The following is a 57,367-nucleotide window of genomic DNA, read 5'->3' on the forward strand; positions in this document are numbered from 1 at the left end:
TCCCCCGCAGCTATCTTGAATCACTTCTCAATCGATTTGGGAATCCAACGATTCAACCAAAAATCACCCTGCTCTAAAGCGTTTTGTGATTTGATTGAATCGCCTCAAATCGCAAAGACGCGTCGAACCAAAGAGCAAGAGCAAACAAGCGTTCACACCTGAACGCGCTTTGCTCTAAGTCACCCCCATCTGCCGTACCGGCCTGATGATGCAATCCCGCGTCTGGTCGAGTTCGTCCAGTTCGGCGGCGTGCCGCTGCCCCCAGTCGCACAGGGCCAGCAGCACCGGCTCGAGGCTCTGGCCGAGCGGCGTGGCCGAATAGTCGACGCGGGGCGGCACCTGCCGGAAGATATCGCGGTGAACCAGGCCATGCTCCTCCATTTCGCGCAATTGCTGGATCAGCACCTTCTGGCTGATCTCCGGCACCAGCCGCTTCAGTTCGGAAAGGCGCTTGGGACTGTCGAGGAGATAATACAGGATCACTGCCTTCCAGCGGCCCGAAATCACCTTGAGGGCCCGCTCGACGGGCAGCATGGGCAGGCGCTTGGTCAGCTCCGTCATGGTTACCTTCAGGTCTGTATGGCACGAAAGAGTGTGTAGAGACGCAACGGAGAATATCACACAACCGGGCCATTCGAGACCAGCACCCGGTGATCCCATGCAAGCCATCCGTTTGAGCCGCTTCGGCGCGCCCGACGTCCTCGAGCCCGTCGAGCTGCCCGTTCCCGTTCCCGGCGCCGGAGAGGCCCTGATCCGCGTGCGGGCCGCCGGCGTGAACTATTTCGAGGTCCTGATGCGCCAGGATCGCTATGCCGTGACACCCGACCTGCCGATGGTGCCGGGTGTCGAGGCCGCCGGTGTGGTCGAAGCATTCGGCCCCGGCGCTGCCGGACCGGCTCCCGGCACGCGGGTGGCGGCGCCCCTCTTCGCCATGGGCAGGGCCGGCGGCTACGCCGATTATGTCACTGCCGAAGCTGCCGCGCTGGTGCCGCTCCCGGACGGCCTGTCCTTCGAGGCGGGCGCTGCCCTGATGGTGCAGGGATTGACCGCCCTTCATCTCCTTCGCCGCAGCCCGCCGCAGGGGAAGTCGATCCTGGTCAACGCCGCTGCCGGCGGCGTGGGATCGCTGCTGGTCCAGCTCGCCCGCAGTGCCGGCGCGCGCCAGGTGATCGCCGCTGCCGGATCGCCGGAGAAGCTCGATCTCGCGCGATCCCTGGGGGCGGACGCGGCTGTCGACTATCGCAGCACCGGCTGGGTCGACCAGGTGCTGGCGGCGACGGCAGGGGCGGGCGTCGACATCGCCTATGATCTCGTCGGCGGGCCACAGACCGCCGCCTGCCTGGGTGCGCTCGCCCCGGCCAGAGAACTCGTCTGTGCGGCGATGGGGCGGTTCGAACTCGGCAAGCGCGAGATCGAAGCCCTGCTGGGGCGCAACCAATCGCTGAAAGGCTTCGCCCTCCTGCCTTTGCTGACGCCCGGCACGCTGTACGCCGATCTCGGCGATCTCTTCGTTCAGGCCGCGGCGGGGTCGCTCAAGGTCGTGATCGGTGGCCGCTTCCCCCTGGCCCGGGCCGCCGAGGCGCATGAAAGCCTGCAATCGCGCCGGAACGTCGGCAAGGTGGTCCTGGTCCCCTGACGATGTGTCTCAGCCCAGCAGCAGGCTGTCGTCGTCGAGCTGTTCGCCACGCACCTTGCTGAACAGCTTGAGCAGGTCAGGAACATCGAGGCCCTTGCGATGCTCGGCATCGAGGTCGAAGGCGACCTGGCCCTCATGCAGCATCACCGTACGGGTGCCGTAGTCGAGGGCATGCCGCATCGAATGGGTCACCATCAGCGCGGTGAGCTGCTGCTCCTCGACGATCTTGCGGGTAAGCTCCAGCACGAAATCGGCAGTACGCGGATCGAGCGCCGCCGTGTGCTCGTCGAGCAGCAGGATCTTCATGCCGGTCAGCGTCGCCATCAGGAGGCTGACGGCCTGGCGCTGGCCGCCGGAGAGCAGGCCCATGGAATCGCCCAGGCGATTTTCGAGGCCGAGGCCGAGTATCGAGAGCTTGTCGCGGAACACCGCGCGGCGGGCGGCGCCCAGGGAGGAGCCGAGGCCCCGGCTGCGGCCGCGCGCGAAGGCCAGCGCCATGTTCTCCTCGATCGACAGCCTCTCGCAGGTGCCGGCCATCGGATCCTGGAACACGCGGGCGATCAGGCTGGCGCGGCGCGGCGTCGGCCAGCGCAGGACGTCGACACCCTCGATGACGATGCGGCCGCGCTCGGCCTGGGCGTCGCCGCTCAGAACGTTCAGCAGGGTGGATTTGCCGGCGCCGTTGGAGCCGATCACGGTGACGAACTGGCCGGTGGGGATGGTCAGCGACAGCCCGCGCAAGGCGCGGTTCTCCAGCGGCGTGCCGCGCCCGAAGGTGACGTGGATGTCCTTGATCTCGATCATCGCCGCCTCCTTACTTGGACGCTGATTTGGGGGCGGGCGAGAAGATCGCGCGCAGGCGGGGGAACTGGCTCGGCAGGATCAGCGCCAGGCCGACCAGCACCGAGGTCACCAGGTTCTGGTCGCTGGAATTGAGGCCGATCGAGCGCGACCATTCGGAATTGAGCGCCAGCGCGATGGCGAGGCGATAGAGGATGGCGCCGACGATGCAGGCGATCAGCAGCCAGGCGATCGAGCGGGTGCGGAACAAGGTCTCGCCGAGGATCACCGCGGCGAGGCCGCCGACGATCGTGCCCGTGCCAAGCGTGATGTCGGCAAAGCCGCTGGTCTGGGCGAACAGGGCGCCGGCGAGCGCGACGAGGGCGTTCGAGATCGCCATGCCGACATAATTGTGCATCTGGGTGGAAACGCCCTGGGCCCGTGCCATGCGTGGATTGGCGCCGGTCGCCCGCATGGCGAGGCCGAATTCGGAGTTGAGGAACCAACTGAGCAGCGCCCAGACGATCAGGACGATCACGCCGAGCATCCAGACTTTCAGCTGATAGGAGGGCGGTGCCCAGCCGAAGATCGCCGTCAGATGGTCGCGCGTCCAGGTCACCAGCGTTTCCTGGTTGAGCAGCGGGACATTGGGCTTGCCCATGATGCGCAGATTGATCGAATAGAGCGCCGTCATGGTCAGGATGCTGGCCAGCAATTGCAGAATGCGGAAACGGATGTTGAGCCAGGCCGTCATCGCGCCGGCGAGGCCGCCGGCAATAATGGCCAGCGCCGTGGCCGAGAAGGGATCCAGGCCTGCCACGATGCCGGCGGCGGCCGTCGCGGCGCCGAGCGGATAGGAACCGTCGACCGTCAAGTCGGGAAAATCGAGCACCCGGAACGACAAAAATACGCCCAGCGCGATCAGCGCATAGATCAGGCCGATTTCAATCGAACCGATAAAAGCGAATAGGCTCATGCATCAATCCCAACACGAGAGCGGGTCACGGATGAATTGCGGCAGCCCTGCTGCTCGACCGACAGAGCGCGTCATTGCGAGCGTAGCGACGCAATCCAGAGCCGGAAGGCGGGGTACACAGGTCTGTGGATTGCTTCGCTACGCTCGCAATGACGCATGAGTCAATCACTACCGCCCGCGGATTCTACTTTGCGACGTCCTTGGCACGCGCCAAGACGGCCGGCGGCAGGGGAGCCCCCATCTTCTCGGCCGCCTTGGCGTTGACGACCAGGCTGACGCCCCTGGAATTCTCCACCGGGATATCGCCGGGCTTTTCGCCCTTCAGCACCCGGGCGGCGACATGGCCGGCTTGCCGGCCGATCTCGAACTGGTCGAGGCCAAGAGCGGCGACGGCGCCACGCCCGACGCTGTCGGGATCGCTGGCGAACACCGGCAGGCGGCTGTCGAAGCCGACCTGCAGCACCGATTCAAGGGCGGAGACCACCAGATTGTCGTTGGGGATATAGATCGCATCGGCCTTGCCCACCAGATTCTGGGCGGCCGCACCGACATCGGAGGATTTGGTTGCGGGCGAAGGCAGGATTTCCAGCCCGCGTTCGCCGGCCAGCTTGCGCAGGGCCTCGATCACCGACAGGCTGTTGACCTCGCCGGAATTATAGACGACGCCCACCACCTTGGCCTTGGGCAGGACTTCCTTGATCAGGTCGAGCTGCCCGGCTGCGGGCGGAAAGTCGCTGACGCCGGTGATGTTGCCGCCGGGTTTGTCGAGGGTCTTCACCAATTGCGCGCCGAGCGGATCGGTCACGGCGGCGAAGACGACGGGGATGTCCTTGGTCGCCGCGGCGACGGCCTGGGAGGAGGGGGTGGTGATCGGCACGATCACCGCCGGATCTTCGCCCACGAATTTCTGGGCGATCTGGGCTGCGGTGGCCGGGCTGCCCTGTGCCGATTCATAGAGCACGGTAATGGCCTCGCCCTCGGCGTAACCCTTGTCCTTGAGGCCCGCCTTCACGCCCTCGCGGATGGCATTGAGCGAGGGGTGCTCGACGATGGCGGTGATGGCGACCGTCGGCTTGTCCGCAGCGGCGGCGCCCGTGATCGGTGCGAGGCTGGCGAGAAGGACGGCGGCAAGGCCGAAGGAGCGGAAAGTGGTCATGGCGCGGCTTGCTCGGAATGGTTGATCTTGGGATTGTTCAGGAATAAGCGCCTGTCTTCGCAGCGTTGCGCCGCCCCTCACCCTTACCCTCTCCCCGTAAACGGGGCGAGGGGGCTTCGGCGTTGCGTTTGTGCCGAAACAGTCCCATCTCGCCCAACCGGAGAGCGAGATGAGAGTTTTGAGGATGAACCGCGAGGCCTGCGCCCCCTCGCCCCGTTTACGGGGAGAGGGTAAGGGTGAGGGGCAGCACGACGCGGAATTATCCCTGAACAGGCTCTTGCGACGATCCGGATTACTTTACGACGGTCTTGGCCTTGGCGACCAGATCGGCCGGCAGCGTCACGCCCATCGGGCCGGCGGTCTTCTGGTTGAGGAAAAGATCGGTGGCCGAAGGAAAGGCGACCGGAATGGCGCCGGGCTTCTCGCCCTTGAGGATGCGGACCACCATCTCGCCGGCCAGTACGCCGGACTTGAAATAGTCGACGCCGATGGAGGCGACCGCGCCGCGTTCGACGCCGTTGGTGTCACCGGAGAAGACGGGAATCTTGTTCTCGGTGCCGACCGTGATCACCGCTTCCAGGGCCGAGACCACCAGATTGTCGGTGGGCACGAAGATGGCATCGGCCTTGCCGATCAGGCTCTGCGCCGCGGCGCCGACATCGGCCGACTTGGTGGCCGGCGCCTCGATCGTCTCGAAGCCGAGGGCAGCGGTTGCCTTCTTCATATTCTCGAGCTGGACGACCGAATTGGCCTCGCCCGGATTGTAGATGAAGCCGATCTTCTTGGCGCTGGGCGCGACCGCCTGGATCAGCTTGAGCTGGTCGGGCATCGGGGTTGCGTCGGTCACGCCGGTTACGTTGCCTTCGGGCTTGGCCGGATCCTTGACGAGCTGGGCAGCGACAGGATCGGTCACGGCGGTGAACACGATCGGAATGTCCTTGGTGGCGGCCAAGGCGGCCTGGGCCGACGGCGTGGCGATGCCGACGATCACATCCGCTTTCTCGCCGACATATTTCTGGGCGATCTGGGCGGCGGTGGCAGGGCTGCCCTGTGCCGTCTCGAACTGGAAGGTGAGGGTGTCGCCATCCTTGTAGCCGGCATCCTCCAGGGCCTTCTTGACACCGTCACGGGCGGCGTTGAGGGCCGGATGCTCGACGATCGAGGTCACGGCCACGGTCTTCTTGTCGGCAGCGAAGGCCACGCTGCCGAGGAGGGCGAGTGCCACGCCGGCTACGAGTGTCAAACGATGGATACGCATATGGTTGTTTCCCCCTTGCTCGCGAATTTCCCGCCGGGTGGCGGCCATTCGGGGCTTGCAAGGCACAACCGATCAACCAAACGCTGCGGCAATGCAAGATGCTCATGCGCTGGAAAGCGGAAAAATTCACCAAACATGCAAGGGCGCCAGTCTAACCGGCCTTTTTGGAAAGATTGTTAAGCTGGGGGGCGCCAACGCGAAATCTTGCCTGTGCATCGTTGGCGCCGGCCTTGCAGGCCAAGCAGCTTTTGGCTGCGCGGCATAGGGCTGGCTGTGCTTGCTCGGAGTGTCGACCTCCTGGTCGATATCTTTCATGCCGGCACGCACATCGTTTCCGGGAATGTCGATCTGGAGATCGACACTCCAAAAATGAAAGGGCGCGAACCCCGTGAGGTCGCGCCCTTTCCCAATCGTGGTGGTCCAGAAGCCGGCCGGAGGCCGGCACTCCGGCTTACTTCTTCTCGGTGCGGGCGCGCAGCGCAGCGCCGAGAATGTCGCCGAGCGAGGCGCCGGCGTCCGAAGAGCCGTAAGCGGCGATCGCTTCCTTTTCCTCGGCCATTTCGAGGGCCTTGATCGAGACCTGGACCTTGCGGGCCTTGCGGTCGAACTGGATGACGCGGGCGTCAACCTTCTCGCCGGGTGCGAAGCGCTCGGGGCGCTGATCGGCACGATCGCGGGCCAGATCGCCACGGCGGATGAAGGCCGTGAGGTCGGTGCCGGTGATCTTGACGTCGATGCCACCTTCCTTGACGTCGGTGACTTCGCAGGTGACGACCTGGTTCTTCTTCAGTTCGCCGGCATCGACGAAGGGGTCACCCGCGAGCTGCTTGATGCCCAGCGAGATACGCTCCTTCTCGACATCCACGTCGAGCACCACGGCCTTGACCATGTCGCCCTTGCGGAAGTCGTCGATGACCTGCTCGCCCGGACGGTTCCAGTCGAGGTCGGAGAGATGGACCATGCCGTCCACATCGCCGTCGAGGCCAATGAACAGGCCGAACTCGGTCTTGTTCTTGACTTCGCCTTCGACCACCGAGCCGTTCGGATGCTTGTCGGCAAAATCTTCCCAGGGGTTGGAAAGGGTCTGCTTGAGGCCGAGCGAAATGCGGCGCTTGATCGGGTCGACCTCGAGGATCTGCACTTCCACTTCCTGCGAGGTGGAGACGATCTTGCCGGGGTGGACGTTCTTCTTGGTCCACGACATTTCGGAGACGTGGATCAGGCCTTCGATGCCCGGCTCCAGTTCCACGAACGCGCCGTAGTCCGTGATGTTGGTGACACGGCCGGTGAACTTGGCCTGCAGCGGGTACTTGGCGTCGATGCCCAGCCACGGATCGGCCTGGAGCTGCTTCATGCCCAGCGAGATGCGGTGCGTCTCGTGGTTGATCTTGATGATCTTGACCTTGACCTGCTGGCCGATGGTCAGAAGCTCCGTCGGGTGGTTCACGCGGCGCCATGCGATGTCGGTGACATGCAGGAGGCCGTCGATGCCGCCCAGGTCGACGAACGCACCGTAATCGGTGATGTTCTTGACCACGCCGTCGACCACCTGACCCTCTTCGAGGTTCTGGACGATCTCGTGACGCTGCTCGGCGCGGCTCTCTTCGAGGACCGTGCGGCGGGAGACGACGATGTTGCCGCGGCGGCGATCCATCTTGAGGATCTGGAAGGGCTGCGGAACGTTCATCAGCGGGGTGACGTCGCGGATCGGACGGATGTCGACCTGGCTGCGCGGCAGGAAGGCCACGGCGCCGTCGAGATCGACGGTGAAGCCACCCTTGACCTGGTTGAAGATGACGCCGTCGACCTTTTCATTGGCCTCGAACGACTTCTCCAGCTTGATCCAGCTCTCTTCGCGGCGAGCCTTGTCACGCGAGATGACGGCTTCGCCCAGAGCGTTTTCGATGCGCTCGAGATAGACCTCGACGACATCGCCGACCTTGAGCGCGCTGTCGCGGCCCGGGCCGTTGAATTCCTTCAGAGCTACGCGGCCTTCGGTCTTGAGGCCGACATCGATGACCGCAAGGTCCTTCTCGATGGCAACGACAGTACCCTTGACGACCGAGCCTTCGGCCATATCGCTGGTGCCGAAGCTCTCGTCGAGCATCGCAGCGAAATCTTCACGCAGCACGTTTTCCTGTACGGACATATGTTTTCCTGGCGCCGGCGGTTGGTGTTGATCATCGTTTCCGGACTGCGGCAGGGTTGCTGGCGCAACCACAGGCGGGGTGTTTTGAGAAAAAACACACCCGGCCGGCGCAAGGCCCGCAAGGCGGAAACGTCTTTCTGGTCTATTGTCGAACGCCCGTCTCATCAGCGATGACGGGTTGAGCGTCAGATGGGCGGTTCCATATCAAGATGGAAGGGGCGGAGCAAGGCGAAACGCGATTTTTTGGCGTTTCCGGCCCGGAATCCTGCAAGAAAACGCCGGTGGGCGCAGCTGACCGGCGAGCGAGCGCCGATTATTCCGCCATCGCCTGCTGGAGCACGCTCGGAGCGCCCGTGCGATAGTCCTCGCGCAGGGGATGGAAGACGTCCATCGTCCGGCACTCCGTCAGGGCCCGGCCGGAATGCGCGGTGTTTGGCGGCACCACGGCGACCATGCCCGGCTTGAGCACGGTGGTTAAGCCGTCCACGGTGATTTCCAATTCGCCTTCGAACTGATGCACCACCTGTTCATGCGGATGGGAATGCAGCGGCAGCGCGGCCCCGGCCTCGATCCGCCAGAGCACGAAGGTCATCGCGCCCGAATGGATGAAACGGCCGTGGAAGCCGGGAATGACCGTGCGCGGTTCTATCTTGTCCCAGTCGAAGAGGGTGTCGGGCATGGAAATCCCCGGGGATGCCTGCGGTCCAGGTAGTCGCTCATCCCCAGGTCATTCCGGGCGCGCGACCATGAAATGCCGTGATGCAGACCCGGAACCATTTTGAAAATGAGCTCTCGTCTTGCGGTCCGGGGTCTGCGATGCGGTACTCCGTACCGCATCGCGTCCGGGATGACCCTGTGAGCAGTGATCGATTCCGGAGTTCACGCCTTTTCGCGCAGGCTTTCCAGGGCCTTCCTGACCAGGGGATCGATGCCCTCGCCGCCGGCGTCCAGATGCGCGAAGATCCGGTTGCGCATGCGCGGTTCCCAGAATTTGCGGATATGGTCGGCAATGCCGGGGATCCGTACGTCCTCGCGCTGGGAGGCGAAGAACAGGCCGATCTGATTGGCCATCCTCACCAGCTTGGCGACCGGGTCGTGTGCATGGCCCTCATGCACGGATTCATCAGGCGACATGGGCGAGTTTCTCCGGAACGATGCGGTGAGGATGGGTGAAGATCTCGAAGCCGTCGGAACGGGCCACACCGATCAGGGTGATACCTGCTTCGTCGGCGGTGCGGATGGCGAGGGCCGTGGGGGCGGAAACAGCGGTGACGATGGGGGCACCCATCATCGCCGATTTCTGCACCATCTCCACCGAGATCCGGCTGGTGAGGACGACGATGCCCGCAAGTGTTTCCGGCTGCGCGGACGTCTCGTCCGCTCTTGGCTCCGCTGCGCCTACGGGCTGGGAAGATGCAGACAGGATGTCTGCGCTCCGATGACGAGCCAGGGCTCCCGCCAGCTTGTCGAGCGCATTGTGCCGGCCGACATCCTCGCGCAGGGCGACCAGGCCGTCCGCCTTGGTCCAGAAGGCGGCAGCGTGCACGGCACGTGTCTGGTGGTTCAGCGTCTGCGCGGGCGCGAGCGAGGCGAGGGCGGCTTCGATGTCGGCCGGGGACAGTTTGAGATCACCGGTGACCGGTTGCGGTTTGCGCACCGCCTCGGTCAGGCTGTCGATGCCGCACAGGCCGCAGCCCGTGGGACCGGCCAGCATGCGCCGGCGGGCGGCGAGCGCGGCGCCGCGATCGCCCCTCAGCCATAGGCGCAATTCGACGCCTTCCTCGTAATCGACGCGTTCGAATTCGGTGACGTCGTCGAGCGAGGCGACGATGCCTTCGGTAAGAGAGAAGCCGTAGGCGAAATCCTCGAGGTCGACGGGGCTGGCCATCATCACGGCATGGGAGCCGCCGTCATAGACCAGGGAGACGGCCGTCTCTTCCGGAATGGTGCGCTCGCCAGGGGTGAGCACGCCATCCCGCCAGGCGAGGCGGGAGATGGTACGGACGGGAGGCGGCTGTCTGGTCATGAAATTTTTTGTGCTCCGTTCCTCAAAAGCGAGCGTCGCGCTGCCCCTCACCCTTACCCTCACCCCGTAAACGGGGCGACGGGGCGCAAGCGTTGCGATTGGTCCTCCGAACTTTCATCTCGCCCTGCTGTTGGGCGAGATGAGAGGTTTTCGGCATGAAACTCGACATTTGAGTCCCCTCGCCCCGTTTACGGGGAGAGGGTAAGGGTGAGGGGCAGCACGATCTTCTCAGACCATGCTGCCGCAAAACCTCACTCCGCCGCGATGCGGCGCGAATTCATCGCCATCGTCGCATATTCGTTCTGCCATTCGGTCGGGCCGTTGGACGGCATGACCTGGACCGCCGTCACCTTGTATTCCGGGCAATTGGTTGCCCAATCCGAATAGTCGGTGGTGATGACGTTGGCCTGCGTGGAGGGATGGTGGAAGGTGGTGTAGACTACGCCCGGCGCCACTCGGTCGGTAATGGTGGCGCGCAGCGAGGTCGAGCCCGAGCGGCTTTCGAGCCGCACCCAGTCGCCCTCGCGCACGCCGCGCTGCTCGGCATCATGGGGGTGGATTTCCAGCACATCCTCTTCGTGCCACAGCGAGTTCTCGGTGCGCCGGGTCTGCGCGCCGACATTGTACTGCGACAGGATGCGGCCGGTGGTGAGCAGCAGCGGGAAGCGTGCGCCGGTGCGCTCGTCGGTCGGGACATATTCGGTGACCATGAAGCGGCCCTTGCCGCGCACGAAATGGTCGATATGCATGATCGGCGTGCCCTCGGGCGCCTTGTCGTTGCAGGGCCACTGCACCGAGCCGTCGCGCTCCAGCTTCTCGTAGGAGACGCCGGCGAAGGAGGGCGTGAGGCGGGCGATCTCGTCCATGATCTGCGAGGGATGTTCGTAGGGCATGGGGAAGCCCATGGCTTCGGCGATCAGCAGCGTGATTTCCCAGTCGGCATAGCCGGCCTTGGGCGACATCACCTTGCGCACGCGCTGGATGCGGCGCTCGGCATTGGTGAAGGTGCCGTCCTTCTCCAGGAAGGAGGAACCGGGCAGGAAGACATGGGCGTAATTGGCGGTCTCGTTCAGGAAGAGGTCCTGCACGACGACGCATTCCATCGCGGCCAGGCCCGCCGTGACATGCTTGGTGTCGGGGTCGGACTGCACGATGTCCTCGCCCTGGACATAGAGGCCGAGGAACGAGCCCTCGACGGCGGCGTCGAGCATGTTGGGAATGCGCAGGCCCGGTTCCTTGTCGAGCTGGACGCCCCACAATTCCTCGAAGGCGTGACGCACCTCGTCGCCGGCGATATGGCGGTAGCCCGGCAGCTCATGCGGGAAAGAGCCCATGTCGCAGGAGCCCTGCACATTGTTCTGGCCGCGCAGCGGGTTCACGCCGACGCCGCGGCGGCCGATATTGCCGGTGGCCATGGCAAGGTTGGCGATCGCCATCACCGTGGTCGAGCCCTGACTGTGCTCGGTGACGCCGAGGCCGTAATAGATCGCGCCATTGCCGCCGGTGGCATAGAGGCGGGCGGCGCCGCGCACCAGCTCGGCCGGCACGCCGGTATATTGCTCCACCGCTTCCGGCGAGTGCCTGGGATCGGCAACGAAGGCTGCCCAGTTCTGGAACTCGTCCCAGTCGCAGCGCTCGCGTACATAATCCTCGGCGACCAGGCCCTCGGTGACGATGACATGGGCCATGGCCGTCAGAATGGCGACATTGGTGCCCGGCAGCAGCGGCAGATGGTAGTCGGCCTCGACATGCGGCGTGCGCACGATGTCGGTCTTGCGCGGATCGATGACGATCAGGCGGGCGCCCTCGCGCAGGCGCTTCTTCATGCGCGAGCCGAAGACGGGGTGGCCGTCCGTCGGATTGGCGCCGATGACGACGATGACGTCGCTGTCCTCGACCGAGTCGAAGTCCTGCGTGCCGGCGGAGGTGCCGAAGGTCTGGCCGAGGCCATAGCCCGTCGGCGAATGGCAGACGCGGGCACAGGTATCGACATTGTTGTTGCCGAAGCCGCCGCGGATCAGCTTCTGGACGAGATAGGTCTCCTCATTGGTGCAGCGCGAGGAGGTGATGCCGCCGATCGAAGCCTTGCCGTGCTTGGCCTGGATGCGCTTGAACTCGGAAGCGGTATAGGCGATCGCCTCTTCCCAGCTCACTTCCTTCCAGGGATCGGTGATCTTGGAGCGGATCATCGGCTTGAGGATGCGCTCCTTGTGGGTGGCGTAACCCCAGGCGAAGCGGCCCTTGACGCAGCTATGGCCGCGATTGGCCTTGCCGTCCTTGTAGGGCACCATGCGCACGACTTCCTCGCCGCGCATCTCGGCCTTGAAGGCGCAGCCGACGCCGCAATAGGCGCAGGTTGTCACCACCGAATGCTCGGGCTGGCCGATCTCGATCACCTTGTTCTCGGTGAGCGTGGCCGTCGGGCAGGCCTGGACGCAGGCGCCGCAGGAGACGCATTCGGAATCGAAAAAGGCCTCGTTCATGCCCGGCGACACCCGGCTTTCGAAGCCTCGGCCGGAGATCGTCAGCGCGAAGGTGCCCTGCACTTCCTCGCAGGCACGCACGCAGCGCGAGCAGACGATGCATTTGGAGGTATCGAAGGTGAAGTAGGGGTTGGACGTATCCTTGTCGAGACCGAGATGATTGTCGCCCTCATAGCCGTAGCGTACCTCGCGCAGGCCCACGGCACCCGCCATGTCCTGCAATTCGCAATCGCCATTGGCGGCGCAGGTCAGGCAGTCGAGCGGGTGGTCGGAGATGTAGAGCTCCATCACTCCCTTGCGGATCTCGGCGAGGCGCGGGGTCTGAGTCTTCACCTTGATGCCCGGTGCCACCGGCGTGGTGCAGGAGGCGGGCGTGCCGTTGCGGCCCTCGATCTCCACCAGACACATGCGGCAGGAGCCCCAGGCGTCCATCATGTCGGTGGCGCAGAGCTTGGGGATCTGCGTCCCCATCTCCATGGCGGCGCGCATGATCGAGGTGCCTTCGGGCACGGTGATTTCCTGGCCGTCGATGGTCAGCGTGACCATTGTCTCCGACTTGGAGAGCGGCGTGCCGTAGTCGACTTCGTGGACGAGGGACATTGACTGTCTCCTTGGCGATTATTCGGCGGCGATGCGCTGAGGCGTGCCGTGGAAATCTTCGGGGAAATGGCGGATGGCCGAAAGCACGGGATAGGGCGTGAAACCGCCGAGGGCGCAGAGCGAGCCGAACTTCATGGTCTGGCACAGGTCCTCGACGATCGCGATGTTGCGCGCCACGTCCTTGCCGGCGATGATCTTCTCGATGGTTTCCTTGCCCCTGATCGCGCCGATGCGGCAGGGCGTGCACTTGCCGCAGCTTTCGATGGCGCAGAATTCCATGGCGAAGCGGGCCTGGCGGCGCATGTCGACGGTATCGTCGAACACCACGATGCCGCCATGGCCGATCAGGCCGTCCTTGGCCGCGAAGGCCTCGTAGTCGAAGGGCGTGTCGAAGAGTTCGCGCGGGAAATAGGCGCCCAGGGGCCCGCCGACCTGGACGGCGCGCACCGGCCGGCCGGTGAAGCAGCCGCCGCCGATGTCGTCGACCAGTTCGCCCAGCGTGATGCCGAAGGCGGTTTCGAACAGGCCGCCATAATTGAGATTGCCGGCGAGCTGGATCGGCATGGTGCCGCGCGAACGGCCCATGCCGAAATCGCGGTAGTGCTCGGCGCCCTGCGCCAGGATGATCGGCACGGTGGCGAGGGAGAGCACGTTGTTGATCACGGTCGGCTTGCCGAACAGGCCTTTATGGGCCGGCAGCGGCGGCTTGGCGCGCACGGTGCCGCGCTTGCCTTCCAGGCTCTCGAGCAAGGATGTTTCCTCGCCGCAGACATAGGCGCCGGCGCCGGTGCGGGTTTCCATGTCGAAATCATGGGCCGAGCCGAGAATGCCCTTGCCGAGCACATTGGCGCGGCGGGCCTTGTCGATGGCCGCGTTCATCGCCGCGATGGCATGAGGATATTCGGAGCGGATATAGACATAGCCTTTGGTCGCGCCGGTGGCGACGCCGGCAATGGCCATGCCCTCGATCAGACAGAAGGGGTCGCCTTCCATCAGCATGCGGTCGGCGAAGGTGCCGCTGTCGCCCTCGTCGGCGTTGCAGACGATGTATTTCTGGGGGCCGGCGGCATCGGCGACCGTCTTCCACTTGATGCCGGTCGGAAAGCCGGCGCCGCCGCGGCCGCGCAGGCCCGATTTGGTGACCTCGTCCACGATGGCGGCAGGGCCGATGGCGATGGCCTTTTCCAGGCCCTGGAGGCCGCCATGAGCCTTGTAGTCGTCGAGATCGCGCGGATCGACGATGCCGACGCGCGCGAAGGTCAGGCGTGTCTGCCGCTTGAGGAAAGGCTGGTCCTCGGGCTTGCCGACGCGCAATTTATGAGCGCCATCGCCGGCGAAGGCGGCGATCAGGCTGTCGGCGTCCTCCGGCTCGGCCGGCCCATAGCCGATGCGGCCTTCGGGGGTGACCAGTTCCACCAGCGGATCGAGCCAGGCCATGCCCCGGGAGCCGTTACGGATGATTTCGATGTCGAGCTTGCGGGCGATCGCGGCGACCTTGAGGGCTGCGGCGAGTTCGTCGGCGCCACAGGCGACGGCGGCGGCATCGCGTGGAACGTAGATGCGCATGGTCATCGTACGACCTCTTCAAGAGCCTTGTCCAGGCGCTTGGCATCGAGCCTGGCCACCAGACGGCCGTCGATCATCGCGGCGGGCGAGATGGAGCACAGGCCGAGGCAATAGACCGGCTCGAGTGTAACGCGTCCATCCGGCGTCGTCTCGCCGAACTCGATGCCGAGCTTCTCGACGAGGTGATCCGCCAAGGCCTCGCAGCCGGCGGATTGGCAGGCCTCGGCCCGGCAGAGCTTGATGACATGCTCACCGGCCGGTTCCCTGCGGAAATCATGGTAAAACGTCACCACGCCATGGACCTCGGCGCGGGAGAGATTGAGCGCTTCGGCCACCATCGGCACGGCCGGCTCGGGGACATAGCCGAAGGTTTCCACAAAGGAGTGGAGGATCGGCAGAAGCGGGCCTTCCAACGTCTGGCCTGCCGCGATGAGTTCAGCCGCGCGTGCGGTATTCCAATCTTCGTGGGCTGGCATGCCACTCTCTTTCGACTAGTTCCAGAGAGGAAGAATGTGCCCTCGTTCCAAGGCGATCAAGCATCAATTTTCGTCGAACGATAGAGATTTTCTATTAAACTTCGCAGTCACGAGAGACACTGCAAGACGGTTCGATCCGGGACCGTTCCATGGAGGCGGACGATCCCGGATCGCAAGAGGCCTCAATATCGGTAGCAGATGCGTTGACGGCGGATACGCCAGCCATAATCGGTCAAGACCCGCACCCGCCGCCAGCGGCAGGCCGGCGCGTAATCGTAATAACCGTCGTCATAATAGCCGCCATAGCCCCCATAGAGGCCCGGCGTCAGCAGAAGGGGGGCGAGCGCCAGACCGGCACCCCAGCCCCAGCCATCGTCACGCCAGCGCCGGCCGTAGCCGCCGCCATACCAGCGGCGGTGGCCCCAGCCACCGCCCCAACGACGGCCGCTCCAGCCGTCGCCGCGCCAGCGCGATCCGCCCCAACCGCCGCCGCCCCAGTGACGGCCCCCGCCGCCCCAGTTGCCGCCGCCGTGGTGAGGAAAGAAATAGCCGTTGCTGCGCGCTTCGGCCGGACCGTTCGCCGTCATCGTCGCAGCGCCCAGGGTCAAGGCCGCCACGGCGGCCACCAGCAATTTACGAAACATGGAACACTCCTCGGAGAGGTCGTTCCGGCCTTAATCGCACCAGGGCCGGCGGGTAGCCTCTCCACCTGGAAATTACTTTAAGTTAATCATTAAGCCAGAGCAGATGAACTCTCGCTATCAACACCGTTCATGTGGCGTTCATCTTGACGGGTAGGCCCGCCTAAGATCTTGAGATCATAGCCCAAAACAGGGCGCTTGTCATGACGAGACGAGCAGACGGCAGGCGGAATGATATCAACGGTCGCGACGTTTGACTCACGGGTCATTGCGAGCGTAGCGAAGCAATCCAGGGCTCGTAGACGCGGTGCCATAGCTCCTGGATTGCTTCGCTACGCTCGCAATGACGGTGCTCGGTCAAGCATCAATACCGTGGGTATGACTCCAGGACCGGCCCTCACACAACAGCTTCTGCGGGCAGTGGAGAAGCCGCCAATTACCTTCGCCCCTGAAGTCGCCGCAAGTATTCGCGCTGCGATACTACCGCCGGTTGCGACACGGCTGACCACCTCGCCGCCGCAGGCGGCAGGGCGCTGTCCGGCCGCGGCAATCGCGCCATTGCAAATGGCGGCGATTGATTGTTTCTTTTCGCTACAAATAAACTCCAGGCAACAGTGAGTCGCGAAGCGTCTCGCTGTCGGCCGGACATTTCGAACAGGTAGAGGAAATGCAGGGTGAGCGTCCATCCTCGGCGCGTTCCGGTATCGTCACGGCCGGAACCTGGTGCGTCGACGGCAACAAGCTGGTGGAGTATTGGCCGGGCGAGGACGGCCTTGCCGAGATCCTGAACGAGGAAGCGCGCGGTGGCGGATCGGGCTGCAACCTCGCCATCGATATCAAGCGCCTCGATCCGGACATCTGGGTGGAGACGCAGGGCCTGATCGGCGAGGACGAGGACGGGCGCCTGCTCCATGCCGAGGCCGACCGCTATGGCATCGACCGCCGCCGCCTGGTGATGACGCGGGAAGCCCGCACCTTGCACACCGACGCCTATACCTCCCAGCGCAGCGGCCGCCGCACCCATATCTTCAATCCCGGCGCCGCCTCGCTGATGACGCCGGACCATTTCGATTTCACCGACACGAAAGGGCGCATCCTCCATCTCGGTCTGCCCGGCGTGCACAAGAAGATGGACGCCCCCTGGAACGGCGACGCCAATGGCTGGCTCACCGTGCTGCGCATGGCGAGGCAGGCCGGCCTGATCACCAATCTGGAACTGGCCACCGCTTCGCCGGCGCGCCTGCGCGAACTGGTTCGCCCGATGCTGCCCCATCTCGATCTGCTCATCGTCAATGACAGCGAGATGGGCGCGATCGGCGAGGAGGAGACGGTGCGGGACGACCGCACCGTGGTCGAGGCCTGTATCAGGGCGGCGCGCAAGGTCCTGGAGGCCGGCAGCTGCCAGGTGGTGGCGGCGCATTTTCCGACCGGGGCCGTCGCCGTGACCCGGGGTGGCGACATCGTCACGCAGCCATCCATCCGCGTGCCCAAGTCGGTGATCGCCGGTGCCAACGGGGCGGGCGATGCGTTTGCCGCCGGTTTTCTCTACGGGTTCCACGAGGGCTGGGAACTCCGGCGCTGCCTGGCGCTCGCCCATGCCGCGGCGGCGGCATCGCTGCGCTCAGTGACGACCTGCGATGCCGTGGCTCCCTGGCGCGAATGCCTGGCCCTTGCTGACGAATGGGGCTGGAACGACGGAATAGGCTGAGGTCAGAAAATCTCACCGATCTTGCGGTCGACGACTGCCTCCCGCGTGCGGAAGGTATTGGCGACACGGCGTGAGCGATGAAAATACGGGATCCAGATTGCAGCTGCGACGACGACTTTGGTGAATTCCCTTCCCCATTTCTCGGAACTAATCGATCCTCCGGTGAGAGCCGCGACGCGATAATCGACCAATATCTCCACCACGGTCGCCACGATGGCGAGGATATAGAAAATGGTCATCAGTCTTGGCACGCGCGGCGAATGCGTGAAGATGGAAAACAAGCAGGCGAGAGCGACGCCGATTGTTATCAGTGCGAAGCCGGACGATGCCGCTACGGGCAACCGCAGGGCAATGGCCGTGTTATTCGCGCCGGCAATAATCGCCTTGATGCCTTCCCATTCCTTGACCCCATCATAGAGGTTGTAGATGGTTGACCCGACCGTCAGGATGAGGCTGATGATCGGAAGGATCAGCCAGCCACCGATGCCGCGTGGGCCATCCTGCGCCTGAGTGGGTACCGTTATGCTCTCGCTTGAATGGGCCATGTTATCCCCCTGCTACCGCTAGGGATCATAATCGAACGGCTTGCTTCATTTGTGCAACTCCACACGATCCGCGTCCTTGCGATCTTGCACGCCGGCCGGACCGCAGCATTCGGCTTCCTGCGGCTGGTGGTGGCAGCCGAGCTGGCTTTCGAAGACGCCTGAGCCGGGCTCCTATCTGAGGGCAAGGCCGGTGTCGGGCGCGAAGAAGCGGGCCTGGCCCATGTCGACGCCGATCTCGATATGGTCGCCGCGTTCGGGCAGGCGGGCCGGCTCAACCCGCGCGGTGATGCGGTTGGCCGCGCCGGCGCCCGCTTCCGATCCGGTCGCGAGCCGCCCGGTCCCGGCCACCGCCGAAGCGGCGGGCAGGTCGAAGAAGACGTAGGCGTCCGCCCCCGTCATCTCGGTGAGCAGCACCTCGCAGGACAGGCCTTCCCCGGCCGGAACCGGCAGGCGGAAACTCTCGGGCCGCAGGCCGAGAATGACGTCGCGCCCCTTGAAGGCGGCGAGACCGGCATTGGCCTGAAGCAACCCAGCCGGGAGAGGCAGGCGCAGCGCGGTGCCGGCGATCGCCGCGAAGGCGGCGCCGGCCTCCTCGCCGAGGCGCACACTGAGGAAGTTCATGGCCGGCGAGCCGATGAAACCGGCGACGAACAGATTGACAGGATTCTCATAGAGTTCGCGCGGCGGGGCGCATTGCTGAAGATTGCTCTCGCCCTCCTTCGTCACCGGGCGCAGCACGGCGACGCGGTCGCCCATGGTCATCGCCTCCACCTGGTCATGCGTGACATAAAGCGTGGTGACGCCGAGCTGGGCGTTCAGCAGCTTCAATTCGGCCCGCATCTGCACGCGCAGCTTGGCGTCGAGATTGGAGAGCGGTTCGTCCATCAGGAAACATTGCGGGTCGCGCACGATGGCCCGGCCCATGGCGACGCGCTGGCGCTGACCGCCGGACAGGGCCCCGGGCTTGCGCTTGAGCAGATGGGAGAGGTCGAGGATGCGGGCGGCCTTTTCCACCTTTTCCCTGATCGCCGCCGGCGGCACTTTGCGCTGGCCGAGGCCGAAGGCCATGTTCTCATAGACGTCCATATGCGGGTAGAGCGCATAGTTCTGGAAGACCATGGCGACATCCCGGTCGCCGGGGTCGGCATTGGTGACGTCGCGCCCGCCGATCAGCACCTGGCCTTGCGACAGGTCCTCCAGACCGGCCGCGCTGCGCAGCAGGGTCGACTTGCCGCATCCCGAAGGGCCGACCAGCACAAGGAATTCGCCGTCCCTGACATCGAGATCGACATTGGCGAGCGCCAGCGTGCCATCCGGGAAGCGTTTACCGACGGATTTGAAGGAGAGAGTTGCCATCAAGCACCTGCCTTTGGGGTGGACGCGACCTCCACCCTTCCCTCGAGGTATCGGCACTTCCTCTTGGAAGTGCCTGGGGTCGACGCGAAGCGTCGGGGTGGGGTGTTTGCGCGACTGAGTTGCATCGATCTCGATCTCATTGATTGCCGAGGTGGCGGTTCTCACCCCACCCCGGCCCTTTGGGCCGACCCTCCCCCTCGAGGGGAGGGTATCGGTCAGGCTTTCGCCAGCGTCACCGCCTTGCCGCTGGCGGCGGCCTGCTCGATGGCCGCGAGCACGCGCGTGACCTTGAGGCCATCGGTGGCATCGGCCAGCACGGCGGTGCCGGTGGTGACAGCATCGACGAAGCGGGCGATGGCCTCCATCACGAAGCCGCCGATGCGACCGCCGGCGGCAGGCGTCACCCCGAGCAGGTCGGCGGTCTTGAGGCCGGCGCCGGCATATTTGCGGAAGGCGCCGTTCTGGGCGGTGTCGAGCTGCAGCGAGCCCTTTTCGCCGACGATCTCGGCCCTGAAGTCGAAAACCAGCGGCAGGTCACGCGGCAGCACCCAGCTGTTCTCCAGCGTAGCGACGACGCCATTGTCGAATTCGAGCAGCGAGATATGGACATCGGCGGTGTCGACGCCCTGGGCGGCGAGATGGCCGCGGCGCGCCATTGCCTGCACCTTGACGACATCGGCATCCAGCATGAAGCAGAGCGCATCGACCGCATGGCTGCCCAGGAACCACAAGGCAGAGGAGCGGCTGGCCCAGGACAAGAGCTCGAAGGGCACGAAGACGGTGTTGGAGAGCCGGGCCGAGGCATGCAGCGGCTTGCCGATCTCGCCTTGGGCGATCGTCTCCCTGGCGGTGTGGACGGCCGGATTGACGCGGTTGTGGAAGTCCACCATCACCTTGACCCCGCTCCTGGCGGCGGCTTCGGCGATGGTCTCAGCTTCGGCGAGCGTGGTCGCCAGAGGCTTTTCGCTCATGACATGCTTGCCGGCCTCGATGGCCGCCAGCACGATTTCGGCATGGGCGAAGTCGGGCGTTGCCACCGTCACCGCCTCGACATCGGGATCGGCGATGAGGGCGCGGAAGTCCTGATAGACCTTCTTGGCTCCGAACTGGCGCTGCATCTCGGCGGCCCGTTCCGGATCGAGATCGCACACCGCTGCAAGCTCGGCGCCGGGAATGGCATTCAGCGTCTTGCAGTGGAAGGAGCCCCACAGGCCGGCGCCGACGACACCGAAACGGGCGGATTTGAGGGTAGACATCAACAATTATCCTTTGACAGAACCGAAGGTGAGGCCGCGCACGACATAGCGGTCGAGCGCGAGGAAGATGATCATCGGCGGCAGCATGGCGGCCAGCGCCGCGGCGCCGATGAAGCCCCAGGTCACGCCGGCCGTGCCGAAATATTGCAGCGTGCCGACCGGCAGGGTCGCCGTCGCCCGGTTGGCCAGCACCAGGGGAAAGGCGGCGTTGTTCCAGGCGAAGACGAAGGCGAACATCGAGGTGACGATGATGCCGGGGCGCACCAGAGGCAGCACGATCTTGAGCACGATGGCTGGCGTCTTGGCGCCGTCGACGCGCGCCGCTTCCTCGATCTCCACCGGCACCTCGTCGATGAAGCTCTTCATCAGCCAGATCGAGAAGGGGATGGTCAGCGTCTGCATGATCAGGATCATGGAGAAATAGCTGCCTTTCAGGCCCACCGAGCTCGCCAGGATCGAATAAGGGATCAGGAACGCCACCGGCGGGGCCATCAGGAGGCCGAGATACCAGAGCATGATGTTCTTGCGGCCGCGGATGCGGAAGCGTGACAGGGCGTAGGCCGCCGGCAGCGAGAAGGGCAGGTTCAGGAGCACGGCGCCGACGGCGACGATCAGGCTGTTGACGAGCTGGGGCAGGTTGTTGCCCGGGTTGCCGAAGGTGTAGTGCAGCGAGGTCCAGTCCGGCTTGAAGGCCAGCACCGGCGGCATGGTGAAGAAGGTGTCGGAGGGGCGGATCGCCAACAAAGCGAACCACAGGATCGGACCGATGAAGAAGGCGAGCAGCAGCAAAGTGAGCGCATAGCTTATCGCGGTGCCGGCCAGTTTCTTGCCCTTGCGCATGGTCGGCTCCTCCTAGTCCAGGTCTTTGAAGGCGAAGAAGACGAACAGGCCGATGATGGCGTTGACGATGACAACCATCATCCAGGTCATGGCGCTGGAGAGCCCGATGTTGAAGTCGACGAGGCCCTGCTGGTAGAGGCTGTAGCCGAGCGTTCGGGTGGAGGATCCCGGCCCGCCCTTGGTCAGCACCAGCACGAGGTCGAAGGTGTTGAACAGCTGCATGAAGCGCAGCATCACCACGATCAGCGCCGTCTTGCGGATCAGCGGCAGCTTGATGCGTACCAGCATCGCCCAGGGCGAGGTCTTGTCGAGGCGCGCGGCCTCGATGATGTCGGGCGGCACCGAAAGCAGGCCGGCATAGAGCACGATGGCGAAGAACGGCGTCCACTGCCAGATGTCGGCGAACAGGATGGCCCAGAGCGCGGTGCTGCCGGAGCCGAGCAGGCCCTGCGCCGGCAGCGGGATGCCGGCCGAGGACAGCATCCAGGGGATCAGGCCGCCATTGGGATCGTACATGTAGCGGAAGAGGAAGCCGACCACGATCGGGGCGATGGTGGTCGGCATGATCAGCAAGGCGCGGGCGAGATTGAGCCCGGGCAGCTTCTTCACCAGCAGGAGCGCGATGGCCAGGCCCAGGCAGAACTCGATGGCGGTGCCCACCAAGGTGAGCAGCAGGGTGTTCTTGAGGGCGCCCAGGAAGAAGGAATTGGAGAACGCCATCTCGTAATTGCCGCCACCGATATAGCCCATCGGCACCGGGCTCATCTGCAGGTTCCAGAAATAGAAACTGTTCTTGAGCGCGAAGAGCAGCGGGAAGGCGATCAGGGCCAGCAGCAGGATGATCGAGGGGCTGATCAGGAGATAGGGCAGAAAGGCCGGCACCCGGCGCTTCGGCCGGGCCGGGATGGCTGATGTTTCGGCGATGGTCATGGCATTGCCCTCGCTGGTATCGCTAATTTTCAAGCGCCGCGCAGCCCCTCACCCTTACCCTTTCCCCGTAAGAACGGGGCGAGGGAGTGGCAGTCGTCGCGCGAGGCGACAACCGTGCCGAATACGGAGCAGCGTCAAAGTCCCCCTCGCCCCGTTCTTACGGGGAGAGGTCCGCACTTGCTTTGCAAGTGCGAGGGGTGAGGGGCAGCACAAAGCTGTCCGAAGACCACGACCCCCCATCATGAAAACGGCACGGCCCGCGCGGTGGGAGACCCGGCGGGCCGTGCCCACTCTCACGCGAGCGAGGCTATCAGGGCCTTGGTCGCGTCGAGCGTGTCGTCATAGGTGGGCTGCTTGTAGGGAATGAGGAAATTGCCGGTCAGGATGTTGGAGAAGAAGGACTCGGTGTCCTTCAACGCGGCATCCGGCGCGGTGTCGCCCGACAGCACCTTGTTGAGGTTGAGGCCGTAAATGCCTTCGAGCGTGGTGTAGACGGGGCAGGGCGGGCGCACGATCTTGCCGTTGCCGCGCTTGAGATCGGCGATCTGGGCGGGCAGATAGGGATAGATCTTCAGCAGATCGGCATCCTCGTAGAGCGAGGGGCGGGCAAAGTCGGAGAACTGGTGGCCATATTTGGTGTAGAGCGCCATGGCCTTCTGCGTCTTGGCCGAGGTCGCCCATTTGATGAACTTCCAGGCCCCATCCTTGTTGGCGGTATTGGAGGGGATGCCGAGGCTGTGGCCGCCGATCGAGACCACCTGGTCCTTGCCGGGCGAGCGGGGCAGGCGGGTGATGCCGAGCTTGTCGGCCACTACCGAATCCTTGCCGGACATGTAGCCGTCCTTGCGGCAGAGATAGGAATAGGGCGTCCACCAGTAGAACATACCGACATCGCCCTTCGCGAAACGCATACCGGCATCGAACCAGTTGTAGCCGATCGCCTCGGGCGGGGAGTTCTTGTAGAGCTCGAGGAAGAGCTTGAGAGCTTCGACATTCTCCGGCGTGTTGATGGTGGGGGTGAAATCCCACTGGCCGGTGGGGAACTGCTTGAACCAGCGCACGCCGGAGCTGGCGGCCAGCTGGGTGTACATGTGCACGATGGGCGCGGGCTGCTGGCCGGCGAGCACGGTGCCCGCCATCTTCTTGCCGTCGAATTCCTTGCCGTTGAGCTTCTTGACGATGTCGAGATAGTCGCTCCAGCTCCAGGAGCCGTCCTCGGGGATCTTCACGCCGGCGGCGTCGACGAAGTCCTTGCGGTAGAGCACGCACTGGCCATAGGTCGCCACCGGCAGCGTGCCGACCTGCCCGCGCCAGGTGTTCATGGAGTAGAGGACCTCCGGGACGAAGTCCTTGATGTCGGTGTCCTTGTCCGCCTTGATGAAGTCGTTGAGCGGCAGGATCCAGCGGCTCTCCAGATATTGGCCGAGCCACATCTGGTCGACGGAGATGACGTCGGCGTCCGGCTGGTTGGAGATGAAGGACGAGGTGAGGCGGGCCTGCAGGGCTTCCAGCGAGATGCTCTCGATCTGCAGCTCGATGCCGGTCTCCTGCTTGAACTGGTCGGCCAGGCCCTGGATGGCATAATAGAAGGGATCGCCCGCCAGCAGCACGCGCAAGGTCTTGCCCTGCGCGGCGGCCCGCCCGGCATTCAGGCCCAGGGCGGCGGCGCCCGCAAGGGCGGCCGTGCTGCGAAGCAAGGCGCGGCGCGAGATTTCGGGTGTCGTAACCATGCTCGTTCTCTCCTCTGATGTCGGTCTGATGGTGCAGTTCTTGTTGTTATTGTCGTGAGGATCCGAAGCGCGGCGCGGCAGGAGCCGCTCGCCGGCATCGGCCGATTGTCGGGCCTCGAACCAGTTGGAGGTCTCCGGACCGGCACCTCTCTGACGACCGGGTTGTTGAATCTCGCCGGTTTCTCTCTAATATGTTTGATGCTCACACAAACTAACTGTATCGTCAAGGTGAACTGTTATGGTCGGAGTGTCGACCTCCGGCCGACATGTCCATTCGGAGGTCGCACGCCAACCACGCCCACTCGGCGGAAGGCGACGTATTGGAGGACATTCCGGCGCGCCGGTTCTAAGAATGGGCAAGCGATTCTCTTCCGCGGCGACCGTGCGTGCCGTGGCTTTTCAGTCCGGGACGGGTGGTCATGGCGTCCGATGATAGGTTTTCGTCCGATGGCGAACGCGGCGGCCTCGCCGCGCTGAACGATCTGTTCGACGACACGCCGCGCCTCGAAGCCCGCCGGCAGGGCCTGATTTCCTCGACCTCCATCGGGCTGGCCAATCGCGGCCGCGTGCTGCAGGTCCTGTTCGATCTCGGCCCGACCAGCCGCGCGGAACTCGCCCGGCATGTCGGCGTGAACCGCGCCACCATCACCGGCATCATCCAGCCCTTGATCGACCAGGGCATCCTGGTGGAGGGCGAGCCGCTGCCCTCGAAGGAGGGAGGCGGCAAGCCGGCGCGGCCGGTCTGGTTCGCCGAGGATGCCGCGCCGATCTGCGCGGTCCTGCTCATGCATGACGGCGTGCATTGCTGCCTGGTCTCGCTGGACGGCACCATAACCGCGGAGGTCCGGGCGGCCTTTCCCGACGGGGCCGCGACGGTGGAGCCCCTGATCGACATCCTGTTCGGCTGTGTGGGACAGGTCCTCGATCTCGCCCATCGTCCGCCCCTCGGCATCGGCGTGGCGGCCGGCGGCATGATCGACACCGACAGCGGCACGATCGTCGCGGTCAATCTGGCGCCGCTGCTCGACGGCTTCCCCCTCGGCCCGGCTTTGGCGCGCCGCTTCGGCCTGCCCGTGCGGGTCGACCACCATCCCCGGGCCTTGCTGGTCGGCGACCGCTGGTTCGGTATCGGGCGCGGCCGGCGCAACTTCGCGGTCATCTATACCGGGGACGTGCTGGGAGGCGCCATTTTCCTGGACGGCCATCTCTATCGTGGGCCGGCCGGCGCGGGCGGGGAACTCGGCCATACCTTCGTCCAGGTGGACGGAGCGGCCTGCCGCTGCGGGCGCAGGGGCTGCTGGGAGACGATCGCCACCCTGGGCTGGCTGCGCCGCGAGGCCCGGCAACGTCATCTTTCTTCGGCCGAAACCATGGATTCGCGCAGCCTCGCCGTGCTGGCGGCCGAGGAGGGGAGCGCGGCGGCCGGCCTCCTCGATCTCTATGCCCGCAACATCGCGATCGGAATCGCCAATCTGCAGCAGACCATGGCGCCGAATTTCTTCGTGCTGCATGGCGATGTCGCCGGCGCGGGGACGGCCCTGCTGGAGGCGATCGCCGCTCATGTGCGCGACCTCGTACCCTGGCGTCCTGGCAACGATATCCAACTCGTCATGGGGGACCTCGAAGACCGGGCGGCGCTCAAGGGAGCCGCCGGCCTGATTCTCTCTGAGTTGCTGCATTTCGCGCTGTGACGGCGGATCAGCCCATATAGACGCCGCCGGTGACGTTCACGGCCTGGCCGGTCATGAAGCCTGCGCCCTCCGAGGCGAGAAAGGCGACGAGAGGGGCGATATCTTCGGGCGTTTCGATTCGTCCGAGCGGGGTCTGCGCGATATAATCGGCGGTCACGGCCTCCGGCGTGATGCCGCGCAGCTTGGCTTCCCATTCGATCTCGCGCTCCTGCATCGAGGTACGCACGAAGCCCGGGCAGACGCAGTTGACGCGGATGCCGTGCGGCGCCATCTCGCGGGCGATCGCCTGGGTCCAGCCGACCACGGCGAATTTGCTGGCCGAGTAGTGCGCCAGGAGCGGGGCGCCGACCTTGCCGGCCAGCGAGGCGGTATTGACGATCACACCCTTGCGGCCCGCTGCGAGGAAATGGCGGACGGCGGCCTGGTTGGTCAGGAAGATGCCGCGGATGTTGACATCGAAATTGAAGTCCCATTCCTCGTCGGTGAGATCGACCACCTTGTTCATGGTCGAGACGCCGGCATTGCCGATCAAGAGGTCGTAGCCGCCCCAGTCCTGAACGATCGTGGCAAAGGCCGCCTCGACGGAGCTGCGCTTGCGGACGTCGATGGCGATGCCGCGATGGTCCCCGCCCAGGCTTGCCGCCAGTTCCGAGGCTCGCTTGTCATCGAGGTCGGCCACGGCGATCCTAACGCCCAGGCCGGCCAGGTGGCGGGCGATGGTTGCGCCGATGCCGGAGGCGCCCCCGGTTACGATTGCCCGTTTTCCAGCCAGATCCTGCATCGATATGTTCCCGCTTGTGAATGATTTTCTAACATATTGAAACACAATCGAGCATGATCACACAAGCGTAAATCTGAGCGCGACGGCATCGGCTTCGGCGCGGGTGACCGCCAGGCCAGTTCCCGCTGAAAGCTACGTCCTGGGCTTGCGATGATCCGGCTGCAGTAGATCGATCGGTAGGAAAAACTCCCTTTGTGGATAAGATTGGCCTTGCCTGCCGGCAAGCCCCGCGGCGCGCAACCCCCGTCTCCGCTCCGGGCTTCACCCGGCACGGCGCGCCGTTTCATGCCATAAAATTCCGGTATTGCGCTCAAATGGTGCTTGCTACCTGATCGAAGATGTTACATCTTGTGATCGAATATGTTCGATTTTGTCATAGTGCATGCTGCCTTTGTGGGCGCTACAAGGGCAATCTGAATGCAGCTGAACATGGCGAAGAGAATGCAGATGACGCCCGTGATGACGAATGCTTCCCGGATCCCGGCAACGGCGCGGCGCGACAGGCTGATCCAGATGATCGGCCAGCGTCGCTACATCAATGTATCCGATGCGGCGGCGGAGCTTCAGGTTTCGGAAATGACGATCAGGCGCGATCTCGACCGCCTCGCCGAAAGCGGGCTGATCAGCCGGGACCATGGCGGGGCGACCGCGCGGGCGCCCGAGACGGCCTTCGACGCCGAGGAACCGGCTTTCGAGGTGCGTGGCCGGCGGCAGGCCGAGGCGAAGGAGAAGATCGCACGGGCGGCGGCTCGCCTGGTGCAGCCCGGGCATACCATCGGCATCGATACCGGCAGCACCACGCATCGTTTTGCCCGCGAACTGCTCGACCGCCCCGGGCTCCGGCTGTTCTGCAGCAATCTGCGTACGGCGGGGCTGCTGGCCGGCGGCAAGAGCCCGGTCTATGCCCTCGGCGGGCTGATCCGCCCCCATGAGTTTTCCGTATGCGGGCCGATGGCGAGTTCGCAACTCTCGACCCTGTGGCTCGACGCCGTCTTCCTGGGGGTCTCGGGCATCACCGCCCAGGGCATTTTCGACTACACGCTCGAAGATGCCGAGATCAAGCGTGCCTTCATGGAGCGCTCGCGCCAAGTGGTGGTGCTGTGCGATTCCTCGAAGTTCGACCACCGCTCCCTCGTGCAGGTCGGCCCCTACGGGCAGATCCACGTCCTCGTCACCGATGCCGCCCTGCCCGAACACCTGGCCGAGCCCCTGGACCGGGCCGGCGTCCAGGTCATCGTCGCCGGGCATGAGGCGCCGGCCTTCTCAGAACCTTAAGTTTCGATAGGAGTTATCGATGGTTTTCGACTTCCTCGGGCCCCGCCGCAAGGCTGTGATCGCGATGGTGCATATCGGCGCGCTGCCCGGCGCCCCGCTCTTCGACGCGAAGGGCGGCGTGAACAAGCTCATCGACGATGCCGCAAAGGATATCGAGAACCTGCAGGACAACGGCGTGCATGCGGTGATGTTCGGCAATGAGAACGACCGCCCCTATCGTTTCAAGGCTCCGATCGAATCCCTGGCGGCGATGACGGCGATCGTCACCGCGCTCAAGCCGCTGCTCAAGGTGCCTTTCGGCGTGAACTATCTGTGGGATCCCGCCGCCTCGGTGGCGATCGCGGGGGCGACCGGCGCTTCCTTCGCCCGCGAAATCTTCACCGGCCTGTTCGCCTCCGACATGGGGCTGTGGCAGCCCAGCGCGGCCGATGCCCACAAGCTGCGCCGCGAGGTCGGCCGTCCGGACCTCAAGCTGCTCTACAACATCAATGCCGAATTCGCGTCCTCGCTGGACAACCGGCCGATCGAGTTGCGCGCCCGCAGCGCCGTTTTCTCGTCCCTGGCCGACGCCATCCTGGTCTCCGGCCCGCTCACCGGCCAGCCGGCCGCCGCGGCGGACCTGAAGAAGGTGGCGGAGACGGTCAAGGATGTGCCCGTCTTCGCCAATACCGGCGTCAATATCGACAATGTCGCCGACGTGCTGTCGGTGGCTTCCGGCGTGATCATCGGCACGCATTTCAAGGTCGACGGCAACACCTGGAATGCCGTCGATCCGGCGCGGGTGAAGCGCTTCATGGACAAGGTCGCGCCGCTGGCGTGAGGTGGGTGCCGAATCGGGGGGCGGGTCTTCAGACCCGCCTGCCAACGCAGTGCCTGTCACAGAGCCGGGTCTGAAGACCCGCCCCCCATCCTGCGAATATACATATTTCGGAACTTTCCATGCCCTGCGTCCTCGGACTCGACATCGGCACGACCTCCACCATCGGCATCCTGATCCGGCTGCCGGGTGAGGTGCTCGGCCTCACCTCCCGCCCCGTGACGCTGCGCTCGCCCCATGCCGGCTGGGCGGAGGAGGATCCGAACCAGTGGTGGGAGAATGCCTGCGCCATCACCCGTGAACTGATCGCCACGAGCGGCATCGCGCCCGGTGAGATCGCGGCCGTCGGTGTTACCGGCATGCTTCCGGCCGTGGTGCTGCTGGATGGTGACGGCAATCTGATCCGCCCCAGCATCCAGCAGAGCGACGGGCGCTGCGGGGAGGAGGTGGCCGAACTGGCTGCCGAGATCGCGGAGGACGCCTTCCTGGCCCGGGCCGGCAACGGCATCAACCAGCAATTGGTGACGGCCAAGCTGCGCTGGCTCGAAAAGCACGAGCCGGAGGGCTTTGCGCGCATCGCCACCGTGTTCGGCTCCTATGACTACATCAATTGGCGCCTGACCGGGGTGAGGGCGGTCGAGCAGAACTGGGCGCTCGAGGCCGGCTTCACCGATCTTGCCAGCCATGACATCGCCGATGATCTGGTGGCGCTCGCCCATATTCCGCGCAGCGCCGTGCCGCCGCGCCGGCTGTCCCACCAGATTCTGGGTTCCGTCACGGCGGAAGCGGCCGCGGCCACCGGCCTCGATGCCGGAACGCCTGTCGTGGGCGGGGCGGCCGACCATATCGCCTCGGCCCTGTGTGCGGGTGTGGTGGCGCCCGGTGATGTCCTCCTGAAATTCGGCGGCTCGGCGGATGTGCTGATCGCCTCCGACAAGGTGGCGCCGGATCTGCGCATGTATCTCGACTACCATCTGGTGCCGGGGCTCTACGTGCCCAATGGCTGCATGTCGACCGGCGGCTCGGGGCTCAACTGGTTTGCCGCGACCTTCGCGGGCGGCGAGCGCGAGGCGGCCATCCGGGAGGGCCTCAGTCTGCACCAGCATCTCGACCGGCTCGCCGCCGACATACCGGCGGGGGCCGAGGGCGTGCACGTCCTGCCCTATTTTCTCGGCGAGAAGACGCCGATCCACGACCCCGTCATCCGGGGTTCCTTCTCGGGCCTCAGCCTGGCGACCGGGCTTGCCCATCTCTGGCGCGCCTTGCTCGAAGCCTATGCCTACGCTATCCGCCATCACGTCGAGACCCTGAATGACATGGGGCACGCCACTACCAATTACCTGGTTTCGGATGGCGGTTCGAACAGCGCGGTCTGGATGCAGATCGTCGCCGACGTGCTGCAGGTTCCCCTGCAGCGTCTCAACGGCCATCCCGGTTCCTGCCTCGGCGCAGCCTGGACGGCGGCCATTGGGGCGGGACTTGCCTCGGAATGGCCCGAAGTCTCGCGTTTCATCAGCCTGCGCGATCGGATCGAGCCGAATGCGCAGAACAAGGCAGTCTATGAAGCGGGATACCGGGCCTTCCGCGGGCTCTATCGCCGGCTTCGTGAGGAGGACGTATGAGAATCGAGGCTATCGCCTGGGACATCGACGGCACGCTGGTGGACAGCGAGCCGCTGCACCAGGAGGCACTCAATGCCATCAGCCGCGATCTCGGCATCGACATGTCGGACCTGCATGACGATCGTTTCCGCGGTATTCACATGGGTGATGTCTGGCGTATGCTGGAAAGCCGCATGCCCGCCGGCGTCACGGAAGAAAGCTGGGGCAAGGCGATCGTCGACTATTACATTGCCCGCGCCCACACGCTGCGACCCCTGCCTGGCGTGCTCGATCTCGTGCGCCGCTTCGCGGACGCCGGCATCCGGCAGGCCTGCGTCTCCAACTCCAGCCGTCCTGTGGTCGATGCCAACCTTGCCGGGCTCGGCATCCTGCCCTTCATCGCCTTCTCGATCAGTCTCGACGATGTCGCCAAGGGCAAGCCCGATCCCGAGCCCTATGCCACGGCCTGCCGCAGGCTTGGCGTTTTGCCGGCTCATGTTCTCGGAGTCGAGGACAGTCATACGGGGTTTGCCTCGGCCAAGGCCGCGGGCCTGCTGACCGCCTTCCACGGCGCCGGCGGCAAGGCGCCTGCAGGCGCCGATATCGTCTTCGCCGATATGCGCGATCTCGGGGCCTTCGTGCTCGCGCCAGTCGCCCCCGCCGTTCCATCCGGAGCAGAGCGCGTTCAGGCGTGAACGCTCATTTGCTCTCCCTCTTTGGTCTGACGCGTCTCTGCGATGACGTTTCAATCAAATCGCAAAACGCTCATGCCCGTGAAGGCTGTGCCATGGTCTACAAGATCGATCCCCAGGCGGACCGTCAGTATATCGAGGAATTCCGCCGCTGCCCGATCGGGCGCCACAGCCCCGGTCTGCAGCGCGTGCTGCACATCATGCGCCAGGATCCCAGCGGCAACCAGATGATCCTGTTCTGCCGCAAGCCCTTCGAAGAATGGGTGCTCGCCACCATGCCGCCCGACCGGCGCGATCCGATCGTCTATGAGGACGAGCCCGTCTTCACCAGCCGCGAGGAGGCGGAATGGGAGATCTTCCGCCGGCGCTGGCGCCTGCTGACCGGTGAGAGCATCAACCTGCCTTTCCGGGACTGAGGCGCGAGAGCCTTCACCCACAAGGGGAGAAGGCCTTTCCGCCCTGCCACGATAACAATTCCATCCGAGAGCCACCCCATGCTGAAAATTACCGGCTATCCCGATCGCTATTCGGTTGCTCCCGGCGAGACCATCGCCTTCAAAATCTCGCTCGAGGAAGGGGATGGCTTCGACGCCCGGCTGGTGCGGGTGCGGCATGGCGACTGCAATCCCGAAGGACCGGGCCTGAAATTTCCGCATGTGCCGACCGCTATCGACGGCCGCCACGCCGGCCGTCCCCAGCGCATCGATGCGGGCTCCTACATGCAGGCGACCAGCATGCCCGCGCTTGGCGCCCAGCCCTTCACCTTCTTCGCCATGCTGTGGCCGACATTGCCGTCCCGCGGGCCGCAGACCATCGCGGCGCAATGGGACCCGGCCACGCAGCGCGGCTTTCGCATCCAGATGCTGGAAGGCGGGCGCCTCGCCGTCATCGTGGGCGACGGCCCGGGCCGGCAGGCCGAATTCGCACTGCGCGACGGCATGCTGGTGCGCCAATGGTATGCGATCGCAGTGGCGATCGATCCCGCCGGCGGCCGCGTCATGCTCTCCCAGCGCCCGGTGAAGCCCTATGCCCATGTCTTCGATACGGGATTCGAGGAAACCAGCCTGGCGCTGTCGCTGCCCTCGGTCGAGGCGCCCTTCATGCTGGCGGGCTGCCAGCAGGCGGACGGCACGGTGACCGAGCATTTCGATGGCAAGATCGACGGACCCGCCCTGCTCGCCGGCTTCCACGCCCCCGAGGAGCATCAGGCGCTGCTGCTGACGCCGCGGCCGGCCGCCCTGCAGGCCAAAATCATCGCGCAGTGGGATTTTTCGCGGGAGATCGGCTCGACCCGGGCCATCGATATCGGCCCTTCGCATCATCATGGCGAGCTCTTCCATCTGCCGACCCGCGGCATGAAGGGCTGGAACTGGACCGGCGAGGCGCATGACTTCAACCTGAAGCCCGAGCATTACGGCGCCATCCATTTCCACCACGACGATCTCTACGACGCGGGCTGGGAAACTTCCGTCAGCCTCGTCATTCCCGAGGAGCTGAAGAGCGGCCCCTATGCGCTGCACGTCACCTGCGGCGACAGCGACGAGACGGTGACGCGCGAGAACTACATCGCCTTCTTCGTGCGCCCGCCGCGCCGGCGGCTCAAGGGCTCACGCCCCAAGCTCGCCATGCTGGCGCCCACGGCCTCCTACATGGCCTATGCCAATCATGGCGAGCACATCACCGCGCGCGGCGCCGAGCTCGCCATGAACCGGCTGCTCACCTTCGGCCATTCCGATGTCTATCTCTACGAGCATCCCGAACTCGGCGGCTCGCTCTATGACTGCCATGCGGACGGTTCGGGCGTGCATTATTCGAGCCGCCTGCGGCCGGTGCTCAATTTCTCGCCGCGCTATCATTCCTGGCTCGGCGGCCACGGTTCGGCGCTCTACCAGTACAATGCCGACACCCATCTCTATGACTGGCTCGATTTCCGCGGCGTCGACTATGACGTCATCACCGACGAAGATTTGCACGAGGACGGCTACGAGCTGCTGCGCGACTACCAGGTGGTGATCACCGGGACCCATCCCGAATATCATTCCACCCGGATGTGGGACGCGATGAAGGCATGGATCGATCGCGGCGGACGGCTGATGTATATGGGCGGCAATGGCTGGTACTGGCGCATCGCCTATCACCAGAGCCTGCCGGGCGTGATCGAATTGCGCCGGGCCGAGGACGGCATCCGCACCTGGATTGCCGAGCCCGGCGAGTATTACCAGTCCTTCAACGGCGAATATGGCGGCCTCTGGCGCCGCATCGGCCGGGCGCCCAACGTGATCTGCGGCGTCGGCTTCATCGCCCAGGGCTTCGACGTCTCCAGCCCCTATCGCCGCGCCCCCGACGCCGACAATCCTCGCGCCGCCTTCATCTTCGAGGGCGTGCCGGACGAGATCATCGGCGATTTCGGCCTGATCGGCGGCGGGGCGGCCGGCATCGAACTCGATTGCCTGGCCACGGATCTGGGCTCGCCCCCCAACATGCTGCGCCTGGCCTCCTCGGTCGACCATTCGCCGATGATGCTGCTGGTCAATGAGGAGTTCGGCGTGGTGCCGCCCAATATCGGCGGCGACGTCAATCCGCGCGTGCATGCCGATCTCGCCTTCGGCGAGACGCCGTCGGGCGGCGCGCTGTTCGCGACCTCCTCGATCGCCTGGTGCGGCTCGCTCAGCCACAACAATTACGACAACAACGTCTCCCGGATCACCTGGAACGTGCTGAAGCGCTTCCTGGAGGACGAGCCCTTCCCGGTGGCGTGAGAGGCACCTGAATTATCGGGCAGAAAGAGGCGCGTCCTGCCTTTCCCACGAAGTGGGGAAGGCTGCTCGCGCGTGTTCCGGCATGGTCGAGGAGGTCGGCCCGCACTACTTTCCGTAAGTGAGATTGATCCATCCGTCGGGGAACAGCTCGCCGGGCGTGGCGCTCCCGATCATGATGCGGAAGACGTCGTCGACACCCACCGGCTGGGGCAGCTTGATCGACAGATAGAAGGGCTTGGTCGCCTTGGGAAAATCCGTGAGCGCGGCGATGGTGTCCTCGACCTGCGCCGGGGGCATGTTGGTGAGGCTCAAAGTGATGCGCAGCCAGGCCGCGGCCTGGTCCTTGATCTGCTTCAGGCGGGCTGCAGGGTCGGCCGAGCCGCGAAGCAAGGTATAGCCGACGGGCAGGAGAAGCAGGCGCTGGATCTCGCCTTCCTCGTCCTGCAGGCTGAATTCGAGGGATTTCAGCGCCGTCCGCGTAACGATCGTCTTCGATTGGCTCTCAGTCGCCGTGGGGTCGAAACGGGCGATCTCGGCGGAAGCGCTGAGCGCCCCATGCCGCGTGTTGAAGGTGAAGGCGGTAAGCTTCAGCGTCTTGCTCGTCGTGTCCAGCTCATAGTCGATGGAGAAGGCGAGCGGGTCGCGCGAGAGCTGCAGCATGTAGTCCTGGGCGGCATCGCCCGAACCACCGGAGAGACGCATCCCCGTTGCCGTCAGGCGGAGCGCCAGCGGCAGCCTGCCGCCGTCCGCGGGATCAGGCTCGATCAAATCGACATCGACGGTGTCGATGGTGAACGATGTTGGCTTGGCCTCCGAACGCAGATTGCCGAAGAGGCAGCCCTTCGTTCCCTTGGCGTCGACCTTCTCGGCCGTGAGGCTGAGGGAGTGAGCCTCGGAGAAGGCGGCCAGCAGGTCGCGGCAGCCCTGCTCGGTACCCGGCGCGGCAGTCTGGGCCAAGGCGGGCGTCGCCAAGAGCAGCCATGCGGCCAGCAGGCCTGGCCGGAACGATCGGTGCGTCATCGTCATCGTCTCCTCGGGTCCCGCGGTGCGTGCCGGCAACGCTTCCGGAAAAAACGCTCCCGGCAGGGGCTATCGTTCCCATCTCACGAGAATATCTCGCCGAGCTGTCTGTCGGCCTCCTCCCGTGACCGGAACGTGTTCGCCACCCGCCGGGAACGCCGGAAATAGACGATCCAGATCAGGCAGATGGCGGCGATGAAGGGCAGGACCCAATAGTCCTGCGAACTCGCCTGCTGGAGCATGTCCTCCACCGTCCGATAGAGAAAGAAATCCAGGAAGCCGAGCACGAGTTCCACCGCATAGTAGATGATCATCCATCTCGGCGCCCGGGGCGAGCGTTTCAGCATCAGACAGAGGCAATAGCCGGCAAGAGCGACCCTGACGACTGATGTGAAGGTGTAGGCGAGAAGCGGCAGCCGGGCAGCCTCGAAGCGCCCGTCCTCCGCGCCGCCGACAAAGGGGCCGAGCAGGTTCCAGCCGGTCAGCACGGAATGGATTTCATAGGCTGAATAGAACGGATTGATGACGACATCCAGCAAGGGGAGGATGAGCCAGCCGCCGATGCCGACAGGCCCGGCGAGCGGGTGTGGTGAATCCAGCCTGTCTTGGCCCGCGATGCTCATCGGTCGTCACCATCGCCTCTTCCGTAACGTCCCTGGTCCATAGCATCCACGCCGGGCTCGCCCAAGTGACTTGGGTTACCCCTGTGTCCAAGTGACCCCACGCACCGCCTCCCCTGGCATCGGAATACCCGCTGTTCGACTCCGAGCTTGACATTTTCCAAAACGTTTTGGATTCTCTTCAAAACGTTTTGAAGAGAAAATAAGTGAGTGAAACGTCGCGGGCAATCGGGCTCAAGGAGCTCGCCAGGGCGCTCGGCCTGTCGGTGCCGACGGTCTCGCGTGCGCTCGGCGGCTATTCCGACGTTTCCCAGAAGACGCGGGAGCGCGTGGCCCAGGCCGCGCGGGAGCATGGCTATGTCGCCAGCCGCGCCGGGCGCATGCTGGTCTCCGGGCGCTCCAATGCCATCGGCATGATGCTGCCGCAGCCGGCGGGACAGATCACCGATGCCTTCGTCGGTGAGTTCCTGCTCGGTCTTGCCGACAGCCTTGCCGAGCTTGGGCGCGATCTCTTTCTGGCCGCCAGTTCCCAGCACCGCGACGAGTTGCAGGTCCTGCGCCATATGGTGGACGGCTCGCAGGCCGACGGCATCGTCATCAATCGCCTGACCGTCGACGACGCCCGGGCGCGCATGTTGATCGCGCGGCGCATTCCTTTCGTCGCCCATGGCCGGTTGATCGAGGCGCCCGGCCCCTATTCCTGGCTCGACACCGATGGTGAGAAGGCGCTGGACGGGCTGGCGCGTCAGCTGGCCTCCCTCGGACACCGGCGCTTCGCCCTGGTCATGCCCGATGTGGCCTACACCTTCGCCCATTTCCGCAGCCGCGGCCTGGAGCGGGCCTTGGACCAGCTCGGCCTGCCGCTGCACCCCGAACACGTCGTCAAGGTGGCTCCCAACGACCATGAGGGCGCCCATGCCACGGCGCGGGCGCTGCTGTCGCTCGAGCCCCGGCCGACGGCGGTGATCGCGTTGACCGATCAGCTTGCCTTCGCCGTGCTCGACGTCGCCCGCGAACTCGGCCTCGGCGTGCCCGGCGACGTCTCGGTCGTCGGCTTCGACAATGTGCCGATGGCAGCCTACGCCCATCCCCCGCTCACCACCTTCGACCAGAACATCCGGGAGAGCGGTCGCATTGCCGGCGACATGGTGATCGCGCGGATAGAGCAGGGTGAAGCCGGCATCAGGACCCTGCTGCTGGAACCGAAGCTGGAGCTTCGAGCCAGCCATGGGCCCGCGCCCGGCGATTGAACGATTGCGATTTCCAAGGCCCGCAGCGGCCGCACCAGGAGGCAAGCGCATGCATAAGGGGGAGGCGAGGATGGCGGCACGGAGGAGAGGATTTGTGAGCGGCGTTGCCCTGCTGGCCGCGCTGGCCGCACCCTCGATGGCGGGGGCACAGAACCTGCTGTTCTGGTCGACCCAGGCGACGCCCGTGGAGGAATCGCAGGCCATTCGCGACAATGTGCTGCCAGGCTTCGGCAAGCCCGTCACCTATTCCGCCCAGGAGGCCGGCCCGTTCATCACCCGTATCCAGGCCGAGCTGCAGGCTGGATCGGGGGCCATCACCGTGCTGGGCGGCCTGCATGGCGAGCTGGCCAGCATTCCCGACGGCCTCGTCAATCTCGACGGCGTGGTACCTGCCAGGGCCGTCGCCGAAAGCTATATGGGGTTCGGCAAGCTCGGCACGGCCGAGCAGAAATACATTCCCTGGATGCAGGCGACCTATGTGATGATCGCCAGCAAGCAGGCGCTGCAATATCTGCCCAAGGGCACGGACCTGCAGAAGATCACCTATGAGCAGTTCTATGCCTGGGGCAAGGCGATGGCGCAGGCCTCTGGCGGTCCCAAGATCGGCTTTCCCGCCGGCCCGAAGGGGCTGTCGCATCGTTTCTTCCAGGGCTATCTCCTGCCTTCCTTCACCGGCGCGGCGGTGGTGAAGTTCAAGTCGCCCGAAGCCGAGAAAATGTGGAGCGACTTCCGCGACTTCTGGCACGAGGCGGTGACGCCGGCCTCCACCTCCTATGCCTTCATGCAGGAGCCGCTGCTGAACGGCGAGGTCTGGGTGGCCTGGGACCATGTCGCCCGGCTCAAGGACGCGCTCAACCAGAAGCCGGACGATTTCGTGGTCTTTCCGGTGCCGGCCGGGCCGAAGGGACGCGCCAACATGCCGGTGATCACCGGCATCGCCGTGCCCAAGACCTCGAACGCGCCCGAGGATGCCAAGGCATTGGTCGCCTATATGCTCAAGCCCGAGACGGAGATCGCCATGGTGAAGGCGACCGGCTTCTTCCCGGTGGTCGACGTCAAGCTGCCCGACGACATGCCGGCCAGCGCCAAGATCCTGGGACCGGTGGTGGCGGCGCAGAACGCGGCGACCGATTCCCTGCCCGTGCTGCTGCCGATCGGCATCGGCGATGCGGGCGGGCGCTACAACAAGGTCTTCTCCGATACGTTCCAGCGCATCGTGCTCGGCGGCCAGCCGGCGCGCGAGGTGCTGGACCAGCAGGCGCAGTCGCTGCAGGCCATCCTCGACGAGAAGAAGGCCCCCTGCTGGGCGCCCGACCCCAAGAGCGAAGGGGCCTGCAAGGTCGAATAGCCGTAGCGTTTTGCTCCAGGAGGACCAAACCCGTGAGCAATGTCCGCGTTCTTCCCTATCTGCTGCTCGCCCCCGCCACGCTTTTCCTGGTGGCCTTCTTCCTGGTGCCGTTCGCCCAGGTCGCGGTGGAAGCCTTCACGCAGTTCGGCCAGGTCTCGACCGGCAATTTCCGCTCGATCATGAGCGACTGGAAGTTCTGGCCGGCGCTGCGCAACACGGTGGTGCTCACGGCGATCGTGGTGCCGCTGCAGATCGCGCTCGCCCTGGCCATGGCGGCCCTGGTGATGAATCTCGGCAGGGGGCGCGATTTCGCCCTCTATGTCTTCACCATCCCGCTCGGCATCTCCGATCTCGCCGCCGGGCTGATCTGGCTGGCCATCCTGGAGCAGAACGGCTTCCTCAACAGCGCCCGCCATGCCCTCGGGCTGATCGCCGGCCCCCAGCTCCTGCTGGGCTATCAGAACATCGTCCTGCTCTTTGCCGCCATCGTGCTCGCCGAACTCTGGCGGGCGACGGCGGTGGTGCTGGTCATCCTGGTGGCGGGCATGTCGCTCATTCCGCGCGAATATTACGAGGCGGCGGAGGTGTTCGGCGCCGGGCCGTGGAAGCGCTTCGTCAGGATCACCCTGCCGCTGCTGCGCCCCAGCCTGCAGACAGCGCTGATCCTGCGTACCATCCTGGCCTTCGAGGTCTTCGCCATCGTGCTGGTGCTGGCCGGCACCAACCTGCCGGTCCTGATGGGCGAAACCTATGGCTGGCAATTCACCCTGCAGGATCGTGCCGGAGCCGCCGCCTACGCCATGGTGACCCTGGCGATCTCGATCGCCCTGACCGTCTTCTTCCTGTGGGCGCTGGGCGAGAAAAAGGAAGCGGTGTCATGAGCGGGGCCGTCGTGACGCAAGACGATGCGGGTACCGCCGCCCCGGCTCGCTGGGGCCTGCGCATCGCCGCCATCGTCCTCTGCGCCTGGGTGCTGGTGCCGATCTATCTGCTGGCGGTGGATGCCTTCAATGCGCCCGCCGCGGTGACGGGCTGGCCCAAGCGCTTCTGGCCGGCCTTCGATCTCACCAGCCTCGCCTTCTTCTGGAACTATGCCGGCGTCATCAGGGCCCTGATGAATTCGCTGCTGGTGGCGGGGCTGACCATGGTGCTCTCCATCCTGATCGGCGCACCGGCCGGCTATGCCCTGGCCCGTTTCCGCTTCAGGGGAAAGGGCGCCTTCCGCATCCTCGTATTGATGACGCGCGCCTTTCCCCTGCCGCTGCTCGCGCTGCCGCTGGCGGTGTTCTATCTGCGTACCGGCCTCGACGACACGCTGCTCGGCCTGGCGCTGATCCACACCGTGCTGGCGCTGCCCTTCGCCATCCTGATCACCTCCTCGCTCTTCGTCAGCATTCCCGTGGAGCTGGAGGAGGCGGCCTGGGTGTTCGGCTGCAACCGGGCCCAGGCCTTCGTCAGGATCGTGGCACCCTTGGCGCTGCCCGGCATCGCGGCCTCGGGCGTGTTCGCCTTCGTCACCTCCTGGAACGAGGTGTTCGCGGCGTCGGTGCTCACCGTGCAGAACCAGACCCTGACGGCCTTTCTGCTCACCAGCCTCGATGTCTCGCCACTGCCGCTGAAATTCGCCGGCGCCTTTGTGCTGATCATCCCGGCCCTGATCTTCCTGTTCCTGGTGCGGAAATATCTGTTTTCGCTCTGGGGCATCGCCAATCGCTGAGGAGGGCCCGATGGCCGACATCGAGATCCGGGGCGTGCGCAAGAATTTCGGTTCCTATACGGCGCTGCACACGCTCGACCTCGCCATCCGCGACCAGGAATTCCTGGTGCTGCTCGGCGCCTCGGGCTGCGGCAAGACCACGCTGCTGCGCATCGTCGCCGGGCTGGAGACGGCGAGCGGCGGCGAGGTCCATATCGGCGGCAGGCGGGTCGACGGGCTGCCCCCGCGCGACCGCGGCATCGCCATGGTCTTCCAGAACTATGCGGTGTTCCCCCACATGACCGTCTTCGAGAACATCGCCTTCGGCCTGCGCATGAAGAAGCTGCTCAACCAGGAAGTCGAGCAGCGCGTGAAGCGCGCGGCCGGACTGATGCATATCGATCAGCTGCTGCAGCGTTATTCGGGCCAGCTCTCCGGTGGCCAGCGCCAGCGGGTGGCCGTCGCCCGCGCCCTGGCCGTGGAGCCGGCCGTCCTCCTGATGGACGAACCGCTTTCCAACCTCGACGCGCTGCTCCGCCTCGAAATGCGGGCCGAGCTCAAGGGTATCCTGCAGGAAAGCCGCACAACTACGATCTATGTCACCCACGACCAGGTCGAGGCGATGAGTCTGGCCGACCGCATCGCCGTGATGCATCAGGGCCGGATCGTGCAGGCGGCACCGGCGACGGAGGTCTATGCCTATCCGGCGACCCGCTTCGTCGGCGGTTTCATCGGCAATCCGCCGATGAATTTCCTGCCGGCCTCGGTGGCAGGTCCGACGGCCGAAGTTGCCGGCCTGAAACTGCCGGCGCCAGCGACATCCCGGCCGGTCGAGTTCGCCATCCGGCCCGAGGAACTGACGCCAGGCGGCGAGGGGCTGACGGGACGGGTCAGGGTGGTGGAGCCGCTCGGCCCGCATCAGCTCGTCTCACTCGATGTCGGCGGCCACCTGTTCCGGGCCATCGTCGACAATGATCGTGAAGTCCGCCCCGGCGAAAATCTCACTTTGGCGCCGCGCCCCGGTAGTGTGCGCTGGTTCGACGTCGAGAGTTCAGCGGCCGTGCTCTGACGACATCACCCCCTTTCATGACGAACGCATTGGGAGCTTTTCATGAGCCGACTTGACCGTGCCGCTGCCTTCGAGCGGGCCGCTGCCGTGCTGCGCGAGAATGATCGCGGCGCCTACACCATCCCCACCAAGGGGCTTTATCCCTTCCAGTGGAACTGGGATTCCTGCCTGACGGCGCTGGGGCTGCGCCATCTCGACGAAGCCAGGGCCTGGCAGGAGGTCGAGACCCTGCTCGATCATCAATGGCCGGATGGCATGGTGCCGCACATCGTCTTCCACGTCGACGACGACGGCTATTTCCCTGGCCCCGGCGTCTGGCGCACCGGCCGGCCGGTGCCGACCTCGGGCATCACCCAGCCGCCGGTGCTGGCTTATGTGATGAAGCGCCTCCACGACGAGGCCGGCGACCGGGAGCTTGCCCGGCGCAAGGCGCAGGCCCTGCTGGCCAAGGCGGAGGCCTGGCATCGCTGGTTCTATGCCTGCCGCGATCCCAAGGACACCGGGCTCGTAGCCATCATCCATCCCTGGGAGTCCGGCCGGGACAATTCGATCGACTGGGACGAAGCGATGATGCGCGTGCCGACCGACGGGGTGGAGCCCTATGAGCGCCGCGATACCGAGCATGTCGATTCCGCCCAGCGTCCGCATAAGGCCGACTATGACCGCTTCCTCTGGCTGCTGCAGCGCTTTCGCGGCCTTGGCTGGGACAATGCCAGGCTGCACGAGGCCTCGCCCTTCAAGGTGGTCGATCCCGGCTTCAACGCCATCCTGATCCGCTCGGACAGCGACCTCGCCGAGCTTGCCGAGACGCTCGGCGAGCCCGAGATCGCCGCCCGGGCCCGAGAGCGCGTCGCCAAGGCGAGAGCGGCCTTCGAGACGCTCTGGAGCGACACTTTCGGCCAGTATCTCTGCCTCGACCGCGTCTCCAACCAACTGATCGACAGTCCCTCGATCGGCGGATTGCTGCCGGTCTTCGCTGCGCTGGGCGGCGAAGCGCGGCAAAGGAGCATTGCCGGCCGCATCGACGCCTGGCGCAAGCGCACGCGCTTTGGCGTGGCCAGCCACGATCCGGCGGACCGGCGTTTCGAATCCAAGCGTTATTGGCGCGGGCCAGCCTGGATCATCGTCAACATGCTGATCGCCGACGGGCTCCGGCGCTGCAATCTCGCGGACGCCGCCGCCAAGGTCGAGGCCGACAGCCTGGCCCTGATCGAGGAGAGCGGCTTTGCTGAATATTACGACCCGATCTCCGGCGAGGGCCTCGGCGGCGGCCATTTCACCTGGACGGCCGCCATGGTGGCCGAACTGGTGAAGCGGGCGGCTTGAGCTTGTGGGAGCCGGCTTGGTGGAGACGGTGCTCTTTTACCCTCCCCTCGATGGGGAGGGTCGAGGCGAAGCCTCGGGGTGGGGTGGCAGCTTTGCAAGAAATTCAGTGTTCGCTGATGATGACCCGCGGACCCACACCACCGGCCTTTCAGGCCGACCCTTCCCATCGAGGGGAGGGTAAAGAATCGGCGCCGTCTCAGGCCGCGGTGGCGTCCGCCCGGCGGATGATCCCGCGCGCGACGGCGATGTCGCCCGCCAAGGGACGGTCGTCGCGATAGGGCGGCAGGGCCGTGCGCACGTCGCGATAGAAGGCATCGGTGCCGGGCGCCTTGGCGAGGTCTTCGGCCTGAAGGTCATAGGCCTGGGCATCGGCGATGAGTTCGATTGCCAGGATGTGCTCGACATTGTCGAGGATCTGCAGGGCTTTGAGGGCCGATGGCGTGGCGTGGCTGAGATGATCCTCCTGCAGGCCCGAGGTGATGCCGCCGTCGAGGCTTGCCGGGCTGGCGAGGCGCCGGTTGAGCGCCACCAGCGAGGCAGCGGTGTATTGGGCGATCATGAAGCCGGAGGAGACGCCGCTGCCCACGGCGAGGAAGGCCGGCAGGTCGCTGACATGCGGATTGACGAGGCGGTCGATCCGCCGCTCCGCCATCGCCGCCAGCTCGGCCACGGCAATGGCGAGCGTATCCATGGCGAGGGCGATGCCGGGCGCCACGGCATGCGCCTGCGAAAAGACCTCGGGCGCTTCGGGCGTGCCGAGCACGGCCGGGTTGTCGGTGACCGAGGCCAGTTCGCGGTCGACGGTGGCGCCGATTTCGGCAAGCGCGTCGCGCACCGCGCCATGGACATGCGGCACGGCGCGCAGGCTGAGCGGGTCCTGGGTCTGGCGTCCGGCCGCCGCGGCCAGGATAGCGCTGCCTTGGAGCAGCGCGCGCAGATGCCGCCCCGTCGCCTGCATGCCCTCGGAGATGCGCAAGGCGAGCGAGGCCTCGTCGAAGGCCCGCGGCTGGCCGCGCAGGTTTTCGAAGCTCATGGCGGCCGTGACGTCGGCCCAGCCGACCAGTCTTTCGCTGCGGGCCAGAGCAAGCGCGGCAAGGCCGGTGACGCAGGGCGAGCCGTTGACCAGGCTCAGGCCCTCCTTGGCCTCCAGCACCAGCGGCGCCAGCCCGATGCGGGCCAGCGCCTCGCCGCCTGTCAGTCTCTGCCCGTCGAGCACGGCGTGGCCCTCGCCGATCAGCACCAGGGCGATATGGGCCATGTGGCTGAGATAGCCGACCGAGCCAAGCGAGGGCACTTCGGGCAGGCAGTCATGCGCCAGCAGGGCCAGCAACTGCTCGACCACTGCGGGCCTGACGCCGGAACGGCCATGGGCGTAATTGTTGATGGCGGCGGCGATGATCGCCCTTGTCTCGGCCTTGCCGAGGGGGGCGCCGACGCCCACGGCATGGCTCATCAGGATGTTGCGCGACAATTGCCGCTGCTGCGGCCTGTCGACGATGACGTTGGCGAGGCCCCCCACGCCGGTGTTCACGCCATAGGCGAGGATGCCGCGCTCGACGATGGCGTCGACGATGGCCCGGGCATGGAAGAGGCGCTGCCGGGCAGCTTCGGAAAGGGCGAGTTCCGTCCCCTCGGCGATGGCGGCGATCTCTCGCCAGGCGAGGGGGCGGTCAAGAACGATGGACATGGGGAAACCAGGACGAGGAAGAATATCGGATAGGGAAATTGAGGCCGAGATTGCGCAGCCCCTCCCCCTTACCCTCGCCCGTTCTTACGGGGAGAGGGTAAGGGGGAGGGGCGCCGCAACCCACCTGCCGTCGCGCCAGATCGTCAATGATGCTGGCTGGAGATGAACTGCTTGAAGCGTTCCGACTTGAGCTCCTTGAACAATTCGTCGGGCGAGCCGTCCGCCTCCACCTCGCCCTTGTGCAGGAACATCACCCGGTTGGAGACGTTGCGGGCAAAGCCCATCTCGTGGGTGACCACCAGCATGGTGCGGCCTTCCTCGGCAAGACCCCGCATCACACGCAGCACTTCGCCGACCAGTTCGGGATCGAGCGCCGAGGTCGGCTCGTCGAACAGCATCACCTTCGGCTTCATCGCCAGCGCCCGCGCAATGGCGGCGCGCTGCTGCTGGCCGCCCGACATGTGCGAGGGATAGTAGTTGCGGCGCTCGGCCAGGCCGACCCGCTCCAGCAGGGCCTCGGCCTCGGCGATGCACTCGGCCTTGGGGCGGCCCAGCACATGCACCGGGCCCTCGATCAGGTTCTGCAGCACCGTCATGTGCGACCACAGGTTGAAGCTCTGGAACACCATGCCGAGTTCGGAGCGGATGCGGTCGACCTGTTTGCCGTTGGAGGGTTCGAGGCGGCCCTTCTTGCTGCGGCGCATCTCGACTTTCTCGCCGGCGACGACGATCTCGCCCTCGTCGGGCGTCTCGAGCAGGTTGATGCAGCGCAGGAAGGTGCTCTTGCCCGAGCCCGAGGCGCCGAGAATGGAGATCACATCCCCCTGGTGGGCATCGAGCGAAATGCCCTTGAGCACTTCGTGATCGCCGAAACTCTTGTGGATGTTCTTGACGCTGAGCGCGATTTCGCTGGAAGCGGCCATGGCGTTTCCTTTCAGCCGACGATGGTGCGCGGTGTCTGCGCGCTCGGCGGCATGAAGCGCAGATGGGGAGAGAGCTGGCGCTCGGCGAGGCCGAGCAGGAAGATGATGACATAGCTCAGAGCGATATAGATGATACCGGCCAGAGCCAGGACCGGCACGTCGAGCAAGGCCTGGCGGCCGATTTTCTGGGCGATGCCGGTCATCTCGACCACGCCGATCAGTCCGGCCAGCGAGGTCGATTTCAATGTCAGGATCACCTCGGTCGAATAGGCCGGCAGCGCCTGGCGCAGGGCGATCGGCGCGATGATGCGATAGAGCAGCTTGAAACCGGACATGCCGATGGCACGCGCCGCCTCGATCTCCTTGGTCGAGACGGCCAGCAGGCCGCCGCGCAGGATCTCGGCCTGATAGGCGGCGGTGCAGAGCGCCATCACGAACACGGCCGAGGCGATGCGGTTCTTCAGCACCAGCCAGAACCAGGATTCCTTCATGAACTGGAACTGGGCCAGGCCGTAGAAGATCAGGAAGATCTGGATCAGGAGCGGCGTGCCGCGAAAAATGAAGATGTAGGTCTTGGCGATACCGGACAGCAACCTGTTGCTGCTCATGCGCATCCACAGCACGATCAGCGCGAAGACCAGTCCGAGCAGGACGGAGAAGATGAAGAGCATCAACGTCGTCGGCAGGACCGCCAGGATCTTGTTGAGGGCTTCCAGGGCGAAATCGAGACTCATGGCGGCACCTACGATCCCACCGGACGGCGGAAGCTCTTGGCTACCCGCCGCTCGCCGGCACTGAAGATCTGGGTCGAGAAGGTCGTCAGGATGAGATAGAGGCAGGCCGCCACGGTGTAGAACAAGAAGGGCTGTCGGGTCGATCCGTTCGCCTTGTTGGCGGCGTTCATGATCTCGACCAGGCCTGTGACGGAGATCAGGGCCGAGTCCTTCACGCTGAGCTGGAAGACGTTGCCAAGCCCTGGAATGGCAAAACGCATGATCTGCGGCGCGATGATGCGGCGAAAGCGCATGAAACGCGGCATGCCGATGGCGCGGCCCGCCTCGATCTCGCCCTTGGCGATGGCGGTGAAGGCGCCGCGGAAGACCTCCGCCTGGTAGGCGGCGGAGATCAGGCCGACGCCGAGGGCGCCGGCGAGAAAGCTGTTGATCGTGGTGCTGTTGCCGATGCCGAGCGCGCCCAGCGAATTGCCGATCACATCGACCACCCGGCCGAAATAGACCATGTAGATGATCAGCAGTTCGGGGGCTCCGCGCAGCACCACGGTATAGACATTGCCGATCAGGGTGGCCGGCAGGTTACCGGCGATCTTGGCCCAGGCGACCAGGGCGCCGACGATGGCGCCGATCAGCATGGCCGCGAGGGTGACGGCCAGCGTCATTCCGGCGCCGCCGAGGAGATAGAGCCCCCAACCGGTCTCGCCGAAGCCGAGCGTGGCGATCAGATAGGAGATCTTGTCGGACAGGCTGGTAATTACGTCCACAATTTGGCTCTCCTCTTAGGGTAGGCCAGAGAGACAGGGGCTATGGCTGCGATGCCGGCAGTTTTCGGCACCAAGGGGGCTGAAACCGACGGTGCGTCCTACCTGGCGGTCCTGCGGGGCGGCTGATGCCGGTCCGCAGAAGCGTCATCGGCGGTCAAGATCCCTTGACGGGGGTCACGTCGAGCTTGAACCATTTCAGGCTGAGCTTTTTGACGGTGCCGTCGGCGATGGCCGCGCCGATCGCCTTGTCCCACATCTCGCGCAGGTCGTTGTCGGACTGGCGGAAGGCCGGGCCGATACCCTCGCCCCAGATCGGACCGGCGATCTGGGCGCCGAGGAGGGTCATCTGCTCATTGCCCGATTTGGAGAAGGCGGAGGTGAAATAGGTGTCGTCGTCGAAGCCGACATCGATGCGCCCGCCCGTGATGTCGAGGTCGCGCTCGCCCGAAGTCTTGTACTCGGTGATGGTGGCGATGTCCTTGAAGTTCTCTTCGACGAATTTGGTGTAGACGGTGGCGGTCTGAATGCCGATGGTCTTGCCCTTCAGGGCTTCGCGCATCTTCTCCACCGTGCTCTTGTCATGGCCGGCCTCGCCCGTCAGCGTCACCGTGGTGCCGGTGCCGTCCATTTTGGCGAGGTCTCCGGTCTTCAAGCCGGCAAATCCCGCGGGAGTCTGGGCGTAGGGCTGCGAGAAGGAGACCTGCTTCTTGCGGTCGTCGGTGATCGACATCGCGTCCATGATCACGTCGAACTTGCCGCCATTGAGACCGGCGATCATGCCGTCCCAGTCCTGGGCAATGAATTTGCACTCGATCTTCATGCGGCCGCACAGATCCTTGGCGAGGTCGATCTCGAACCCATCCATGCTGCCGTCGGGCTTGGTCAGGTTCCAGGGCTCGTAGGCGCCTTCCAGAGCGATCGTGGCCGTCTTCCACTCCTTGGCCGGTGCGGGCATGGCCACAAGAGTGCTCAGCGCCAGCAGCGCCGAGGAGAGCAGATACTTCTTCATTGTCGGTTCCCCTTTGGGTTCTGCCGCCCGGTTTTCCGGATCGGCTTCATTCTGGATCGCCCTTGCAGTACCCCGGTCGGTCTTGCGCCGCTTGGCCGGGCGGCATCCGGGCGGGACGCGGTTCCCCTGCCCGGATGCCGGCGTGGTCGATGATCAGGACTTGCCTGCGCCTCAGGACTTGGTCTGAGGCGACATGTCGGTCTTGAACCACTTCATGCTGAGCTTCTTGATCGTGCCGTCGGCAAGGGCTTCGCCGATCGCCTTGTCGAACATGTCGCGCAGCTCCGGATCGGATTTGCGGAAGGCCGGGCCGATGCCTTCGCTCCATACCGGGCCGGTGATTTCAGGGCCGGCCAGCGTCATTTCGGAATGATCGGGGCGCGACAGCACCGAATAATAGAAGGTGACATCGCCGACGGTGGCGTCGACGCGGCCGGCAGCCAGGTCGAGGTCGGCCTCACCCACAGTCTTGTATTCGGTGACGGTGATGGTGTCCTTGAAATTCTTGGCCAGCCATTCGGCATAATTGGTCGCGACCTGCACGCCGACGGACTTGCCCTTCAGCGCTTCACGCAGGGTGTCGAGCGTGGCCTTGTCCTTGGCGGGGTCGCCCGACAGCGTCACGACGGTGCCGGTACCGGCGAGCTTGGCGAGATCGTTGGACTTCAGCGTGGCGAAACCGGCCCGCTCGCCGGCATAGGGACGCGAGAAGTCGATCTGCTTCTTGCGTTCCTCGGTGATGGACATGCCGTCCATGATCACGTCGAACTTGCCGGCATTGAGGCTCGGAATCATGCCGTCCCAGTCCTGGGCAATGAATTTGCACTCGACCTTGATGCGCCCGCACAAATCCTTGGCAAGGTCGACCTCGAAGCCATCCATGGTGCCGTCGGGCTTGGTCAGGTTCCAGGGCTCGTAGGCGCCCTCCAGGCCGATGGTGACGGTTTTCCACTCCTTGGCCTGGGCGGCCGGAACGCTGACCAGCGTCGCCAGCGCCAGGATGGCGGTGGAAATGAGGGTCTTCTTCATCATCAATTCCCCTATGTTGACAGCAACCTGCGCGCCTCAATGGCGGGCCAGGTTTCTGATCGCGGTCTTGAAGGCCGCATTGATGATGTCGTCCTGGTCGTGACGCCCGTCGCGGATACGCCACTGCCCCTCAACCATGACGTCACGCACCGTACGGTCGCCAAGCGCGAACAGCCAGCGATCGACAATAGCGTCATCCTTGGCGCTGTCTATGAAAGCATCGTTGCCATCCAGCACGACGAGACTGGCGATCATGCCGGGGGCGATGGCGCCGATGGGCTGGCCGAGGGCCTGGGCGCCGCCGGCAAGTGCCGCATCGTAAATATCGCGCCCGACCGAGCGGTGCGGGCCATTGGCGAGCCGGTTGCGCTTTTCGTCGCGCAGGCGCTGCGAATATTCGAGCGTACGCAACTCGTCGACCACGCTGGGGGAAACATGGCTGTCGGTGCCGATGCCGAAGCGCCCGCTCCGGGCACGATAGGCGACCGCGTCGAAGATGCCGTCGCCGAGATTGGCTTCCGTCGCCGGGCACAGGCCCGCCACGGCGCCGCTCGCCGCCATGCGCTGCAGTTCGGACGGATCGGCATGGGTGGCGTGGATCAGGCACCAGCGCTCGTCGACGGGCATATGGTCGAACAGCCATTGCATCGGGCGTTTGCCGCTCCAGGCGATGGAATCGTCGACTTCCTTCTGCTGCTCGGCGATGTGGATGTGCAGCGGCCCGCTCTTGGGCAGGCTCGCCATCAGAGTCTTCATTTCCTCGGGCGTCGCCGCCCGCAGCGAATGGAAGGCATAGCCGAGCGTGGCGCCCTGCGTGGCGCAGGCCGGGGCGAGTTCCGCCATCAGCCGCTCGAAGCCATCGACATCGTGGATGAAGCGGCGCTGGCCCTCATGCGGCGCGACGCCGCCGAAATTGGCATGGGCGTAGAAGACGGGCAGCAGCGTCAAGCCGATGCCGCTGGTTCGGGCCGCGGCCAGGATGCGCTTCGACATTTCGGCGCGGTCGGCAAAGAGGGAGCCGTTCTTGTCGTGATGCAGATAGTGAAATTCGGCGATCGAGCCGAAGCCGGCCTTGAGCAGATCGACATAGAGCCGGGTGGCGATCGCCTCGGCATCCTCGGGCGTGATCTGGCCGACGGTGCGGTACATTTCCTCGCGCCAGGTCCAGAAGCTGTCGCTGCCCGCGCCGGATACCTCGGCAAGGCCGGACATGGCGCGCTGGAAGGCGTGGGAATGCAGGTTGGGCATGGCGGGCAGCACTGGCCCCGATGCGATCTCGGCGCCATCGGCGCTGGCGTCGGGGGTCACGGCGCTGATCCGGCCTGAAACGTCGATCTCGATCAGTACATTCCGGGCCCAGCCATCGGGCAGCAGCGCCTGGCTGGCCAGGAGGCTGCGGTTGCTCTGGAGTTGTGGGCGGAAATCGGGCATGTTGTGTACCGACGAGTTCGCAACTTGTATATATAAGTTTTATACATAATTTTGCGATCATGGCAAGTGCCGCATGAGGCGGTGAGTCGATTTTGAGGAATGACGTCGTCATGAGCATGCCGCCGGACAGGAAGCCGGAGCCCGCCATACCTGCCACGCCACTCTATGCCGAGGTGAAGCAGCACATCCTCGCGCGGGTGCGCAGCGGCGAGTGGCCGCCGGATCATCGCATCCCTTCCGAAAGCGAATTGGTCGAGCAGCTCGGGGTCAGCCGCATGACGGTGAACCGGGCGCTGCGCGAGCTCAGCCTCGAGGGCGTGCTGGTCCGCATGCAGGGCAGGGGCTCCTTCGTGGCGGGCGGCAACAGTCATTCGGACGTGTTCGCCGTCACCAATATCGCCGAGGAAATCCGCGGGCGCGGCCATGACTACAGCGCTCAGGTGCTGCTGCTCGATACGCTGAAGGCGACGCCCGATATCGCCGATCTCCTCGAACTGCCGATCGGCAGCCCGGTTTTTCATTCAATCATCGTGCATTGCGACAATGAGGTGCCGATCCAGCTCGAGGATCGTTTCGTCAATCCGGCGGTGGCGCCCGGCTATCTCGATCATGATTTTTCCCGGGTGACGCCCAATGAGGTGCTCAGTGCGGTGGTGCCGTGGAGCGAGGCGGAGCATCGCATCGAGGCGGTGCTGCCGCAGGCCTGGGAGTGCAAACTGCTGGCGATCTCGCGGGCCGATCCGTGCCTGCTGATCCGTCGTCGCACCTTCGCGACCGGCTGGGTGGGGGCGCCGGCCCCGGACGCCGGCGGTGGCGAGGAGGCCCTGCAGCATGTCGTCACCGCGGTCCGCCTGCTGCTGCCGGGCGGGCGCTACCGCATCGAGCATCGCAGGCATTCGAACAGGGTGGGGTGACTGCAGGGCCGATCTGAAGATCGATTTCCGTCATCGGTTCTCCCTTGACAGATTTGCCGTTTTGTCGCTAACTTGTATATACAAGCAACAAGAGGTCATGTACATGCTCAGCAATGCCCGTTTCCGCGATGTCGAGATCCGCGCCCCGCGTGGCACTCAGCTCAATGCCAAGAGCTGGCTGACCGAAGCGCCGCTGCGCATGCTCATGAACAATCTCGATCCCGACGTCGCCGAGAACCCCAAGGAATTGGTGGTCTATGGCGGCATCGGCCGCGCCGCACGCGACTGGGAATGCTTCGACACCATCGTGCGCACCCTGAAGAACCTCAACAATGACGAGACGCTGCTGGTGCAGTCCGGCAAGCCCGTCGGCGTGTTCAAGACCCATGCCGATGCGCCGCGCGTCCTCATCGCCAATTCCAACCTGGTGCCGCATTGGGCGACCTGGGAGAAGTTCAACCAGCTCGATGCCGAGGGCCTGATGATGTACGGCCAGATGACGGCCGGCTCCTGGATCTACATCGGCTCTCAGGGCATCGTGCAGGGTACCTACGAGACCTTCGTCGAGGCCGGCCGCCAGCATTATGGCGGGGATCTCGCCGGCCGCTGGGTGCTCACCGCCGGCCTCGGCGGCATGGGCGGCGCCCAGCCGCTGGCCGCGACCCTGGCCGGTGCCGTGTCGCTCAACATCGAATGCCAGCAGCAGAGCATCGATTTCCGCCTGCGCACCCGCTATGTCGACAAGCAGGCCAGGGATCTCGACCACGCGCTCGAACTCGTCAAGCATTATTGCGAGCGCAAGGAGGCCGTCTCGATCGCCTTGCTCGGCAATGCCGCCGAGATCCTGCCCGAGCTGGTGCGCCGCGGCGTCCGCCCTGACATGGTCACCGATCAGACTTCCGCGCATGACCCGCTGAACGGCTATCTGCCGATCGGCTGGACCTGGGAGGAATACAAGGAGCGCGCCCGCACCGAGCCGGCCCATGTCGTCGCCGAGGCGAAGAAGTCGATAGCCGTGCATGTCCGCGCCATGCTCGATTTCCAGAAGATGGGCGTGCCGACCTTCGACTACGGCAACAATATCCGCCAGATGGCCAAGGAAGTCGGCGTCGACAATGCCTTCGACTTCCCGGGTTTCGTGCCGGCCTATATCCGCCCGCTGTTCTGCCGCGGCGTCGGCCCGTTCCGCTGGGCCGCGCTGTCGGGTGATCCGGCCGACATCGCCAAGACCGACGCCAAGGTCAAGGAACTCATCCCCGACGACAAGCACCTGCACAACTGGCTCGACATGGCCGCCGAACGCATCGCCTTCCAGGGCTTGCCCGCCCGCATCTGCTGGGTGGGCCTCGGCCAGCGCCACCGCCTCGGCCTCGCCTTCAACGAGATGGTGCGCAACGGCGAGCTCTCCGCCCCGATCGTCATCGGCCGCGACCACCTCGACTCGGGTTCGGTCGCCTCGCCCAACCGCGAGACGGAATCCATGCGTGACGGTTCGGATGCCGTGTCCGACTGGCCGCTGCTCAACGCCCTGCTCAACACCGCATCGGGTGCGACCTGGGTGTCGCTGCATCATGGCGGCGGCGTCGGTATGGGCTATTCGCAGCATTCGGGCATGGTCATCGTCTGCGACGGCACCGAGGATGCCGACCGGCGCCTCGCCCGCGTGCTGGTCAACGATCCCGGCACCGGCGTGATGCGCCATGCCGATGCCGGCTACGACATCGCCATCGACTGCGCCAGGGAGCAGGGCATGAACCTGCCGATGCTGAACAGGTAACACAGGGCGCCGGCTCTGCCCGGCCCGTGAAAACGCGGTCATGGCCATCCCGCGCGGGTGGCCGAAAGGCGGGTCTTCGTGGCCCGCCTTTTTCACGTGTGGCCGGGCATGTCCTTCTCCCCTTGCCCCTGGATCGCGGAAGCCGGCTTGCCTGCCGGATGCAAGGTGAAGTTGTGAAATAGTTTTGCTGCAATGTGACCTTTAAGTAACAATGGAGTCGAAAATCGCACGAGCTCCAATCGGAAGCCGGCAATTTTGGTTGTCGGCATAGGCCGATTGGTTCAAATTCGAATGGTAATTTTCAGATGCTCTAATTTTGCTGAGCTCTACGGCCTCATTCTGGCTCGAAGACTTTTTTCTGTCGTATTGCAATTGAAAATTGTTTGGAGGAAATTGTGATTAAAAGAGCATTTATTTTAGGAACAGTCGCCGGCCTTACCGGTTTTGCCGCTGCTCATGCGGCGGATCTTCCGATGACCAAGGGCGAGGCCGTCGAATATGTGAAGGTCTGTACGGCCTTTGGCCCGGGCTTCTTCTATATTCCGGGCAGCGACACCTGCCTGCGCATCGGCAGCGAGTTCCGCATAGACTATCGCATCTATGGCGGCGGCAAGTTCAATCGCGACGACAACCGCACCGCCTTCAACACCCAGGCCCGTGTCTGGTTCGATGCCCGCACCGAGACCGAATACGGCCTGCTGCGCTCCTATTTCCAGATCAATGCGGACAGCAACACCGCCACGCGGGTGAACGGCACGGAACAGCGCAACCGCTTCACCATCGACAAGGCCTTCATCCAGTTCGGCGGCCTGACGGCGGGTTATGCCCATTCCTTCTTCGGCTTCTACGACAACGACTATGGCAACACCATCTTCGGCCCCTATTATGCCCAGTCGAACACGGTGAACCTCATCGCCTATACGGCACAGTTCGGCGGCGGCTTCTCGGCCACCCTGTCGATCGAAGATGGCCGCGATCACCGCCAGAACGACGTGTTCGCCTATCAGGGCGGCCAGCAGGTGCCGGATGTCGTCGGCGTCCTCCGGCTCGACCAGGAATGGGGAACGGTGGCGCTCCAGGCCGCGGCCCACCAGTTCCGCAGCGCCTCGCGCTATGACAATGGCACGCCAGACGATCCTGCCGACGACGTCGCCCTGCGGCATCAGAACAAATGGGGCTATGCGATCGGCGGCGACGTGCTGATCAAGATCCCGCAGCTCCAGGACGGGCATCTGGTGATCGAAGGGCAATATGCCGACGGTGCGCTGGACTATCTGGGCGCCGACAACCTCTATGCCCTCCGCTCGCAGGACTTCTACTACCGCAACGGCTTTTCGCGGCTGGAAGCCGGCAAGGGCTGGTCCATTACGGCGGAACTGGGCGGCAACTTCACGCCGCAATGGGGCTTCAACATCGTGCCGAGCTATATCGACACGCGCTACGACGGCGCCGGCATCAATGGCCAGGACCTCAAGGCCAAGGAATATGCCATCACCGGCAACCTGACCTACATGATCGTCAAGGGCCTGTCGGTGACGGGCGAGGTCTCCTACATCCGCTCCGAGTTCGATCGCGAACTCGGCAACGAAACCTTCGCCGATATCAGGCCGAAGGAGAAGCTCAACTCGGTGGTCGGCGGCATCCGCATCAAGCGGATGTTCTGAGGGCATTACCGCAATCGACACCGGCTCGGCATATCAGAAAAGGGGGCTCTTCGGCCCAATGCAGTTCACTTAAGCGTTTCGGGGGGCTCGACCTTTGTTGTTGCCGGGCTTGACCCGGCAATCCAGCTCCCCGACGGTTCGTCCGTGCGGCTTCTGGGTAGCCGGGTTAAGCCCGGCTATGACAAATTCGGAGCGGTTCCTGCTTAAGTAAACCGTATTAGCGCTTCGGCCCCCTTTTCCGTGGTCGTAAGGCTGGTTGCCGATGTACGGCGTTCAGCCGTTCGCCGAGGCACAGACTGTCTCTGCCGGGACGTCGTCCCGAGGCGTTTCCCGGCGCCCGAGAAAGACGAAGACCACGACGGCGGTGACCACGGTGATAGCGGCCAGCAAGAGCAGCAGCGTGGAGAACGCACCGCCATAGGCCTGGATCAGGGCCGGGCGGGCCAATTGCGGCAGCGCGCCGGCGGCACCGGCAACGTCGCCCGTCACCAGCTTCTGGGCGCCCTCCCGGGCATGCGCACCGGGAAGATGGCCTGAGGTCAGGGCCGAGAGCACGGCGCTGACGATGGCAAGCGCCACGCCCTCGCCGGCGACGCGGACTGTGGAGAAGATGCCGGTCGCCATGCCGGCCCGCTCGCTCGGCACCACGGAGACGGCGAGGCCGTCCATCAGGCCCCAGGGCAGGCTGATGCCGATGCCGATCACGGCCATGGGCGCGAGCATGGCGTTGACGTCGCCGCCGGCCGGCATGAAGCTCAGCCAGGCAAGTCCGGCTGCTGAGACCAGCAGGCCTAGGCCGCAGATCACGGCCGGCGCGATCCAGCGTGAGAGCCAGCCGGCCAGGAGCGGCAGAACCAGCAGCGGGGCGGACAGCGCCATCATCATGCGGCCGGCAGCAACCGCGCCGACGCCCTCGATGCCGACGAAACGGATCGGCAGCAGGATCAGCAGCACCACGAAGGCATAGGCGGGCGCGGCCGCCAGCAACTGCACGCCGACGAAGCGCCCGTAGCGGAACAGGCTGAGGTCGAGCATAGGGCGGGGCGAGTTGAGCTCGATGCGCACGAACAGCGCCATCAGGGCCAAGGCGCCGACGAGCAGGACGATGACGAGCGGATCGCTCCAGCCGCTTTCCGGCGCCTGCAGGACGCCATAGGTGAACAGGGTCAGTGCGAGGGTGAAGCTGGTCGCGCCCGGCCAGTCCAGCCCGCGAGCCTGGGGATCGCGGGATTCCCGGAGCACGGCGACGCCGATGACGAAAGAGACCGATGTCAGCGCGACGACGGCGAGAAAGATGCTGGGCCAGCCGAAGGTCGCGCTTATCAGGCCCGAACTGATCGGGCCGAAGGAAAGGCCGGCGCCGAAACTGGCGCCGACCACGCTGAAGGCACGCATGCGCGCGCCGCCGGAAAATTCCTGCGCCAGGGCCGCCATGCCGCCCGCGAAGGCCGCGGCAGCGGCAAGCCCCTGGAGAGCGCGCAGCAGGTCGAAGATCAGGATCGAGCGCGCGCCCACCAGGGCCAGCGAGGCCAGGGCGAAGCCGGCGGTGCCGGTGAGGAAGACACGCTTGCGGCCGAAGCTGTCCGACAGGGCTCCGGCGGCCATCAGCGCGCTGCCGAAGGTCAGCATGAAGGCATTGGTCACCCAGTTCAGGGCGATCGGGCTGCCGCCCAGCGTTTCGGCGATGGCGGTCAGCGCCACCGCCGGTCCCGTGAAGGTCAACGGCATGGCGATGGCGGCAAGGCAGACGGATAGCAGGATGAGCGCCTTGTGGGCCGCGCTCGGAGCCAAGGTTCGATCTGTCATGGAATCTTGCTCGAAAGAGGGGTGGCAGGTCACCTGCCAGCGGGGCGCTCGGTGGGGAGGCTTGCCCCGGCAAAACGGCTCGACCCGTTGCGAGCAATCTATTCTTGCCGCATTATTGAGGAAATGGGGGCGTTGTTCCGAAGATAACGGAACAAAATTCCGTAATAGCGGAGAGTCTATGGACAGGAGCGGCAATCTCACCGCCTTCGTGCGCACGGCGGATCTCGGCAGTTTCGCCGCAGCCGGGCGCGTGCTCGGCCTGTCGGCCTCGGCCGTCGGCAAGTCGGTGGCAAAGCTTGAATATGATCTCGGCGTCCGCCTGTTCCAGCGCACCACCCGCACCATCCGCCTGACGGAGGAAGGACGCCTGTTCCACGAGCGCTGCCGGCGCGTCCTCGACGACCTCGACGACGCCTGGGCCATCGTGGCGGGTTCGCGCGACGCTCCGCGGGGCAGGCTTCGGGTGTCGACGCCGGTCGTCACCTATCACATCCTGATGCCCCTGATGCCGGAGTTCACCGCACTCTATCCGGAGATAGACCTCGATTTCGATTTCAACGACCGTCTGGTCGACCTGGTCGAGGAAGGCGTCGATATCGCCATCCGCAGCGGCGAGTTGCCGGATTCCCGGCTGATGTCGCGGGTGTTCTGTTCCTTCCGGCAGATGCTGTTCGCTTCGCCCGCTTATCTCGAGCGCCATGGCACGCCGCTGAAGCCGCGCGATCTCGACGGCCATCTCGCCATCCGCTACCGCTTCCTCAACAGCGGCAGGATGTTGGAATGGCCGCTGATCCTGCCGCCGGACGAGCCGGAGCCGCGCCCGCGCACCGTCTTCACCTGCAACAATATGGAAGCCATGCGCGGCGCCACGCTCGGTGGCCTCGGCATCGGCGTCATGCCGGACTTCCTGGTGCACGATGCCGTCGAGGCCGGAACACTGCGGACCGTGCTGCCCGATCATGTGGGCGGGCCGCGCAATTTCAACATGATCTGGCCGTCCAACCGGCATCTCTCGCCGAAGGTCCGCGTCTTCGTGGATTTCATGCAGGCCCGTCTCGGCGGCGTGTGAGCATGAAATCCGCGATCGAGACACATGGAAATGTCGGATCGGCAGGTCTTCCCTCGTCCTTGGGGCATTCGCCCGCAAGGGTCCATCGGAGGAAAATGCCATGTCCAAGATTTCGCCGTGCCTGTGGTTTGCCGGGGAAGCCGAGGAGGCCGCCAATTTCTATGTGTCGCTGTTGCCGGATTCGCGCATCGATCATGTGCAGCGCAACGTCGCGGATGGGCCGGGCGGCAAGGCCGGCAGCGTACTGATGGTCCGCTTCACTTTGGCGGGCGAGAGCTATCTCGCCCTCAATGGCGGAGAGAAATGCGAATACAACCACGCCGTCTCTTTCCACATCGACTGCGCCGATCAGGCCGAGATCGACCGGCTGTGGCAGGCGCTGGGCGAGAAGGGCGAATTGATACATTGCGGCTGGCTCAAGGATCGCTATGGCGTGCACTGGCAGATCGTGCCCTCGATCCTGCCCACGCTGCTGGCCGATCCCGACCAGGCCAAGGCGCAGC

At 65.0% G+C, this 57,367-nt stretch carries 50 protein-coding genes (1 of these 50 cut by a window edge); 20 read left to right on the forward strand and 30 right to left on the reverse strand.

From position 1 onward, the window contains the following. Positions 1–174: 174 nt before the first annotated feature. Positions 175–561: a helix-turn-helix domain-containing protein gene (locus tag J8I29_RS19715; RefSeq protein WP_209432963.1), complete on the reverse strand. Its 387-nt coding sequence runs from the start codon at positions 559–561 to the stop codon at positions 175–177. A gap of 97 nt (positions 562–658) precedes the next feature. Between J8I29_RS19715 and J8I29_RS19720 the strand changes: the two genes are divergently transcribed. Then, complete coding sequence (locus J8I29_RS19720) at positions 659–1,636, forward strand: zinc-binding dehydrogenase (RefSeq protein ID WP_209432964.1); 978 nt, start codon at positions 659–661, stop codon at positions 1,634–1,636. Between the two features lie 9 nt (positions 1,637–1,645). Here the strand turns inward: J8I29_RS19720 and J8I29_RS19725 are convergent, their stop codons facing one another. From J8I29_RS19725 to J8I29_RS19780, 12 genes are all read right to left on the reverse strand, one after another. Further along, positions 1,646–2,440 carry an ABC transporter ATP-binding protein gene (locus J8I29_RS19725; protein ID WP_209432965.1) on the reverse strand — a complete coding sequence of 265 codons (795 nt, stop codon included), beginning with the start codon at positions 2,438–2,440 and terminating at the stop codon, positions 1,646–1,648. A 10-nt stretch (positions 2,441–2,450) separates the two neighbouring features. After that, positions 2,451–3,392: an ABC transporter permease gene (locus J8I29_RS19730; RefSeq protein WP_105863436.1), complete on the reverse strand. Its 942-nt coding sequence runs from the start codon at positions 3,390–3,392 to the stop codon at positions 2,451–2,453. A gap of 184 nt (positions 3,393–3,576) precedes the next feature. After that, on the reverse strand, positions 3,577–4,548 hold the full coding sequence (locus J8I29_RS19735) for an ABC transporter substrate-binding protein (RefSeq protein ID WP_209432966.1): 972 nt from the start codon (positions 4,546–4,548) through the stop codon (positions 3,577–3,579). Positions 4,549–4,840: 292 nt separating this feature from the next. After that, the gene (locus J8I29_RS19740) at positions 4,841–5,806 is read right to left on the reverse strand and encodes an ABC transporter substrate-binding protein (RefSeq protein ID WP_105863434.1); all 966 of its coding nucleotides are present in this window, start codon (positions 5,804–5,806) and stop codon (positions 4,841–4,843) included. A 451-nt stretch (positions 5,807–6,257) separates the two neighbouring features. After that, positions 6,258–7,955 carry a 30S ribosomal protein S1 gene (gene rpsA / locus J8I29_RS19745; RefSeq protein ID WP_105863433.1) on the reverse strand — a complete coding sequence of 566 codons (1,698 nt, stop codon included), beginning with the start codon at positions 7,953–7,955 and terminating at the stop codon, positions 6,258–6,260. A gap of 313 nt (positions 7,956–8,268) precedes the next feature. Continuing rightward, a complete protein-coding gene (locus tag J8I29_RS19750; protein ID WP_209432967.1) occupies positions 8,269–8,634 on the reverse strand; it encodes a cupin domain-containing protein in 366 nt (121 codons plus the stop codon). 200 nt (positions 8,635–8,834) lie between these two features. Continuing rightward, on the reverse strand, positions 8,835–9,089 hold the full coding sequence (locus tag J8I29_RS19755; protein WP_105863431.1) for a formate dehydrogenase subunit delta: 255 nt from the start codon (positions 9,087–9,089) through the stop codon (positions 8,835–8,837). Next, positions 9,079–9,981, reverse strand: coding sequence for a formate dehydrogenase accessory sulfurtransferase FdhD (locus J8I29_RS19760; protein ID WP_209432968.1), 903 nt, complete (start codon positions 9,979–9,981; stop codon positions 9,079–9,081). Before J8I29_RS19760 ends, J8I29_RS19755 begins: the two co-directional genes overlap by 11 nt. Positions 9,982–10,232: 251 nt before the next feature. Continuing rightward, positions 10,233–13,064 (reverse strand): formate dehydrogenase subunit alpha, encoded by a 2,832-nt coding sequence (fdhF, locus tag J8I29_RS19765; protein ID WP_105863430.1) that lies wholly within the window; start codon positions 13,062–13,064, stop codon positions 10,233–10,235. Positions 13,065–13,082: 18 nt separating this feature from the next. Then, positions 13,083–14,636, reverse strand: coding sequence for an NADH-quinone oxidoreductase subunit NuoF (locus J8I29_RS19770; protein WP_209432969.1), 1,554 nt, complete (start codon positions 14,634–14,636; stop codon positions 13,083–13,085). After that, a complete protein-coding gene (locus J8I29_RS19775; RefSeq protein WP_105863428.1) occupies positions 14,633–15,106 on the reverse strand; it encodes a formate dehydrogenase subunit gamma in 474 nt (157 codons plus the stop codon). Before J8I29_RS19775 ends, J8I29_RS19770 begins: the two co-directional genes overlap by 4 nt. Positions 15,107–15,288: 182 nt before the next feature. Continuing rightward, positions 15,289–15,750 carry a hypothetical protein gene (locus tag J8I29_RS19780; protein ID WP_245197175.1) on the reverse strand — a complete coding sequence of 154 codons (462 nt, stop codon included), beginning with the start codon at positions 15,748–15,750 and terminating at the stop codon, positions 15,289–15,291. Positions 15,751–16,414: 664 nt separating this feature from the next. On the opposite strand from J8I29_RS19780, the gene J8I29_RS19785 reads away from it, so the two are divergent. Further along, positions 16,415–17,455, forward strand: coding sequence for a PfkB family carbohydrate kinase (locus J8I29_RS19785; protein ID WP_209432970.1), 1,041 nt, complete (start codon positions 16,415–16,417; stop codon positions 17,453–17,455). 2 nt (positions 17,456–17,457) lie between these two features. On the opposite strand, the gene J8I29_RS19790 is transcribed toward J8I29_RS19785, so the two are convergent. From J8I29_RS19790 to J8I29_RS19815, 6 genes are all read right to left on the reverse strand, one after another. Beyond that, positions 17,458–18,000, reverse strand: coding sequence for a DUF2569 domain-containing protein (locus J8I29_RS19790; RefSeq protein WP_209432971.1), 543 nt, complete (start codon positions 17,998–18,000; stop codon positions 17,458–17,460). Between the two features lie 171 nt (positions 18,001–18,171). Further along, complete coding sequence (locus tag J8I29_RS19795) at positions 18,172–19,356, reverse strand: ATP-binding cassette domain-containing protein (protein WP_209432972.1); 1,185 nt, start codon at positions 19,354–19,356, stop codon at positions 18,172–18,174. A 215-nt stretch (positions 19,357–19,571) separates the two neighbouring features. After that, the gene (locus J8I29_RS19800) at positions 19,572–20,612 is read right to left on the reverse strand and encodes a Gfo/Idh/MocA family oxidoreductase (protein WP_209432973.1); all 1,041 of its coding nucleotides are present in this window, start codon (positions 20,610–20,612) and stop codon (positions 19,572–19,574) included. 6 nt (positions 20,613–20,618) lie between these two features. After that, on the reverse strand, positions 20,619–21,452 hold the full coding sequence (locus tag J8I29_RS19805; protein WP_105863422.1) for a carbohydrate ABC transporter permease: 834 nt from the start codon (positions 21,450–21,452) through the stop codon (positions 20,619–20,621). Positions 21,453–21,464: 12 nt separating this feature from the next. Further along, positions 21,465–22,382 carry a sugar ABC transporter permease gene (locus J8I29_RS19810; protein WP_105863421.1) on the reverse strand — a complete coding sequence of 306 codons (918 nt, stop codon included), beginning with the start codon at positions 22,380–22,382 and terminating at the stop codon, positions 21,465–21,467. A gap of 293 nt (positions 22,383–22,675) precedes the next feature. Beyond that, on the reverse strand, positions 22,676–24,112 hold the full coding sequence (locus J8I29_RS19815; protein ID WP_209432974.1) for an extracellular solute-binding protein: 1,437 nt from the start codon (positions 24,110–24,112) through the stop codon (positions 22,676–22,678). A gap of 419 nt (positions 24,113–24,531) precedes the next feature. Here J8I29_RS19815 and J8I29_RS19820 point away from each other — a divergent pair, with 419 nt between their 5' ends. Continuing rightward, positions 24,532–25,803 carry an ROK family transcriptional regulator gene (locus J8I29_RS19820; RefSeq protein ID WP_209432975.1) on the forward strand — a complete coding sequence of 424 codons (1,272 nt, stop codon included), beginning with the start codon at positions 24,532–24,534 and terminating at the stop codon, positions 25,801–25,803. 7 nt (positions 25,804–25,810) lie between these two features. Here J8I29_RS19820 and J8I29_RS19825 read toward each other — a convergent pair whose 3' ends face one another. Then, positions 25,811–26,584 (reverse strand): SDR family NAD(P)-dependent oxidoreductase, encoded by a 774-nt coding sequence (locus tag J8I29_RS19825; protein WP_209432976.1) that lies wholly within the window; start codon positions 26,582–26,584, stop codon positions 25,811–25,813. A gap of 441 nt (positions 26,585–27,025) precedes the next feature. Between J8I29_RS19825 and J8I29_RS19830 the strand changes: the two genes are divergently transcribed. The 6 genes from J8I29_RS19830 (at position 27,026) to J8I29_RS19855 (ending at position 33,728) form a co-directional block, all read left to right on the forward strand. Beyond that, entirely contained in the window at positions 27,026–27,859 is an 834-nt protein-coding gene (locus J8I29_RS19830) for a DeoR/GlpR family DNA-binding transcription regulator (protein ID WP_209432977.1), read from the forward strand. Positions 27,860–27,878: 19 nt separating this feature from the next. Continuing rightward, positions 27,879–28,679 carry a BtpA/SgcQ family protein gene (locus J8I29_RS19835; protein ID WP_105863416.1) on the forward strand — a complete coding sequence of 267 codons (801 nt, stop codon included), beginning with the start codon at positions 27,879–27,881 and terminating at the stop codon, positions 28,677–28,679. A gap of 119 nt (positions 28,680–28,798) precedes the next feature. Further along, positions 28,799–30,298: an FGGY-family carbohydrate kinase gene (locus tag J8I29_RS19840; RefSeq protein ID WP_209432978.1), complete on the forward strand. Its 1,500-nt coding sequence runs from the start codon at positions 28,799–28,801 to the stop codon at positions 30,296–30,298. After that, complete coding sequence (locus J8I29_RS19845) at positions 30,295–30,972, forward strand: HAD family phosphatase (protein WP_105863414.1); 678 nt, start codon at positions 30,295–30,297, stop codon at positions 30,970–30,972. The genes J8I29_RS19840 and J8I29_RS19845 overlap by 4 nt, the downstream gene beginning before the upstream one ends. A 92-nt stretch (positions 30,973–31,064) precedes the next feature. Continuing rightward, positions 31,065–31,385, forward strand: a complete 321-nt coding sequence (locus tag J8I29_RS19850) for a hypothetical protein (protein WP_209432979.1) — start codon at positions 31,065–31,067, stop codon at positions 31,383–31,385. Between the two features lie 78 nt (positions 31,386–31,463). Continuing rightward, positions 31,464–33,728: a N,N-dimethylformamidase beta subunit family domain-containing protein gene (locus tag J8I29_RS19855; RefSeq protein ID WP_209432980.1), complete on the forward strand. Its 2,265-nt coding sequence runs from the start codon at positions 31,464–31,466 to the stop codon at positions 33,726–33,728. A 105-nt stretch (positions 33,729–33,833) separates the two neighbouring features. Here J8I29_RS19855 and J8I29_RS19860 read toward each other — a convergent pair whose 3' ends face one another. Then, positions 33,834–34,748: a hypothetical protein gene (locus J8I29_RS19860; protein WP_209432981.1), complete on the reverse strand. Its 915-nt coding sequence runs from the start codon at positions 34,746–34,748 to the stop codon at positions 33,834–33,836. Positions 34,749–34,831: 83 nt separating this feature from the next. Continuing rightward, a complete protein-coding gene (locus J8I29_RS19865; RefSeq protein ID WP_209432982.1) occupies positions 34,832–35,371 on the reverse strand; it encodes a DUF2569 domain-containing protein in 540 nt (179 codons plus the stop codon). A gap of 203 nt (positions 35,372–35,574) precedes the next feature. Here J8I29_RS19865 and J8I29_RS19870 point away from each other — a divergent pair, with 203 nt between their 5' ends. From J8I29_RS19870 to J8I29_RS19895, 6 genes are all read left to right on the forward strand, one after another. Then, entirely contained in the window at positions 35,575–36,618 is a 1,044-nt protein-coding gene (locus J8I29_RS19870) for a LacI family DNA-binding transcriptional regulator (protein ID WP_209432983.1), read from the forward strand. Positions 36,619–36,712: 94 nt separating this feature from the next. After that, positions 36,713–37,966: an ABC transporter substrate-binding protein gene (locus J8I29_RS19875; protein ID WP_348536088.1), complete on the forward strand. Its 1,254-nt coding sequence runs from the start codon at positions 36,713–36,715 to the stop codon at positions 37,964–37,966. A gap of 32 nt (positions 37,967–37,998) precedes the next feature. Continuing rightward, positions 37,999–38,847, forward strand: a complete 849-nt coding sequence (locus J8I29_RS19880) for a sugar ABC transporter permease (protein WP_209432985.1) — start codon at positions 37,999–38,001, stop codon at positions 38,845–38,847. Further along, complete coding sequence (locus J8I29_RS19885; protein ID WP_209432986.1) at positions 38,844–39,683, forward strand: carbohydrate ABC transporter permease; 840 nt, start codon at positions 38,844–38,846, stop codon at positions 39,681–39,683. Before J8I29_RS19880 ends, J8I29_RS19885 begins: the two co-directional genes overlap by 4 nt. A gap of 10 nt (positions 39,684–39,693) precedes the next feature. Then, the gene (locus J8I29_RS19890; RefSeq protein ID WP_209432987.1) at positions 39,694–40,731 is read left to right on the forward strand and encodes an ABC transporter ATP-binding protein; all 1,038 of its coding nucleotides are present in this window, start codon (positions 39,694–39,696) and stop codon (positions 40,729–40,731) included. 42 nt (positions 40,732–40,773) lie between these two features. Continuing rightward, entirely contained in the window at positions 40,774–42,057 is a 1,284-nt protein-coding gene (locus J8I29_RS19895; protein WP_209432988.1) for a trehalase family glycosidase, read from the forward strand. 196 nt (positions 42,058–42,253) lie between these two features. On the opposite strand, the gene hutH is transcribed toward J8I29_RS19895, so the two are convergent. From hutH to J8I29_RS19930, 7 genes are all read right to left on the reverse strand, one after another. After that, the gene (gene hutH / locus J8I29_RS19900; RefSeq protein WP_209432989.1) at positions 42,254–43,744 is read right to left on the reverse strand and encodes a histidine ammonia-lyase; all 1,491 of its coding nucleotides are present in this window, start codon (positions 43,742–43,744) and stop codon (positions 42,254–42,256) included. A 143-nt stretch (positions 43,745–43,887) separates the two neighbouring features. Then, the gene (locus J8I29_RS19905) at positions 43,888–44,667 is read right to left on the reverse strand and encodes an ATP-binding cassette domain-containing protein (protein ID WP_105863403.1); all 780 of its coding nucleotides are present in this window, start codon (positions 44,665–44,667) and stop codon (positions 43,888–43,890) included. Positions 44,668–44,678: 11 nt separating this feature from the next. Beyond that, positions 44,679–45,401, reverse strand: coding sequence for an ABC transporter permease subunit (locus tag J8I29_RS19910; RefSeq protein WP_209432990.1), 723 nt, complete (start codon positions 45,399–45,401; stop codon positions 44,679–44,681). Between the two features lie 8 nt (positions 45,402–45,409). After that, positions 45,410–46,123, reverse strand: a complete 714-nt coding sequence (locus J8I29_RS19915; RefSeq protein WP_105863650.1) for an ABC transporter permease subunit — start codon at positions 46,121–46,123, stop codon at positions 45,410–45,412. A 196-nt stretch (positions 46,124–46,319) separates the two neighbouring features. Then, a complete protein-coding gene (locus J8I29_RS19920; protein ID WP_105863401.1) occupies positions 46,320–47,174 on the reverse strand; it encodes a transporter substrate-binding domain-containing protein in 855 nt (284 codons plus the stop codon). A 171-nt stretch (positions 47,175–47,345) separates the two neighbouring features. Further along, positions 47,346–48,203, reverse strand: a complete 858-nt coding sequence (locus tag J8I29_RS19925) for a transporter substrate-binding domain-containing protein (RefSeq protein WP_209432991.1) — start codon at positions 48,201–48,203, stop codon at positions 47,346–47,348. Between the two features lie 36 nt (positions 48,204–48,239). Then, positions 48,240–49,634, reverse strand: coding sequence for a formimidoylglutamate deiminase (locus J8I29_RS19930; RefSeq protein WP_209432992.1), 1,395 nt, complete (start codon positions 49,632–49,634; stop codon positions 48,240–48,242). A 110-nt stretch (positions 49,635–49,744) separates the two neighbouring features. Between J8I29_RS19930 and hutC the strand changes: the two genes are divergently transcribed. The 3 genes from hutC to J8I29_RS19945 all read left to right on the forward strand — a co-directional run bounded on the left by hutC (position 49,745) and on the right by J8I29_RS19945 (position 53,989). Continuing rightward, positions 49,745–50,548 (forward strand): histidine utilization repressor, encoded by an 804-nt coding sequence (gene hutC / locus J8I29_RS19935; RefSeq protein WP_245197178.1) that lies wholly within the window; start codon positions 49,745–49,747, stop codon positions 50,546–50,548. Positions 50,549–50,651: 103 nt separating this feature from the next. Next, on the forward strand, positions 50,652–52,325 hold the full coding sequence (gene hutU, locus J8I29_RS19940) for a urocanate hydratase (RefSeq protein WP_209432993.1): 1,674 nt from the start codon (positions 50,652–50,654) through the stop codon (positions 52,323–52,325). A gap of 473 nt (positions 52,326–52,798) precedes the next feature. Continuing rightward, positions 52,799–53,989 carry a porin gene (locus tag J8I29_RS19945; protein WP_209432994.1) on the forward strand — a complete coding sequence of 397 codons (1,191 nt, stop codon included), beginning with the start codon at positions 52,799–52,801 and terminating at the stop codon, positions 53,987–53,989. A 273-nt stretch (positions 53,990–54,262) separates the two neighbouring features. On the opposite strand, the gene J8I29_RS19950 is transcribed toward J8I29_RS19945, so the two are convergent. Then, entirely contained in the window at positions 54,263–55,795 is a 1,533-nt protein-coding gene (locus J8I29_RS19950) for an MFS transporter (RefSeq protein ID WP_209432995.1), read from the reverse strand. 178 nt (positions 55,796–55,973) lie between these two features. On the opposite strand from J8I29_RS19950, the gene J8I29_RS19955 reads away from it, so the two are divergent. Both J8I29_RS19955 and J8I29_RS19960 read left to right on the forward strand, forming a co-directional pair. Further along, the gene (locus J8I29_RS19955) at positions 55,974–56,864 is read left to right on the forward strand and encodes a LysR family transcriptional regulator (RefSeq protein ID WP_209432996.1); all 891 of its coding nucleotides are present in this window, start codon (positions 55,974–55,976) and stop codon (positions 56,862–56,864) included. 100 nt (positions 56,865–56,964) lie between these two features. Next, on the forward strand, positions 56,965–57,367 hold the 5' portion of the coding sequence (locus J8I29_RS19960) for a VOC family protein (protein WP_209432997.1). Its footprint extends 77 nt past the window's final position; the window shows 403 of its 480 coding nt (coding positions 1–403); the start codon lies at positions 56,965–56,967; its stop codon lies off the right edge, out of view.

It is taken from the genome of Labrys sp. LIt4, assembly GCF_017813775.1.
GTDB lineage: Bacteria > Pseudomonadota > Alphaproteobacteria > Rhizobiales > Labraceae > Labrys > Labrys okinawensis_A.

Coding starts and splice junctions, on each gene's coding strand:
- J8I29_RS19775 (WP_105863428.1), bottom strand. CDS start 15,106: ATGCCAGCCCACGAAGATTGGAATACCGCACGCGCGGCTGAACTCATC.
- rpsA (WP_105863433.1), bottom strand. CDS start 7,955: ATGTCCGTACAGGAAAACGTGCTGCGTGAAGATTTCGCTGCGATGCTC.
- J8I29_RS19825 (WP_209432976.1), bottom strand. CDS start 26,584: ATGCAGGATCTGGCTGGAAAACGGGCAATCGTAACCGGGGGCGCCTCC.
- J8I29_RS19780 (WP_245197175.1), bottom strand. CDS start 15,750: ATGTTTCGTAAATTGCTGGTGGCCGCCGTGGCGGCCTTGACCCTGGGC.
- J8I29_RS19735 (WP_209432966.1), bottom strand. CDS start 4,548: ATGACCACTTTCCGCTCCTTCGGCCTTGCCGCCGTCCTTCTCGCCAGC.
- J8I29_RS19770 (WP_209432969.1), bottom strand. CDS start 14,636: ATGACCATGCGCATCTACGTTCCACGCGATGCCGCCGCCGTCGCCTGT.
- J8I29_RS19795 (WP_209432972.1), bottom strand. CDS start 19,356: ATGGCAACTCTCTCCTTCAAATCCGTCGGTAAACGCTTCCCGGATGGC.
- J8I29_RS19800 (WP_209432973.1), bottom strand. CDS start 20,612: ATGTCTACCCTCAAATCCGCCCGTTTCGGTGTCGTCGGCGCCGGCCTG.
- fdhF (WP_105863430.1), bottom strand. CDS start 13,064: ATGTCCCTCGTCCACGAAGTCGACTACGGCACGCCGCTCTCCAAGTCG.
- J8I29_RS19955 (WP_209432996.1), top strand. CDS start 55,974: ATGGACAGGAGCGGCAATCTCACCGCCTTCGTGCGCACGGCGGATCTC.
- hutC (WP_245197178.1), top strand. CDS start 49,745: ATGAGCATGCCGCCGGACAGGAAGCCGGAGCCCGCCATACCTGCCACG.
- J8I29_RS19895 (WP_209432988.1), top strand. CDS start 40,774: ATGAGCCGACTTGACCGTGCCGCTGCCTTCGAGCGGGCCGCTGCCGTG.
- J8I29_RS19805 (WP_105863422.1), bottom strand. CDS start 21,452: ATGCGCAAGGGCAAGAAACTGGCCGGCACCGCGATAAGCTATGCGCTC.
- hutH (WP_209432989.1), bottom strand. CDS start 43,744: ATGTCCATCGTTCTTGACCGCCCCCTCGCCTGGCGAGAGATCGCCGCC.
- J8I29_RS19750 (WP_209432967.1), bottom strand. CDS start 8,634: ATGCCCGACACCCTCTTCGACTGGGACAAGATAGAACCGCGCACGGTC.
- J8I29_RS19930 (WP_209432992.1), bottom strand. CDS start 49,634: ATGCCCGATTTCCGCCCACAACTCCAGAGCAACCGCAGCCTCCTGGCC.
- J8I29_RS19720 (WP_209432964.1), top strand. CDS start 659: ATGCAAGCCATCCGTTTGAGCCGCTTCGGCGCGCCCGACGTCCTCGAG.
- J8I29_RS19890 (WP_209432987.1), top strand. CDS start 39,694: ATGGCCGACATCGAGATCCGGGGCGTGCGCAAGAATTTCGGTTCCTAT.
- J8I29_RS19755 (WP_105863431.1), bottom strand. CDS start 9,089: ATGTCGCCTGATGAATCCGTGCATGAGGGCCATGCACACGACCCGGTC.
- J8I29_RS19845 (WP_105863414.1), top strand. CDS start 30,295: ATGAGAATCGAGGCTATCGCCTGGGACATCGACGGCACGCTGGTGGAC.
- J8I29_RS19850 (WP_209432979.1), top strand. CDS start 31,065: ATGGTCTACAAGATCGATCCCCAGGCGGACCGTCAGTATATCGAGGAA.
- J8I29_RS19945 (WP_209432994.1), top strand. CDS start 52,799: ATGACCAAGGGCGAGGCCGTCGAATATGTGAAGGTCTGTACGGCCTTT.
- J8I29_RS19920 (WP_105863401.1), bottom strand. CDS start 47,174: ATGAAGAAGTATCTGCTCTCCTCGGCGCTGCTGGCGCTGAGCACTCTT.
- J8I29_RS19835 (WP_105863416.1), top strand. CDS start 27,879: ATGGTTTTCGACTTCCTCGGGCCCCGCCGCAAGGCTGTGATCGCGATG.
- J8I29_RS19820 (WP_209432975.1), top strand. CDS start 24,532: ATGGCGTCCGATGATAGGTTTTCGTCCGATGGCGAACGCGGCGGCCTC.
- J8I29_RS19905 (WP_105863403.1), bottom strand. CDS start 44,667: ATGGCCGCTTCCAGCGAAATCGCGCTCAGCGTCAAGAACATCCACAAG.
- J8I29_RS19830 (WP_209432977.1), top strand. CDS start 27,026: ATGCAGATGACGCCCGTGATGACGAATGCTTCCCGGATCCCGGCAACG.
- J8I29_RS19715 (WP_209432963.1), bottom strand. CDS start 561: ATGACGGAGCTGACCAAGCGCCTGCCCATGCTGCCCGTCGAGCGGGCC.
- J8I29_RS19885 (WP_209432986.1), top strand. CDS start 38,844: ATGAGCGGGGCCGTCGTGACGCAAGACGATGCGGGTACCGCCGCCCCG.
- hutU (WP_209432993.1), top strand. CDS start 50,652: ATGCTCAGCAATGCCCGTTTCCGCGATGTCGAGATCCGCGCCCCGCGT.
- J8I29_RS19910 (WP_209432990.1), bottom strand. CDS start 45,401: ATGAGTCTCGATTTCGCCCTGGAAGCCCTCAACAAGATCCTGGCGGTC.
- J8I29_RS19865 (WP_209432982.1), bottom strand. CDS start 35,371: ATGAGCATCGCGGGCCAAGACAGGCTGGATTCACCACACCCGCTCGCC.
- J8I29_RS19730 (WP_105863436.1), bottom strand. CDS start 3,392: ATGAGCCTATTCGCTTTTATCGGTTCGATTGAAATCGGCCTGATCTAT.
- J8I29_RS19855 (WP_209432980.1), top strand. CDS start 31,464: ATGCTGAAAATTACCGGCTATCCCGATCGCTATTCGGTTGCTCCCGGC.
- J8I29_RS19810 (WP_105863421.1), bottom strand. CDS start 22,382: ATGACCATCGCCGAAACATCAGCCATCCCGGCCCGGCCGAAGCGCCGG.
- J8I29_RS19785 (WP_209432970.1), top strand. CDS start 16,415: ATGCAGGGTGAGCGTCCATCCTCGGCGCGTTCCGGTATCGTCACGGCC.
- J8I29_RS19950 (WP_209432995.1), bottom strand. CDS start 55,795: ATGACAGATCGAACCTTGGCTCCGAGCGCGGCCCACAAGGCGCTCATC.
- J8I29_RS19790 (WP_209432971.1), bottom strand. CDS start 18,000: ATGGCCCATTCAAGCGAGAGCATAACGGTACCCACTCAGGCGCAGGAT.
- J8I29_RS19925 (WP_209432991.1), bottom strand. CDS start 48,203: ATGAAGAAGACCCTCATTTCCACCGCCATCCTGGCGCTGGCGACGCTG.
- J8I29_RS19860 (WP_209432981.1), bottom strand. CDS start 34,748: ATGACGCACCGATCGTTCCGGCCAGGCCTGCTGGCCGCATGGCTGCTC.
- J8I29_RS19760 (WP_209432968.1), bottom strand. CDS start 9,981: ATGACCAGACAGCCGCCTCCCGTCCGTACCATCTCCCGCCTCGCCTGG.
- J8I29_RS19840 (WP_209432978.1), top strand. CDS start 28,799: ATGCCCTGCGTCCTCGGACTCGACATCGGCACGACCTCCACCATCGGC.
- J8I29_RS19815 (WP_209432974.1), bottom strand. CDS start 24,112: ATGGTTACGACACCCGAAATCTCGCGCCGCGCCTTGCTTCGCAGCACG.
- J8I29_RS19725 (WP_209432965.1), bottom strand. CDS start 2,440: ATGATCGAGATCAAGGACATCCACGTCACCTTCGGGCGCGGCACGCCG.
- J8I29_RS19740 (WP_105863434.1), bottom strand. CDS start 5,806: ATGCGTATCCATCGTTTGACACTCGTAGCCGGCGTGGCACTCGCCCTC.